51 protein-coding genes and 1 pseudogene (2 of these 52 only partly in view) are annotated in these 57671 nt (G+C 64.5%); 27 read left to right on the top strand and 25 right to left on the bottom strand.

Annotated features, from left to right (window positions below; all coding sequences use genetic code 11):
* On the bottom strand, window positions 1-11 hold the 5' portion of the coding sequence (gene hppD, locus P6U29_RS02895) for a 4-hydroxyphenylpyruvate dioxygenase (protein WP_407116243.1). The gene continues 1108 nt to the left of window position 1, outside the view; only the first 11 of its 1119 coding nucleotides appear in the window; the start codon lies at window positions 9-11; its stop codon lies off the left edge, out of view.
* Window positions 12-133: 122 nt separating this feature from the next.
* Between hppD and P6U29_RS02890 the strand changes: the two genes are divergently transcribed.
* The gene (locus P6U29_RS02890) at window positions 134-613 is read left to right on the top strand and encodes an Lrp/AsnC family transcriptional regulator (RefSeq protein ID WP_407116242.1); all 480 of its coding nucleotides are present in this window, start codon (window positions 134-136) and stop codon (window positions 611-613) included.
* Window positions 614-686: 73 nt separating this feature from the next.
* Entirely contained in the window at window positions 687-998 is a 312-nt protein-coding gene (locus P6U29_RS02885) for a DUF1272 domain-containing protein (protein WP_407116241.1), read from the top strand.
* Window positions 999-1107: 109 nt separating this feature from the next.
* On the opposite strand, the gene fahA is transcribed toward P6U29_RS02885, so the two are convergent.
* The 5 genes from fahA to P6U29_RS02860 form a co-directional block, all read right to left on the bottom strand.
* Window positions 1108-2382 carry a fumarylacetoacetase gene (gene fahA, locus P6U29_RS02880; protein WP_407116240.1) on the bottom strand — a complete coding sequence of 425 codons (1275 nt, stop codon included), beginning with the start codon at window positions 2380-2382 and terminating at the stop codon, window positions 1108-1110.
* A 178-nt stretch (window positions 2383-2560) separates the two neighbouring features.
* A complete protein-coding gene (gene hmgA, locus P6U29_RS02875) occupies window positions 2561-3907 on the bottom strand; it encodes a homogentisate 1,2-dioxygenase (protein WP_407116239.1) in 1347 nt (448 codons plus the stop codon).
* A 2-nt stretch (window positions 3908-3909) separates the two neighbouring features.
* On the bottom strand, window positions 3910-4866 hold the full coding sequence (locus tag P6U29_RS02870; protein ID WP_407116238.1) for an MBL fold metallo-hydrolase: 957 nt from the start codon (window positions 4864-4866) through the stop codon (window positions 3910-3912).
* Window positions 4867-4890: 24 nt separating this feature from the next.
* Window positions 4891-5115 (bottom strand): DUF2783 domain-containing protein, encoded by a 225-nt coding sequence (locus P6U29_RS02865; RefSeq protein ID WP_407116237.1) that lies wholly within the window; start codon window positions 5113-5115, stop codon window positions 4891-4893.
* 8 nt (window positions 5116-5123) lie between these two features.
* Window positions 5124-6737: an FAD-dependent oxidoreductase gene (locus tag P6U29_RS02860; protein ID WP_407116236.1), complete on the bottom strand. Its 1614-nt coding sequence runs from the start codon at window positions 6735-6737 to the stop codon at window positions 5124-5126.
* Between the two features lie 110 nt (window positions 6738-6847).
* Here P6U29_RS02860 and P6U29_RS02855 point away from each other — a divergent pair, with 110 nt between their 5' ends.
* The 3 genes from P6U29_RS02855 (at window position 6848) to P6U29_RS02845 (ending at window position 10131) form a co-directional block, all read left to right on the top strand.
* Window positions 6848-7390, top strand: a complete 543-nt coding sequence (locus tag P6U29_RS02855; RefSeq protein WP_407116235.1) for a MarR family winged helix-turn-helix transcriptional regulator — start codon at window positions 6848-6850, stop codon at window positions 7388-7390.
* Between the two features lie 163 nt (window positions 7391-7553).
* On the top strand, window positions 7554-8906 hold the full coding sequence (locus P6U29_RS02850; RefSeq protein ID WP_407113144.1) for a transposase: 1353 nt from the start codon (window positions 7554-7556) through the stop codon (window positions 8904-8906).
* Window positions 8907-9051: 145 nt separating this feature from the next.
* The gene (locus tag P6U29_RS02845) at window positions 9052-10131 is read left to right on the top strand and encodes a glycosyltransferase (RefSeq protein ID WP_407116234.1); all 1080 of its coding nucleotides are present in this window, start codon (window positions 9052-9054) and stop codon (window positions 10129-10131) included.
* Between the two features lie 406 nt (window positions 10132-10537).
* Here the strand turns inward: P6U29_RS02845 and P6U29_RS02840 are convergent, their stop codons facing one another.
* Entirely contained in the window at window positions 10538-11344 is an 807-nt protein-coding gene (locus P6U29_RS02840) for an N-acyl homoserine lactonase family protein (protein ID WP_407116233.1), read from the bottom strand.
* A 366-nt stretch (window positions 11345-11710) separates the two neighbouring features.
* Here P6U29_RS02840 and P6U29_RS02835 point away from each other — a divergent pair, with 366 nt between their 5' ends.
* The 5 genes from P6U29_RS02835 (at window position 11711) to P6U29_RS02815 (ending at window position 18475) form a co-directional block, all read left to right on the top strand.
* Window positions 11711-13252: a caspase family protein gene (locus P6U29_RS02835; protein WP_407116232.1), complete on the top strand. Its 1542-nt coding sequence runs from the start codon at window positions 11711-11713 to the stop codon at window positions 13250-13252.
* A gap of 144 nt (window positions 13253-13396) precedes the next feature.
* Window positions 13397-14068, top strand: coding sequence for an OmpA family protein (locus P6U29_RS02830; RefSeq protein WP_407116231.1), 672 nt, complete (start codon window positions 13397-13399; stop codon window positions 14066-14068).
* A 158-nt stretch (window positions 14069-14226) separates the two neighbouring features.
* A complete protein-coding gene (locus P6U29_RS02825) occupies window positions 14227-15156 on the top strand; it encodes an efflux RND transporter periplasmic adaptor subunit (RefSeq protein WP_407116230.1) in 930 nt (309 codons plus the stop codon).
* Entirely contained in the window at window positions 15156-18290 is a 3135-nt protein-coding gene (locus P6U29_RS02820; protein WP_407116229.1) for an efflux RND transporter permease subunit, read from the top strand. The genes P6U29_RS02825 and P6U29_RS02820 overlap by 1 nt, the downstream gene beginning before the upstream one ends.
* A 14-nt stretch (window positions 18291-18304) precedes the next feature.
* Window positions 18305-18475, top strand: a complete 171-nt coding sequence (locus P6U29_RS02815) for a hypothetical protein (protein WP_407116228.1) — start codon at window positions 18305-18307, stop codon at window positions 18473-18475.
* 5 nt (window positions 18476-18480) lie between these two features.
* Here the strand turns inward: P6U29_RS02815 and P6U29_RS02810 are convergent, their stop codons facing one another.
* A complete protein-coding gene (locus tag P6U29_RS02810) occupies window positions 18481-19155 on the bottom strand; it encodes a Crp/Fnr family transcriptional regulator (RefSeq protein WP_407116227.1) in 675 nt (224 codons plus the stop codon).
* A 236-nt stretch (window positions 19156-19391) separates the two neighbouring features.
* Here P6U29_RS02810 and P6U29_RS02805 point away from each other — a divergent pair, with 236 nt between their 5' ends.
* From P6U29_RS02805 to P6U29_RS02795, 3 genes are all read left to right on the top strand, one after another.
* Window positions 19392-21431, top strand: coding sequence for an AsmA family protein (locus P6U29_RS02805; RefSeq protein WP_407116226.1), 2040 nt, complete (start codon window positions 19392-19394; stop codon window positions 21429-21431).
* A gap of 224 nt (window positions 21432-21655) precedes the next feature.
* Complete coding sequence (locus P6U29_RS02800) at window positions 21656-24103, top strand: adenylate/guanylate cyclase domain-containing protein (RefSeq protein WP_407116225.1); 2448 nt, start codon at window positions 21656-21658, stop codon at window positions 24101-24103.
* A 259-nt stretch (window positions 24104-24362) separates the two neighbouring features.
* Window positions 24363-25190 (top strand): hypothetical protein, encoded by an 828-nt coding sequence (locus tag P6U29_RS02795; protein ID WP_407116224.1) that lies wholly within the window; start codon window positions 24363-24365, stop codon window positions 25188-25190.
* Here P6U29_RS02795 and P6U29_RS02790 read toward each other — a convergent pair whose 3' ends face one another.
* Together P6U29_RS02790 and P6U29_RS02785 are read right to left on the bottom strand one after the other, a co-directional pair.
* Window positions 25191-26483, bottom strand: a complete 1293-nt coding sequence (locus P6U29_RS02790; RefSeq protein WP_407119585.1) for a Spy/CpxP family protein refolding chaperone — start codon at window positions 26481-26483, stop codon at window positions 25191-25193.
* Window positions 26484-26634: 151 nt separating this feature from the next.
* Complete coding sequence (locus tag P6U29_RS02785) at window positions 26635-27681, bottom strand: LysM peptidoglycan-binding domain-containing protein (RefSeq protein ID WP_407116223.1); 1047 nt, start codon at window positions 27679-27681, stop codon at window positions 26635-26637.
* 180 nt (window positions 27682-27861) lie between these two features.
* On the opposite strand from P6U29_RS02785, the gene P6U29_RS02780 reads away from it, so the two are divergent.
* The gene (locus P6U29_RS02780) at window positions 27862-28557 is read left to right on the top strand and encodes a hypothetical protein (RefSeq protein WP_407116222.1); all 696 of its coding nucleotides are present in this window, start codon (window positions 27862-27864) and stop codon (window positions 28555-28557) included.
* A 174-nt stretch (window positions 28558-28731) separates the two neighbouring features.
* Window positions 28732-29091, top strand: coding sequence for a hypothetical protein (locus P6U29_RS02775; protein ID WP_407116221.1), 360 nt, complete (start codon window positions 28732-28734; stop codon window positions 29089-29091).
* Between the two features lie 30 nt (window positions 29092-29121).
* Here P6U29_RS02775 and P6U29_RS02770 read toward each other — a convergent pair whose 3' ends face one another.
* Window positions 29122-29244 (bottom strand): hypothetical protein, encoded by a 123-nt coding sequence (locus P6U29_RS02770; protein ID WP_407116220.1) that lies wholly within the window; start codon window positions 29242-29244, stop codon window positions 29122-29124.
* Window positions 29245-29397: 153 nt separating this feature from the next.
* Between P6U29_RS02770 and P6U29_RS02765 the strand changes: the two genes are divergently transcribed.
* From P6U29_RS02765 to P6U29_RS02750, 4 genes are all read left to right on the top strand, one after another.
* Window positions 29398-29817, top strand: coding sequence for a hypothetical protein (locus P6U29_RS02765; protein WP_407116219.1), 420 nt, complete (start codon window positions 29398-29400; stop codon window positions 29815-29817).
* Window positions 29818-29945: 128 nt separating this feature from the next.
* Entirely contained in the window at window positions 29946-31073 is a 1128-nt protein-coding gene (locus P6U29_RS02760; protein WP_407116218.1) for a lactonase family protein, read from the top strand.
* 85 nt (window positions 31074-31158) lie between these two features.
* Window positions 31159-31317 carry a hypothetical protein gene (locus tag P6U29_RS02755; protein WP_407116217.1) on the top strand — a complete coding sequence of 53 codons (159 nt, stop codon included), beginning with the start codon at window positions 31159-31161 and terminating at the stop codon, window positions 31315-31317.
* Window positions 31318-31507: 190 nt separating this feature from the next.
* On the top strand, window positions 31508-32401 hold the full coding sequence (locus tag P6U29_RS02750; protein ID WP_407116216.1) for an efflux RND transporter periplasmic adaptor subunit: 894 nt from the start codon (window positions 31508-31510) through the stop codon (window positions 32399-32401).
* A gap of 176 nt (window positions 32402-32577) precedes the next feature.
* Here the strand turns inward: P6U29_RS02750 and P6U29_RS02745 are convergent, their stop codons facing one another.
* On the bottom strand, window positions 32578-33426 hold the full coding sequence (locus tag P6U29_RS02745; protein ID WP_407116215.1) for a caspase family protein: 849 nt from the start codon (window positions 33424-33426) through the stop codon (window positions 32578-32580).
* A 422-nt stretch (window positions 33427-33848) separates the two neighbouring features.
* Between P6U29_RS02745 and P6U29_RS02740 the strand changes: the two genes are divergently transcribed.
* From P6U29_RS02740 to P6U29_RS02725, 4 genes are all read left to right on the top strand, one after another.
* Window positions 33849-35576, top strand: a complete 1728-nt coding sequence (locus P6U29_RS02740) for a hypothetical protein (RefSeq protein WP_407116214.1) — start codon at window positions 33849-33851, stop codon at window positions 35574-35576.
* Between the two features lie 224 nt (window positions 35577-35800).
* Window positions 35801-36523: a thermonuclease family protein gene (locus P6U29_RS02735; protein ID WP_407116213.1), complete on the top strand. Its 723-nt coding sequence runs from the start codon at window positions 35801-35803 to the stop codon at window positions 36521-36523.
* A gap of 102 nt (window positions 36524-36625) precedes the next feature.
* Window positions 36626-37813 carry a pyridoxal-phosphate-dependent aminotransferase family protein gene (locus P6U29_RS02730; RefSeq protein ID WP_407116212.1) on the top strand — a complete coding sequence of 396 codons (1188 nt, stop codon included), beginning with the start codon at window positions 36626-36628 and terminating at the stop codon, window positions 37811-37813.
* A gap of 200 nt (window positions 37814-38013) precedes the next feature.
* Window positions 38014-40110: a S9 family peptidase gene (locus P6U29_RS02725; protein WP_407116211.1), complete on the top strand. Its 2097-nt coding sequence runs from the start codon at window positions 38014-38016 to the stop codon at window positions 40108-40110.
* Between the two features lie 154 nt (window positions 40111-40264).
* Here P6U29_RS02725 and P6U29_RS02720 read toward each other — a convergent pair whose 3' ends face one another.
* The 6 genes from P6U29_RS02720 to P6U29_RS02695 form a co-directional block, all read right to left on the bottom strand.
* Window positions 40265-41356, bottom strand: coding sequence for an SMP-30/gluconolactonase/LRE family protein (locus P6U29_RS02720; RefSeq protein ID WP_407116210.1), 1092 nt, complete (start codon window positions 41354-41356; stop codon window positions 40265-40267).
* 75 nt (window positions 41357-41431) lie between these two features.
* Entirely contained in the window at window positions 41432-42151 is a 720-nt protein-coding gene (locus tag P6U29_RS02715; protein WP_407116209.1) for a ribonuclease activity regulator RraA, read from the bottom strand.
* Window positions 42152-42247: 96 nt separating this feature from the next.
* Window positions 42248-43984, bottom strand: coding sequence for an L-arabinonate dehydratase (gene araD / locus P6U29_RS02710; RefSeq protein ID WP_407116208.1), 1737 nt, complete (start codon window positions 43982-43984; stop codon window positions 42248-42250).
* Complete coding sequence (locus P6U29_RS02705) at window positions 43981-44844, bottom strand: ABC transporter permease (protein ID WP_407116207.1); 864 nt, start codon at window positions 44842-44844, stop codon at window positions 43981-43983. Before P6U29_RS02705 ends, araD begins: the two co-directional genes overlap by 4 nt.
* A gap of 10 nt (window positions 44845-44854) precedes the next feature.
* Window positions 44855-45616, bottom strand: coding sequence for an ABC transporter ATP-binding protein (locus P6U29_RS02700; RefSeq protein ID WP_407116206.1), 762 nt, complete (start codon window positions 45614-45616; stop codon window positions 44855-44857).
* Window positions 45616-46632, bottom strand: coding sequence for an ABC transporter substrate-binding protein (locus P6U29_RS02695; RefSeq protein WP_407116205.1), 1017 nt, complete (start codon window positions 46630-46632; stop codon window positions 45616-45618). The genes P6U29_RS02700 and P6U29_RS02695 overlap by 1 nt, the downstream gene beginning before the upstream one ends.
* A 96-nt stretch (window positions 46633-46728) precedes the next feature.
* Between P6U29_RS02695 and P6U29_RS02690 the strand changes: the two genes are divergently transcribed.
* The 3 genes from P6U29_RS02690 to P6U29_RS02680 all read left to right on the top strand — a co-directional run bounded on the left by P6U29_RS02690 (window position 46729) and on the right by P6U29_RS02680 (window position 51826).
* On the top strand, window positions 46729-47442 hold the full coding sequence (locus P6U29_RS02690; RefSeq protein ID WP_407116204.1) for a GntR family transcriptional regulator: 714 nt from the start codon (window positions 46729-46731) through the stop codon (window positions 47440-47442).
* Between the two features lie 381 nt (window positions 47443-47823).
* Window positions 47824-48240 carry a response regulator gene (locus P6U29_RS02685; RefSeq protein WP_407116203.1) on the top strand — a complete coding sequence of 139 codons (417 nt, stop codon included), beginning with the start codon at window positions 47824-47826 and terminating at the stop codon, window positions 48238-48240.
* Window positions 48218-51826, top strand: a complete 3609-nt coding sequence (locus P6U29_RS02680) for a PAS domain S-box protein (protein WP_407116202.1) — start codon at window positions 48218-48220, stop codon at window positions 51824-51826. The genes P6U29_RS02685 and P6U29_RS02680 overlap by 23 nt, the downstream gene beginning before the upstream one ends.
* Before the next feature lie 164 nt (window positions 51827-51990).
* Here the strand turns inward: P6U29_RS02680 and P6U29_RS02675 are convergent, their stop codons facing one another.
* Entirely contained in the window at window positions 51991-52626 is a 636-nt protein-coding gene (locus tag P6U29_RS02675; RefSeq protein ID WP_027577504.1) for a response regulator transcription factor, read from the bottom strand.
* A 149-nt stretch (window positions 52627-52775) separates the two neighbouring features.
* Here P6U29_RS02675 and P6U29_RS02670 point away from each other — a divergent pair, with 149 nt between their 5' ends.
* Entirely contained in the window at window positions 52776-53102 is a 327-nt protein-coding gene (locus P6U29_RS02670) for a hypothetical protein (protein WP_407116201.1), read from the top strand.
* Here P6U29_RS02670 and P6U29_RS02665 read toward each other — a convergent pair.
* The 6 genes and pseudogenes from P6U29_RS02665 to P6U29_RS02640 all read right to left on the bottom strand — a co-directional run.
* A complete protein-coding gene (locus tag P6U29_RS02665; protein ID WP_100236822.1) occupies window positions 53099-53602 on the bottom strand; it encodes a response regulator in 504 nt (167 codons plus the stop codon). The two genes, P6U29_RS02670 and P6U29_RS02665, sit on opposite strands and share 4 nt — an antisense overlap.
* A 141-nt stretch (window positions 53603-53743) precedes the next feature.
* Window positions 53744-54061 carry a hypothetical protein gene (locus P6U29_RS02660; RefSeq protein ID WP_027577507.1) on the bottom strand — a complete coding sequence of 106 codons (318 nt, stop codon included), beginning with the start codon at window positions 54059-54061 and terminating at the stop codon, window positions 53744-53746.
* A gap of 2 nt (window positions 54062-54063) precedes the next feature.
* Window positions 54064-54942 carry a CheR family methyltransferase gene (locus P6U29_RS02655; protein WP_407116200.1) on the bottom strand — a complete coding sequence of 293 codons (879 nt, stop codon included), beginning with the start codon at window positions 54940-54942 and terminating at the stop codon, window positions 54064-54066.
* A gap of 60 nt (window positions 54943-55002) precedes the next feature.
* On the bottom strand, window positions 55003-55389 hold the full coding sequence (locus P6U29_RS02650) for a response regulator (RefSeq protein WP_091897857.1): 387 nt from the start codon (window positions 55387-55389) through the stop codon (window positions 55003-55005).
* A gap of 32 nt (window positions 55390-55421) precedes the next feature.
* Window positions 55422-55895, bottom strand: coding sequence for a chemotaxis protein CheW (locus tag P6U29_RS02645; protein WP_407116199.1), 474 nt, complete (start codon window positions 55893-55895; stop codon window positions 55422-55424).
* A 24-nt stretch (window positions 55896-55919) separates the two neighbouring features.
* Window positions 55920-57671, bottom strand: a pseudogene (locus P6U29_RS02640) (chemotaxis protein CheW); it runs 1067 nt beyond the window's last position.

Below are 57671 nucleotides of genomic sequence, written 5' to 3'. Positions count from 1 at the left end.
AACGGACCCATTGCTGTTCTCCCAAATTGCTGCTGGGAGGAATTATCCTTCATGAAGCGCGCAAGGGGCGTGCAAACGGGACGCGATTCCGCTAGTCTATGCACGACTTGTGCATGAACTGGGCGATTGACGCATGATCTCCGTGGACGCCTTCGACCTCAGGATCCTGGGTGCGCTCCAGGACGATGGCCGCCTCACCAACCAGGAGCTTGCCGAGCTCGCGGGCCTGTCCGCCTCGCAATGCTCGCGGCGGCGGATGCGGCTGGAGGAGGAGAAGGTGATCGCAGGCTATCACGCCGATCTTTCCAGCGAGGCGCTCGGCTTCGGCGTGATCGCCTTCATCCAGGTGGGGCTCGCGACCCACTCGCCGGACAACTCCAAACGCTTCCGCGCGCTGGTGAACCGGATCGACGAGATCCAGGAGGCGTATTCGCTGACAGGCGATGCCGATTACATGCTCAAAGCCGTGCTGCGCGACCTCAAGGGCCTGTCCAACCTCGTCAACGACGTCTTGATGCCGCACCAGAGCGTGGCTCATGTGCGCTCCTCGATCGTACTCGACCGGCTGAAGGAGAGCTCGCGACTCCCGCTCAAGGAGATCAAGCCCGGCTGAAATCGAGGGAACTATGGCATTCGCGCGGCGCGCGCGATCTGCGATGATCCGGCTCCATGTCCGGAGATTCAACATGGCCCTCCAGCTGCGACCGAACTGCGAATATTGCGACCGCGACCTGCCGCCGAACGCAACGGATGCGCGGATCTGCTCCTATGAATGCACGTTCTGTGCGGACTGCGTCGAAACGAAACTGTCCAACGTCTGCCCGAACTGCGGCGGCGGATTTGTCCCGCGCCCGATCAGGCCGGCGCAGGAATGGCGCCCCGGCGTGTGCGTGGCCAAGCACGTGCCGTCGGACAGGCGGGTGCATCTGAAGTACAGCGTGGAGGATGTCGCAGCGCATTGCGCGCGAGTGCGGGATGTGCCACCAGAGAAGCGGTAGATCTCGTAGGGTGGGCAAAGGCGCTCTTGCACCGTGCCCACCATCTTTCGAACGCCGAGCGATGGTGGGCACGTTTCGCTTTGCCCACCCTACGAGGCGCGCGCGGCAATCACTCCGCCGCCACAATCGTCCCCTCGACCTCGCCGAACCCGACGCGATAGCCGTTGCCCTGGCACCAGCCGCGCATCACGAGGCTGTCGCCGTCCTCCAGGAACGAGCGCTTGACGCCGCCGGGCAGCTCGACCGGCTCGGTGCCGTTCCAGCTGATCTCGAGCAGGCTGCCGCGCTGGTTCTTCTCCGGACCGGAGATGGTGCCGCTGCCTAAGAGATCGCCGACATTCATGGCGCAGCCGCTGGAGGCATGGTGCATCAGCTGCTGCACCGAGGACCAGTACATGTACTTGAAATTGGTGCGGCTGATGCTGACGGGCGCATTGGCCGCCACAGCGCGCAAGGAGACGTCGAGCTCGACATCGTAGTTCTGCGGCTTGCTTTGCTTCAGATAATCCAGCGGCACCGGCTGCTGCTCCGGCCCCTTCAGGCGGAACGGCTCCAGCGCCTCGCGCGTCACCACCCAGGGGCTGATCGAGGTCGCGAAGGCTTTTGCGAGGAATGGCCCGAGCGGCACATATTCCCATTGCTGAATGTCGCGCGCGCTCCAATCATTGAGCAGCACGAAGCCGAAGATCATCTCCTCGGCCTGTGCTTCGCTCAGCATGCCGCCCATCGGCGAGGGTTGGCCGATGACGACGCCCATCTCCAGCTCGAAATCGAGCCGCTTGCACGGCGCAAAGCTCGGCAGCTCCACATTCGGCGGCTTCAGCTGCCCGCGCGGCCGCTTCACCTTGGTGCCGGAGACCACGACGGTGGAGGCGCGGCCGTTATACGCAATCGGCATATGCAGCCAGTTCGGCTGCAGCGCGTTGTCCTTGCCGCGGAACATCACGCCGACATTGGTGGCATGCTCTTTCGAGGAATAGAAGTCGGTGTAGCCGGAGACCGCGAAGGGCATATGGAGCTTCGCATCGCGCATCGGCACGAGCGCGCGGCTGCGCAGCTCCTCGTTGTCGCGCAGATCGGGATGATCAGCGCGCAAAAGCTCACTGATCCGCGCCCGCGTCTTGGTCCACACCTTCGGCCCCAGCGCCATGAAGGGATTAAGCGAGGCGCCGGAGAAGACGCCGAGCGGGCCGACGTCGAGCCGGGAATCCTGCTCAAGCTCCCAGAGATCGAGCACGTAGTTGCCGATCGCAACGCCAACCCGCGGCGTGGGATTGGCCGCGGTCGAGAACACGCCATAAGGCAGGTTCTGGATCGGGAAGTCCGAGGAAGGATCGACCTCGATGAAAGAGCGGAGGCTGGGGTCGTTGGGATGGGTTGTCACTTTTCGCTCGGTCCTTTTTTCCTTCTCCCCTTGTGGGAGAAGGTGGCGCGAAGCGCCGGATGAGGGGTTCTATCCGCGGGTCCGAATGTGAGAGGTTCACTCGCGGAGAGAAACCCCTCACCCGTCTCGCGGCTTCGCCGCGAGCCACCCTCTCCCACAAGGGGAGAGGGGAAGAAAGCTACGGCCGGTTCGGATCGAACCGCTTCTCCAGGCCCTTCCAGCAATCGGCGTAGTCGTCCTGCAGCGTCGACGACTTCGCCGCGTGTGCGGTAACGCGCTGCGGGTAGCGGGTCTCGAACATGAAGGCCATGGTGCCCGTGAGCTTCACCGGCTTCAGCTCGCCGTTGCTGGCATGCTCGAAGGCGTCGCGGTCCGGGCCGTGCGGCAGCATGCAGTTGTGCAAGGAGATGCCGCCGGGGACGAAGCCTTGCGGCTTGGCATCGTAGACGCCGTAGATCAAGCCCATGAACTCGCTCATGATGTTCATGTGGTACCAGGGCGGACGGAAGGTGTTTTCCGCAACCATCCAGCGCTCGGGGAAGATGACGAAGTCGATATTCGCCGTGCCCGCGGTCTCCGAGGGCGAGGTCAGCACCGTGAAGATCGAGGGGTCGGGATGGTCGAAGCTGATCGCGCCGACCGGAGAGAAGGTGCGCAGATCGTATTTGTACGGCGCGTAATTGCCGTGCCAGGCGACGACGTCGATCGGCGAATGCGGCAATGTGGTCTTGAACAGCGAGCCGCCCCATTTCACGTAGAGCTCGGTCGGTGTGTCCTTGTCCTCATAGTTCGCGACCGGCGTCAGGAAGTCGCGCGCATTGGCGAGGCAGTTGGCTCCGATCGGGCCGCGCTCCGGCAGCGTGAAGGCACCGCCATAGTTCTCGCAGAGATAGCCTCGCGCCGGGCCATTCGGGATCTCGACGCGGAACTTGACCCCGCGCGGGATCACCACGATCTCGCCGGGCTCGGCATCGATGCGGCCGAACTCGGTGACGAGGCGAAGATTGCCCTGCTGAAGCACGAACAGCAATTCGCCGTCGGCATTGTAGAAATGCTGATCCACCATCGATTTGGTGATGAGGTAGACATGCGCGGCCATGCCGGCCTGCGTGTTGACGTCGCCCGCCGTCGTCATGGTCTGCACGCCCTGGACGAAGGTGACCTCTTCCTTCGGCAGCGGCGTCGGATCCCAGCGCAGCTGCGCGATCGGGAGATCGTATTCGTGGCACGGCGCCGAGCGCCACAGCCCGGCATCAACCTTCTCGAAGCGGCCGGAATGCTTCACCGAAGGACGGATGCGGTAGAGCCAGGAGCGCTCATTGGTGCCGCGCGGCGCGGTGAAGGGCGAGCCGGAGAGCTGCTCGGCATAGAGGCCATAGGCGCAGCGCTGCGGCGAGTTGCGCCCGATCGGCAGCGCGCCCGGCAGCGCCTCGGTCTCAAAACTGTTGCCGAAGCCGGACATGTAGCCCGGCGTCACCTGGGCCGAGCTGCGGATGGTCTGATCAGGCGAGGTATTGATGTTCATGACTATCCTCCTCCTTGCAGGGCAGCCCACATTTCCTGGTCGCGCTTGTCGGTCCAGATCACGGGATCGTCGATCCCCGACGCTTCGTCGTAAGCGCGCGACACGTTGAACGGCAGGCAGTGCTCGTAGATGGCAAAACTCGAAAATTTGGGATCCATCACCTCGCGGGTCGCCGCCATCGATTCCTTCAGCGTGCGGCCCTTGGCGACCGAGATTTCGGCCGCGCCATAGAGCGAGGTGACGAAGTCGCGCGTCATCGCGATGGCCTCGCGCACTGTGGCCGTGCCCTTCAGCGCATCGCCGCGACCCGGCGCGATCGCCTTCGGATTGAAGTTGCGGATTTCGTTCAACGTCATCGGCCATTCGCGCAAATGCGCATCGCCGCAATAGCAGGCCGAGTGATATTCGATGAGATCGCCGGAGAACATCACCTCCGCGTCCGGCACCCAGGCGACGATGTCGCCGGAGGTGTGGCCGGCGCCCAACTGCATCAAGCGCACCTCGCGTTTTCCCAGATAGATCGACATCTCGCCTTCGAAGGTCAGCGTCGGCCAGGTCAGGCCGGGGATGCTCTGCGCGTCCTGGAACAGGCGCGGAAAGCGGCCGTATTCGGAATCCCAGTCCTGCTTGCCGCGCTCCTCGATCAGCCGATAGGTCTCCTGCGAGGCGACGATGCCTTGCGCCTTGTAGGCGGAGGCTCCGAGCACGCGCACGGCGTGATAGTGCGACAGCACAACATATTTGATCGGCTTGTCGGTCACTGCGCGCACGCGCTCGATCACCTTGTTCGCCATCGCCGGCGTCGCCTGCGCGTCAAACACGAGGCAGCCGTCGTCGCCGACGATCACGGCCGTGTTCGGATCGCCCTCGGCGGTGAAGGCATAGAGATCGGCGCCGATCTCGGAGAAGGTGATTGTCTTCTCGGAGAGATCGCCGGTGGATGCGAAGTTCTTCGCCATCAATTCGTCCTTTGGGTCACAGGGCTATTGTTGTTGCTGTTGCTGCTGCTGGCCATCGATCATGCGGCGCTTGGCGAGGCCGATCGCCTCGCGCAGCACGTCGATATCGCCGATATGATTGGCGAGGATCAGGACCAGCGCCGCGTCGAAATCCGCGCTCTGCTCTTCCGTGAGGCCGCGATGCGACTCGACGATGGCGCGGAAGGCATCGTCCGGGCGTGCGAAGTTCGAGCTGGTTGAAAGCGGCATGCGAAACCTCAATACAAGCCTTCGGCCCGCGCCAGCGCCGCCGCGATCGCCGAACGCGTCGGATGGCGGAAGCGCGCCGCGACATACCCGTCGGGCCTCAGCAGATAGGCGGCACCCGGCTCGGCACCGTAGCGCCTTGCGACCAGGCCCGAGGGATCGGCAAGTCCACCCTCGCCACCAATGCGGATGCCCTTGATGCCATCGGGCGCATCGATCGGCGCGCCATTGCTGAACGACAGCAAGGTGAAGTCCGTTCCACCCTTGCGGAAGGCATCCGTCAGATAGATCTGCTCGCCGGCGCGTGTTGCGACGGGCGCGTCGAGCATCGAACAGCCGGGCGAGGGTCCACCGCGCCACGCATCCGCATCGAGCGAGGACAGCGGCGAGTCATAGCTGCACGGCACCGACAGCCGGCCGCCATTGACCATGCGCTTGCCGAACTCGGTCTCCTTGGCCAGCGACAGCACCGCCTTGCGCAGCCGCGCCTCCTGATGCGAGTTCGGCGCCATGAAGTCGGTCGAGCGGGTGGATTCGCGGATGTTCTCGTCCGCCGCCATGCTGCGTTCGAAGTGGTAGCTCTCCAGCAGGTTCGCGGGCGATTTGCCCCGCAGCACGCGATCGAGCTTCCAGGACAGATTCTCCGCGTCCTCAAGTCCGGAATTGGCGCCGCGCGCACCGAAGGGCGAGACCTGATGCGCGGCATCGCCGGCAAAAATCACGCGGCCATGGATGAACCGATCCATCCGCCGGCATTGGAATTTGTACAGCGAGATCCACTCGAACTCGAACTTGTCGTGACCGAGCATGCGCGCAATGCGCGGTCGGACGTTTTCCGGCTTCTTCTCGACGACAGGATCAGCGTGACGGTTGAGCTGGAGATCGATGCGCCAGACATCGTCGGGCTGCCGGTGCAAGAGCGCCGAACGCCCAGCATGGAACGGCGGATCGAACCAGAACCAGCGCTCGGTGGGAAATTCCGCCGTCATCTTCACGTCGGCGATCAGGAACTGATCCTCGAACACCTGGCCCGCGAATTCCGCGCCGACCATCTGCCGCAGCGAAGACCGCGCACCGTCGCAGGCGATGACATATTGCGCATTGAGGCGATAGGCGCCCTCCGGCGTTTCGATCGTCAGCAGGGCGGAGTCGTTGCGTTGCTCTAGCGCCGTCACCTTGTTGCGCCAGCGCAGGTCGATCTCGGGCAGTTCGTTGATGCGATCGACCAGATAGGCTTCGGCGTAATATTGCTGAAGATTGATGAAGGCCGGCCGCTTGTGGCCGTCCTCCGGCAGCAGGTTGAACTGGTAGAGCTGCTGCTCGCCATGAAAGATCCGGCCGACGCTCCACACCACGCCCTTGTCGACCATGCGCTCGCCGACGCCGAGCCGATCCCAATATTCCAGCGAGCGCTTCGAGAAGCAGATCGCGCGCGAGCCTTCGCCGATGCGGTCGGCATCGTCCAGCAGCACGACGCGCTGGCCGCGCTGGGCGAGATCGATCGCCAGCGATAGGCCGACCGGGCCGGCACCGACGACCACGATCGGATGCACCGCGGGGCGTGGCCCCGGGCGGTCCTGATCGGGATGGCGGCGATAGCCGAACTGGGATTTGGCCTGCGCCATACACTAACCTCGGCTCTGGTCAGGAGAGGACTGATCTGCTAGATAGTCTCACGTGCAACTATTTTGGACCGGAGCCGGCCGGCCGTCAACAGGAATTCGGAGCGCTCTCCTTGGCGAGGACATCCAGCGACATTGCGGTGAAGACACGGGATCCCGACGAGGCTTCACCGCAACCGAAGCCGCGGCTCGATCTGTTCAAATTCGTGCCATTCCGCCTCAACCGGCTCGCGGCCGAGGTGAGTTCCGCGCTCGCGGTCGAATATCAGGAACGACATGGCCTCGACATTCCGGCCTGGCGCGTGATCGCCACGCTTGGCTTCCGCAACGATGCCTGCAGCGCGCAGTACATCGCGCAATGCACCCGCACGCACAAATCCACCATCAGCCGCGCGGTCACCACGCTGCTGAATGAAGGACTGATCGAGCGGGTCGAGAACGAGGCCGACCGCCGCGAATTCCGCCTGCAACTGACCAAGAAGGGCCGTACGCTTTACGAAGAGCTGTTCCCGCAATTGCTGCGGCGTGAGGACGAGATCCTCGCCTGCCTCTCCGCGCAGGAGCGCAAGCAATTGTCGACCCTGCTCGGCAAGATCGAGCAGAGTCTCGATCTGATCCAGACCAGCGAAGAGGCCGACGCGAAGCAGGCGTATTAGGGCGTGGACTCGCAAGGTCCCGATGTCGGCTTCTTGGGGGTGAGCAGAAGACTTAGGCTTGATCAGAGCATTGCGGGTTTTGGCCGATTTTGTTGAAAAAGGCGGCTGTTGCGACGCAGAGATATCAGTGATTCAGTCTGTCTAGTTGGCAGGACTGAAGATCATGATGGGGCATCGGCAAGTCGACCAGGCTGCGTTGTTCTATGAGTTCTCGCTGGAAAGGCATATCCCCGCCGACCACTTGCTCCGGTCGATCGACAGGTTTGTCGACCTTGAACAGGTCAGGCAGGACTTGGCGCCTTTCTACAGTAGCATCGGTCGGCCTTCGATCGATCCCGAGCTGACGATCCGGATGCTCCTGATCGGTTACTGCTTCGGCATCCGATCGGAGCGACGCCTGTGCGATGAGGTTCACCTCAATTTGGCCTACAGGTGGTTCTGTCGGCTCGGTCTGGACGGGGCGGTGCCGGATCACTCGACATTTTCCAAGAACAGGCATGGCCGCTTCCGGCAGAGCGATCTCTTCCGTCGCGTCTTCGAGAGTGTCTTGCGTCGCTGCATCGAGGAGCGGCTGGTCGGCGGTGAAGGCTTCGCAGTCGATGCGAGTTTGATCAAGGCCGACGCCAATCGGCAGAAGGGGATCGAAGGCGACAAGGGGCTTCCACCCGAGGCCGCGGGCCGAGCGATCGATGAGTATCTGGCTGTCCTTGATGATGCCGCCTTCGGAGCGGCGACTGAGGTTACCCCGAAGTTCGTGTCGCCCTCCGACCCTGCCGCGCGTTGGACGGGAGCGCACGGCGGACAAGCCTACTTTGCGTATTCGACGAACTACCTGGTCGATGTCGAGAACGCGATCATCGTCGATGTCGAGGCGACCACGGCGATCCGTCAGGCGGAAGTGTTGGCCGCCAAGCGCATGATTGAGCGCTCGCTCGAACGGTTCGATCTTTATCCGAGCCGCCTTCTCGGCGACAGCGCTTATGGTTCGGCCGAGATGCTCGGCTGGTTGGTCTACGAGCACGGGATCGAGCCACACGTTACGGTGTTCGACAAGTCGGCCCGCACAGATGGGATCTTCTCGCGCGAGGACTTCACCTATGACCGTGCAGGTGACGTCTACCGGTGTCCCAGCGGCAAGGTTCTTACCACGACCGGAGCGCTGGTGAACGATGGCGCCACGATGCTTTACCTCGCCAGCAAGCGCGATTGTGATCGATGCGCATTGAAGTCCCGGTGTTGCCCCAAGCAGCCTTCACGGAGGGTACCGCGCTCAATCTACGAAGGCGCTCGCGACATGGCGCGCCAGATCGCAAGGTCCTGGGAGGGCCGTACTTCGCGTCGGCTCCGCAAAAAGATCGAGATGCTGTTTGCGCATCTCAAGCGCATTCTCAAGCTCGACCGTTTACGGTTACGAGGCCCAAACGGCGCGCGCGACGAGTTCACCCTCGCAGCCACCGCCCAGAACCTTCGTAAGATGGCCAAGCTGATCCCGATGCCAACTCTAAGGCCATCATAGAAGCTGGCAAAACTGGTGCGCGCGCCAATACAATGAATTACTGCGGCCTTTTTCAACGGAATCGGCCCATTGCGGACTCGAGGGGTACCCTGAAAGAAGCGGGATTTGATCGGCAGCGTTGAAAGGAGCAGATGAACTACCGGTCATGGCAACCCGGCAGGAACCCATTGAATCGTATTTTGTTGAACAGATTTCGACGCTTTTTGTGAGTCGGTGGAATCCGATAAAAAATGTGAGTTCCGTAGACGTCGTTGTTCCCTGCTTCCGGTACGGGCACTTCCTGCGAGAGTGCGTCGAGAGCGTATTGACGCAATCCGGTCCCGAATTGCGCGTGCTCATTATCGATGATGCGTCGCCCGACAATACTGCGGAAGTTGCGCAAGAGTTGGTTGGCTCCGATCTCCGCGCCAATTACCGCAGGCACACCTCGAATCAAGGTCTCATCGCTACCGCCAACGAAGGCATCGCCTGGGTGAAAGCCGACTACATGCTTCTGTTGTCCGCGGACGATTACCTGCTGCCCGGTGCCCTCAACAGATCGGCCGATCTGATGGACGATCATCGTTCTGTCGCTTTCACCTTCGGAGGCGCGGTTGTCCTGGATCAACGGGGGGAGCGTTCGCGCCATAGAACAGGAGTGGGATCCAGAACCCGCGTTTTGTCCGGACTTGATTTCATTGCGCTTAGCGGCGCAAGAAACATTGTGCTGTCACCGACCGTGGTGGTTCGCACGAGCCTGCAGAAAAGAGTGGGCGGGTATTTGGCTGACTTGCCCTACGCCTCTGATATGGAAATGTGGTTACGGCTCGCCGCACATGGCGACGTGGGGGTCATAGCTGCTGATCAAGCCGTGTATCGATCGCACTCGGCCAATATGTCAAGCGAGCTTTCGCGGGAGCAAGACCTGCTCCAACGCAAGGCGGCGATAGAACACTTCCTGAATAGTTGCGCCGCCAGGTTCACGAACGCTGATGATCTTCGTGCCTGGTTGATCCACATGTTGGCTCTTGAAGCGATCGGCTGCGCAAGCGCTGCCTTCAATGAAGGAGCGATGGAAAGCTCAGCACGCCTTTCTAAGCTTGCGGTGAGTATCGATCCGAGCGTTCAACGAACGCGGCGCTGGTGGTTTCTCGCCTGCAAGAAGGCCCTTGGGTTGCGAGGATGGCTGCTGGTGCGGCCTTCAGTTGAGTGGCTTAGATCTATCTTCCAGAACGAGCGCCGGTGAGGCTGCCAAAGCAAGGCGATGGTATTGCTCAGGTCAATCTGGCAACCTTCTACGCCAATGGTTCTCTCGGCTACTCGCCTATGTGCTGGTTAGCCACGCTGCCGATATGGGCAAGCAACTCGCCATCGACAACCTGCCAAGATTGAGGGCGCTCCTGTCGCCAGACCAGTTGCAAGAGAGCCTGCGACTAGCGGAAAAATGGAAGCGAAACGTTCCGTGGCCTACTGAGATAGAAGGGCTTGGACCTTCAAAATAAGATTTCCTGCCTTCGTCCATTTGAACATGCCGTGTCGTTCGGCAGACCGCGGCCTCGGGTCACAAGGCGACGCCCGCGGATGGGCCGCGTATCCGCTCGCCCTCAAAAGCCGACATCGAGGATTTAGGAACACGCGGCAGGCCTTCACCGTCACTTCGCAAACGACCGCGACGGCGGCAAATGTAGCGCCCAGGCGTCAGCCTTGTCGCTGGCGCGCGGATAGATCTCCGTCACGATCGGATCGTGCCCGGGGATAAATCTATCAGGGTGGCCGGCGAGGCGTTCGATCGTCTCCCAGCCTACCGCCATGTCGCCGACATTGTAGACGATCGGGAATGGACTCTTGCGCTGGAGATTGGCGTAGTAGTGCGCGGCGTCGGACGCCAGCACCACCGAGCCGCGCGCAGTCTCGACCTTCACCACCTGCAAGCCGTCGGAATGGCCGCCGACGCGGTGCACGGTGACGCCGGGTGCGACCTCGCCGTCGCCGGAATAGAACGTGACACGCTCGCCATAGACATGGCGCACCATCAGCGTGACGTGCTCGACCGAGAACGGATGTCGCAACAGTCCGTTGCACATGCAGCGCCCCGTCGCGTAAGCCATCTCGCGCTCCTGGAGATGGAAGCGCGCATTCGGGAAGCGGTCGAGATTGCCGGCATGGTCGTAATGCAAATGCGTCACGATGACATCGCGAATGCTCGACGCCGCGACGCCGAAGCGCTCCAGCGCATCGACCGGATTGAGCGTCAGCTTGCGCGCCCGCGCGCTCGCCTCCTCGGCATTGAAGCCGGTGTCGACCAGGATGTCGCGACCGTGCCCTCGGATCAGCCAGACGAAATAGTCGAGATCCTGCGCCGCGCTGTCATGCGGGTCAGGCACGAGGAAGTTCATGTGGGGGGTGCGCGGCGACATCGTCGCGTAGCGCAGGGCGTAGATTTCGTAGACGTTTCCCATGGTCTTCTTTTCTGAGTTGGATCTTGTGGGACGATCGAGCACACCAAGCCATCGCCCGCGGGAAAGGTCAAACGTGGGTCGTTGCGGCGGGGGCAGGGCTGCAATGTGAGACCAATCACATTTTCATCGGCATGGTGACCCTAACATGCTGCCGATAGGATCGAACCAGGTCGCGCCGAGATGTGTCATGACAACCCGTCCATTCCCCTCGCGGCAGGCCCATCCGTTACGGACAATCATTGGGATAAGGTCGAATCTCCAAGCGGTTGACGCCCCCCGCCCCCGGTTTGATAATGCAGGAAGCGTAAGTTAAGGTCGCCGCGGCGCAAGCTGAAACGGCGCCTTTTTGGCTGGACCGCGCTGATTATGAAAATTCGCTTCTTTTTTCTTCTCTCCTTGCTCATCTCGCTTGTCCCGACTGCTCCATCGCTTGCGGCCGGCGACCGCTTTGCGCTGGTCATCGGCAACGCCAAATATCCGGACGCAGATGCTCCGTTGAGGGAACCGATCAACGATGCGCGCGACGTCGCCGATGAGCTCAAGCGGGACGGCTTCTCGGTCGAGATCGGCGAGAACCTGACCGGCGACGGCATGCGCCGGGCCTTCGACAAGCTCTACGCCAAGATCAAGCCGGGATCGGTGGCGCTGGTGTTCTTCAGTGGTTTCGGCATTCAGTCTGCGCGCCAGAGCTATATGCTGCCGGTCGACGCGCAGATCTGGACGGAATCCGACGTGCGCCGCGATGGTTTCAGCCTCGAGACCGTCCTCGGCGAGCTCAACACCCGCGGCGCCGGCGTCAAGATCGCCCTGATCGACGCCTCCAGGCGCAACCCGTTCGAGCGCCGGTTCCGCAGCTTCTCGGCCGGCTTGACGCCCGTTATCGCGCCGAACGGTACGCTGGTGATGTATTCAGCGGCGCTGGCCTCGGTGGTCTCGGACGCTGGCGCCGACCACAGCCTGTTCGTCCAGGAGCTGTTGAAGGAAATCCGCGTCCCCGACCTGATGGCCGAGGAAACGCTGAACCGCACCAAGATGGGCGTCACCCGCGCCTCGCGCGGCGAGCAGGTGCCGTGGATTTCCTCGTCATTGGCCGAAGATTTCTCGTTCATTCCGGGAGCCGGGGGATCGCGTCCCGCAACGCCACCGCCCGCACCTCCCGCTGCGCCGGCCGTTGTCGCCAACAACCCGCCACCCACTCCACCCGCGCCGCCGACACCGCCTCCGCCGCCGAAGCCGGCCGATGCTGCTGCGGCACCCGCGCCTGCTGCTCCAGCTGCCCCCGCGCCTGCGCCGGCCCCACCGCCGAAGCCGCAGATCGAGGCCGCCCTGCCCCCGCCGCCACCGCCGGTGAAACCGATCGATCCCGCTCCCGCACCGAGCACGGACAGCGGGCCCAGTGCCGCCGTCCTGGCTGACGATCCCACGATCAAGAGCCTGACCGCCAAGATTGCCGCCAATCCGGATGACGTGAATGCGCTGTACCGGCGCGGCCAGGTCTATGCCAGCAAGGGCGCCTACAACCTCGCCATCAAGGATTTTGACGACACCCTCCGGATCAATTCGAAGGACGTCGAGGCGCTGAACAACCGCTGCTGGACCCGCACCGTGGTCGGCGACCTCCAGGGCGCGCTGAAGGATTGCAACGAGGCGCTGCGGCTGCGGCCGAACTTCGTCGATGCGCTCGACAGCCGCGGCCTGGTCAACCTCAAATCGGGCGCGGTGAAGAATGCCATCGCCGATTTCGACGCGGCCCTGAAGATCAATCCGCGCCTGACCTCCTCGCTCTATGGACGCGGCCTTGCCAAGCAACGCAACGGCTCGGCCCAGGAAGGGGCGCTCGACATTGCCAATGCCAAGGCGATGGATCCGAACATCGTTCAGGAATTCGCAAGCTACGGAGTGCGTTGATATTTTTTTGCGTTGAGGCCGTCCAAGCCTCGAACCTTGAACAGCCCAGGGAACACTAATGGGCGGATGCCGCAACAGGCCTCTTCGGGGGCTTGTTGCCGGAATTTGGAAGCACGCGAGCTGGCTGCGCAGGAGGGACTGGCTATGAGATCGGCTGCAAAAGGGCTTACCGCGATTCTATCCATCATCACCGTCGGCGCCGCCCTGTCATTGCCGACCTCAGCTGCATATGCGGGCGATGACGGCAACAGCAAGAATGTCACCGAGGACGAGATCGTCCGCGCACTCGCGCCGGCGCCGAAGAAGCCCCTGACCCGCGGCCTCTCGATTGGCCCGCAGACCGAACCCGCGCCGAGCGCAGCGGAGACCAAGCTGCTTCAGTCCGTGCGCGGCCGCTCGACGCGCTCGCTGTCGTCGACCGAGCGCGAGGAAATCGCTTCCGTCGCCAAGGACAAGCCGAACATCGATCTCGAAATCACGTTCGACTACAACTCCGCCAATATCAGCGCCAAGTCGATGCCGTCCGTGCAGGCGCTCGGCCGTGCCTTGACCAGTCCCGACCTGAAGGGCTCGACCTTCGTGGTCGCCGGCCACACCGACGCCGCCGGCGGCGAAGCTTACAACCAGGACCTCTCGGAGCGTCGCGCGGATTCGATCAAGCGCTACCTCGTCGAGAAGTACAACATCTCCGCGACCGATCTCGTCACCGTCGGCTATGGCAAGAGCAAGCTCAAGAATCCGAGCCAGCCGCTGGCGGAGGTCAATCGCCGCGTGCAGGTCGTCAACATGGAAAACAAGACCACCGCATCGAAGTGAGCACGACGTAATCCTTTGCAGTGACAAGTCGTGATGTGGTGTAAGGTCTCGCTGTTGAAGCGCGTCCCGCAGCCTTGCGGGACGCCGCTTTATTTCCGGGAAACGCTCTGTTTGGGCCTCGCGCGGATGGCCGTGAGCAAGGTCAGGATGATTCCGCGATGAATTTGACTGAATATCTCAAGCCGGCCGGAACCGTCGTGTTCGTCGTCGCGCTCGGCGTCGGCTATTATCTGTTCGAGCACCGGAAGCGCGCCGAGGTGAAGGAGACGCCAAGCACGGCGCTCGTCATCGTGACGAAGTCGACCAATGCCTGCTTCTCCGACCTGGTGCGGGTGACCGGCTTCTTCGTGCCGCGCCGCGAGGCGGTCGTCCTTGCCGACCAGGAGGGGGCCAGGGTCACCGACCTCCTGGTCACCGAAGGCACCGTCGTCGCCGACAACCAGGAGCTGGCGCGGCTGACTGCGCCGCCGCAGATTCCGGGTCAGCCGCAGCGACCCGGCCCACAAGGCCCGCTCTCACTGAAAGCGCCCGCGCCGGGCCTCATCACCGAGGTCCGCACCGTCGTCGGCGCGCCGGCCTCGCCGCAGGCAGGACCGATGTTCCGGATTGCCGTCAACAATGAGATCGAGCTCGACGCCCAGGTTCCGGCGGTGCACATGTCCAAGCTCAGCTCCGGCGCGACCGTGCGCATCAGCCGCGACGATGCGCCCGATTTGATCGGACGGGTCCGGCTGGTTGCACCCGAAATCGACCGCGCCACCCAGCTCGGGCGCGTCCGCATCAGCGTCACCAACAATCCCTCGCTGAAGGTCGGCGTGTTCGCCCGCGCCTCGATCGATGCCAAGCGAAGCTGCGGCGTTGCCGTGCCCAAGACCGCGATCGATCATCTGACGGTGCAGGTCGTCAAAGGCAACATTGTCGAGACACGCAAGGTGCGGGTCGGACTGTCGTCCGACAGCGCGACGGAAATCCTGGAAGGGCTCGAGGTCGGCGAAATCGTCGTGGCCGACGCCGGCTCTTCGCTCCATGATGGCGACCAGATCAAGACCATGTTCGCCGATGAACTCGATCGCACGCGGGTACGCTGATGGCTCTCAATATCTCGGCATGGTCTATACGTCATCCGCTGCCGTCTGTCGTCTTTTCGATCATCCTGCTGGTTCTCGGCTGGACCTCCTTCACCAAGCTCGCGATCACACGGCTGCCCTCGGCCGACATCCCCGTGATCTCGGTCGCGGTCTCGCAGTTCGGCGCAGCGCCAGCCGAACTCGAATCCCAGGTCACCAAGACGGTTGAAGACGCGGTCTCCGGCGTCGAGGGCGTCAGGCATATCACCTCCTCGATCACCGACGGCCTCTCGGTCACCACGATCCAGTTCGCGCTCGAGACCAACACCGACCGCGCGCTCAACGACGTCAAGGACGCGGTGACGCGCGTGCGCTCCAACCTGCCGCAGAACGTCACCGAGCCGCTGATCCAGCGCGTCGACGTCATCGGCCTGCCGATCGTGACCTATGCCGCAATCTCGCCCGGCAAGACGCCGGAGCAGCTCTCCTATTTCGTCGATGACGTGGTCAAGCGTGCGCTCCAGGGCGTGCGCGGCGTCGCGCAGGTCGAGCGCATCGGCGGTGTCGAGCGCGAGATCCTGGTCTCGCTCGATCCCGACCGCCTACAGGCGATGGGGCTCACTGCGGTCAATGTCAGCCAGAGCCTGCGCGGCACCAATGTCGACGTCGCCGGCGGCCGCGCCGAGATCGGCAAGAACGACCAGGCGATCCGTACGCTCGCCGGCGCCAAGACGCTGGGCGATCTCGCCGGCACCATGATCCCGCTGTTCGGCGGCGGCGAGGTCCGGCTCGATGATCTCGGCACCGTCACCGACACCATCGCCGACCGCCGCACCTTCGCACGTTTCAATGGCGAGCCGGTGGTCGCGCTCGGCATCAAGCGTTCCAAAGGCGCCAGCGACGTGAAGGTGGCCGAGGCCGTGCAGAAGCGCATCGACGCGCTGAAAACCGCCTATCCCGACGTCGACCTGAAACTGATCGACACTTCGGTCGAATATACCAAAGGCAATTACCACGCGGCGATCTCGACATTGTTCGAAGGCGCCATCCTCGCCGTCATCATCGTGCTGCTGTTCCTGCGCGACCTGCGCGCGACCATCATCGCCGCGATCTCGTTGCCGCTATCGATCTTCCCGGCGTTCTGGGCGATGGACCTGCTCGGCTTCTCGCTCAACCTCGTCAGCTTCCTCGCCATTACGCTATCGACCGGTATTCTCGTCGACGATGCCATCGTCGAGATCGAGAACATCGTCCGGCACATGAACATGGGCAAATCGCCCTACCGTGCCGCGCTGGAGGCCGCCGACGAGATCGGCCTCGCGGTGATCGCGATTTCGCTGACCATTATCGCGATCTTCGCACCGGCGAGCTTCATGTCGGGCATTGCCGGACAGTTCTTCAAGCAGTTCGGCATCACCGTCTCGGTGCAGGTGTTCTTCTCGCTGCTTGCCGCGCGCTTCGTCACGCCGGTGCTGGCCGCCTACTTCCTCAAGCACAGTTCGCATGCGGAGCCGCCGCCCGGCCGCATCTTGCGGTCCTATCATGGGATCGTGGCCTGGTCGGTGAAGCACTATTTCATCACGGTGCTGATCGGCCTCGGGATTTTCGCCGCCTCGATCTGGAGCATCACGCTGCTGCCGCAGGGCTTCCTGCCGGCCCAGGACAGCGCCCGCTCGCTGCTTGCGCTCGAGCTGCCGCCGGGCACCCAGCTCGCCTACACCGAAAAGGTGACCGAGGACATCGTCGCGCGCCTGCGCAAGCGGCCCGAGGTGAAGAGCATCTTCGTCGACGGCGGGCGCGTCCCGCCGGGAACCCAGGAAGTCCGGCGCGCCGCCCTGATCATCAACTACACGCCCAAGGACAGCCGCGACATCACCCAGCGCGAACTTGAATTCTCGATCAGCCAGGAGCTGGAGAACGTTCCGGACATCCGCTTCTGGTTCCTCGACGAGAACGGCCTGCGCGCGATCTCGCTGGTGGTGACCGGTGTCGACCCCAACATCGTCAACAACGTCGCGAGCGAGCTTGCGACGCAGATGAAACGTATTCCCACCATCTCCAACGTCATCTCCGAGACCTCGCTGGAGCGCCCCGAGCTGCGCATCGAACCGCGCGCCGATCTCGCCGCACGGCTCGGCGTCTCCACCGAAAGCCTGTCGCAGACCATCCGTGTCGCCACCATCGGCGACGTCGGGCCTGCGCTCGCCAAATTCGACGTCGGCGATCGCCTGGTGCCGATCCGCGTGCAGCTCGAGGATGCCGCCCGCGGCAATCTGAAGACGCTGGAGCAGTTGCGCGTGCCGCTCGGCGAGCACGGCGAGAAGGGCGGCGTGCCGCTCTCGGTCATCGCCGACGTCAAGCTCGACCAGGGTCCGACCAGCATCAACCGCTACGATCGTGAACGGCAGGCGACCGTTGCGGCCGACCTCGTCGGCTCGGCCGCGCTCGGCGATGCCACCAAGAAGATCTATGACCTGCCGGTCATGAAGACCCTGCCGAAGGGCGTGAAGGTCTCGCCCTCCGGCGACGCCGAGAGCCTGAACGAATTGTCGGACGGCTTCGCGACTGCCATCACGGCCGGACTGATGATGGTCTACGCCGTGCTGGTGCTGCTGTTCGGCACCTTCCTGCAGCCGATCACCATCCTGTTCTCGCTGCCGCTCTCGATCGGTGGTGCCATCGCGGCCCTGCTCGTCACCGGCAAGCAGCTCACCACGCCGGTGTGGATCGGCATCCTGATGCTGATGGGCATCGTCACCAAGAACGCGATCATGCTGGTGGAATTCGCCATCGAATCCATCCATGCGGGCAAGCCGCGCGAGGAAGCCATGATCGACGCCGGCATGAAGCGCGCCCGCCCGATCGTGATGACCACGATCGCGATGGCCGCGGGCATGATGCCGAGCGCGCTCGCAGTCGGTGCCGGGGGCGAGTTCCGCTCGCCGATGGCGCTCGCGGTGATCGGCGGCCTGATCTTCTCGACCATCCTGTCGCTGGTGTTCGTGCCCGCGATGTTCATGGTGATGGACGATTTCGGCGCCCTGATCTGGCGCTTCGCCAAACGACTGATCGTGCACAGCGAGGATGCGGAGAGCAGCAAGCATCACGAAGCTGCACCGGCAGCGAAGAACGTCGCGCACCGTGCTGCGGAGTAGTAGAAGCGCAGGACGTGCCTGCAAGCGACGCCCATGAACCCGACATCGCGGAAGACCATTTTCGTTACGAAATGTTCAAGCGCACGGGTCAAGCCGTATCGCTCGAGGCCGTCAAAGCGTGGGTCTCCAGTTGGGGCTCTTCTGACGAACTACATCGCCCCAAGGCGATTGACGTGCGCCGCTAGCGACTTCACTCGTTCCGCGCGATCGCCGTCAGCTTGGTCATGTTCCGCAGTAAGATCCGGCCGCGCTGGAGATCGAGTATGGCTTCCTTGCGCCAGGCCTGGAGCTGGCGGTTGACGCTTTCGCGGGCGGCACCGACGAAGACGCCGAGCTGCTCCTGCGAAATGTGGACCTCGGAGCCGAAATCGGCAGCGAGCGCGCAGAGCCGCCGCGCCAGCCGCACCGGCAGCGGCTGCAGCATGGATTCCTCCATGCGCTCGCTCTGCCAGCGGATGCGCTGGCACAGCAGGGCGATGATCTTGATCGCGACCTTTGGCTCGCGCTCGAGGAAGCCGAGGAAATCTTCGCGCCGCAGCACGAACAATTCGCTGGCCTCGCCCGCGGTGGCGTCTGCCGTACGATTCTGGCCGTCCATCACCGCGACCTCGCCGAACAGGTCGCCCGGCCCCATGAAATTCAGCGTCAGCCGGCTGCCGTCGGAAGCGCCGGTCTCGATGCGGACCTGGCCGCGGCGCACACCGAACAGCGCATCTCCGGGATCGCCCTTCTGGAACAGCACCTCGCCACTCCCCAAATGCTGGGTGTGACAGAGATTGGACAACCGCTGGAGCTCGTCTGCGCCGAGATCAGCGAACATCGGGTTCATCTTCAGGATGACCGCAAATTCGGCCTGCTTGCTCATCTCAATGTCCTTGTGAACGTCCTGGTCATTGTTCTCAGCAAATCGCTTGAAACCATCAACTTCAGGATCGCGTAAAACCGCGCCGGAGAAGTGTGTCATAAGTCACATAACTTTGCAGCACCCCCTGATTATTTTTACGCGCTTGGAGCCGCTTCCCGTCCGGGGATAAACTCAAGGCGCAAAGGACGGGTCATCTGCCGGATTCGACGCCGATTGTCCGTCGCTGGAAAGTCGAGATGAGAGCATTGAAATTCGCCGGCGGGGCTTTGGCCGCCGTCATCATCGTGATCGCACTGCTGCTGGTGGTCGGGATCCCCTCGGGCTTCCTGACCTCGACCATCGCCGCGCGGGTCGAGAGTGCGACCGGCTATCGCCTGTCGATCGACGGCACCACCAAGATCAGCCTGTGGCCGACGCTGAACGTTACCTTGAACGACCTCACACTTGCCGACCCCAAGGACCGCAGCGGCATCACGCGCCTGACGGTCGACAGCGTGCAGGCCGATATGTCGCTCGCCAGCGTGTGGTCGGGCCGCCCTGAGATCAGCGAGCTCGTCGTCTCCCATCCCGTGCTCTATCAGCCGCTGCTGCGTGAGCGACTGCCGAATGCCGGCGCCCCGGCAAAGCCGCTCACGCTGGATACCAATGGTGCCACGATCGACCGCATCAAGGTCACCGACGGCGAAGTCGCGTTCTCCCGCTTGCGCGATCGTGTCGAGGGCCGCATCAGCGCCATCAACGCCGATGCGATCGTTGACCGGGACCGCAAGGTCACCATCACCGGCACCGCGCGCGTCGGCCAGCATCCAACCAAGTTCGACATCAAGGCAACCTCGCCGACATCGCCGGTCGAACGGCCGACGGTTCCGGTGGATTTCGCCATCGACATGCCTGACGTGCTGAAGTCCCAGCTCACCGGTCACGCCGAGATGCGGCTCAATGGCGACGTCGTGATGATCAACGGCGTGAATGGCAGGCTCGGCGACGGCGCATTCAACGGCTGGGCCTCGGTCGACATCGCGAGCAAGCCGCTGGTCAAGGTCGATCTCGACTTCCAGCGGCTCGCGATGCCGCTAGCGAAATCGCCGGACGGCGTGTCCGGGCAACCCTGGAGCAATGCGCCGATCGACGTCTCCGGGCTCAACTATGTCGATGCGCAGGTGCGGATCTCCGCGAACGAAGCCGTGATCGGCGATGCGCGCATCGCGCCGCTGGCGCTCGATGCCAAGCTCGCCGGCGGCGTGCTGAAGGCCGGCACCGCCAATCTCGGCGCCTATGGCGGCCAAGTCTCGGGCGAGGTAATCCTGGATGCGACCACCGGCGCGCCGAGCTTTGCCATGCATTCCGACCTCGTCGGCGTGCGTGCACTGCCGCTGCTGCAGGGCCTCGCCGAATTCGACCGCATCGACGGCAAGCTGCAGGCCAAGCTCGCTTTGCGCAGCGCCGGCAACAGCCAGCGCGCGCTGATGGCGAACATGCAAGGCACGGCCTTCGTCAATTTCCAGGACGGCGCCATCCGCGGCATCAATGTCGCGCAGATGATCCGCTCGCTGACGACGAGCACGCTGTCCGGCTGGCAAGGAAACCAGGACCCCAGCCAGGAGCAGAGCACGGATCTGTCGCAGCTCTCGGCCTCCTTCCGCATCGACAAGGGCCAGGCGGTGACGACCGATCTCAATCTGATCGGGCCGCTGGTGCGCGTCACCGGCGCGGGCACCATTGCCCTCGACACCAAGATGATGGGCTTTCGCGTCGAGCCGAAGCTCGTCATGACGACCGAAGGCCAGGGCCGCACCTCCGAGCCGGTCGGCTTCGGCATCCCCGTGATGATCCAGGGCAGTTGGTCGCAGCCGCGGATCTACCCTGACATCGCCGGCGTGCTGGACAATCCGGACGCCGCCTATGCCAAGCTGCGCGAGATGGGCAAGGGCCTGTTCGGCCCCGATGGCGCCGGGCTCGGCAACATCCTGGGCAGCCTCGGGCTCGGCGGCACCACCGCGCCGGGCGGCGGCAATGCAAATCCGCAAACCCAGCAGCCGGGGCAAAACGATCTGCTCGGCGGCCCCTTGGGGGAGGCGATCGGCAATCTGATTCAGCAGGGACTTTCCAATGGCACAGCAACCGGCACTGGCACCGGCCGCAGTCGCAGCCTGCCGGTAACGCCCTCCACACCGGCGCCGCAGGCCTCGCCTGCCCCAGCTCCGGAGGACCCGCCGCCCGCGCAGCAGGACAGTCAGCCAATGAACGACGTGCTGCGGCAGCTCTTCAATCGGTGATTGGCAGAACTGACGCGCGGGACCGGCTTGCTCACCTGCGGCGAAGGGATGAGGCTGCGACAATTCACCACTCTGCTTCCTGCCCGGGAGTCCACAGGGAGTAACCACACCGGCCGGTCCGCCGGCCGCGCGACGGCCCCTTGGCCTAAATTGTGGTAGAACGGCCCGGAAGGGGCTGTACGGCCCGCAGCGCGCAGCGTCAGTGGCGGCGCGAGAGGATCGGGATGGCAGGAGCGAACGACAAGACACGATCTCTGCGCGAGGGCCTGTTCGCCAAATACGTCGTCTCCCTCGTCGGCCTCGTCGTGTTCGTCCTCGCCGTCAACGGCGCGATGGAGACCTGGATCTCCTACCGCGCCACGAGGACACAGCTGACCGACGGGCTGGAGGACAAGGCGCAAGGAGCCGCCCGGCGGATCGAGCAGTCGATTTCCGAGCTCGATCGTCAGATCAGCTGGGTGACGCGCGCGAGCCAGGACACGCTGGAGAAGCGCCGCGCCGACTACGCCCAGCTGCTGCACCAGGTCTCGGTCGTCAATCAGCTGTTCCAGCTCAACGGCGACGGCCGCGAGGTGCTGCGCGTTTCCAGGCAATCGACCACGACCGGCGGCAATGCCGACCTCTCCCGGGACGTGCGCTTCACCGACGCCGTCACCCGCGGCGTCAGCTATGCGCCGGCCTGGTTCGCCGACCGGACACCGTTGATGTCGATCTCGGTGGCGCATTCCGGCTTCAATGCCGGCGTCACCGTGGCCGAGATCGATCTCAGCTTCCTCTCCGACTTTCTCTCCGACGCCCAGGTCGGCAAGGCGGCCTTCGCTTATGTCGTCGATCCCCGCGGCCGGGTGCTGGCGACGTCGTCGAAAGGGCCCGAAATCGGCAAGGACCTTTCCAAGCTGCCGCAGGTTGCGGCCGCGATTGCGCCCGGCCACGAGCCCGACACGTCGGGCACCGACTTCAACGGCCATGCGGTGATGAGCGCCGCGAGCATCGTGCCGAAGCTCGGCTGGAGCGTGCTGTTCGAGCAGCCGACCACGCAGGCCCTGATGCCGATCCGCGACCAGCTGGTGCGCATCGCGCTGCTGATCGGCATGGGCCTGCTGGTCGCGATCCTCGCCGGCACGCTGCTCGCCCGCCGCATGATCATCCCGATCACGGCGCTGCGCGACGGCGCGCACAAGCTCGGCGAGGGCGATTTCAGCCACCGCATCGACGTGCACACCTCCGACGAGCTGGAAGACCTCGCCGGGCAGTTCAACCGCATGGCCGATCAGATCCAGGAGACCTATTCGAACCTGGAGACCAAGGTCGAGGAACGCACCCGCGATCTGGCGCAATCGATCCACGAGCTCAAGGTGCTGGAGGAGGTCGGCCGTGCGGTGGCCTCCTCGCTCGATCTGAACGCGGTGCTTGCGACCATCGCCGCTCGCGCGATCGAGATCACCCGCGCCGACGCGGTGCTGATCTATGGCTTCGACGCCGAAGCGCGCCGCTTCAACCTGGTCGAGGCCAACGGCATCGACAAATCCGCCGAGGGCGCGCATGTGACCATCGCGCAAGGCGAGAACATCCTGAGCGATGCCGCGGCGAGCGGCGAGCCGATCGCGCTTGCCGAGCTCGGCGAGGCCGCCGAGCAGCCGCTGCGCGAGGTCGCGCTCGCTGCCGGCTTCAACTCGGTGCTGGTGGTGCCGCTGATCGACCAGCAGGGCACGCTAGGCTCGCTGGTGCTGCTGCGCCGCGCCGGCGGCGAGTTCGCCGGCAGCATCATCGGCCTGATGCGCACCTTCGCCAACCAGGCCGTGCTGGCGATGCGCAATGCGCACCTGTTCACCGAGGTCGACCACAAGAGCCACGCGCTGGAGACCGCGAACGAGACCGTGCGCGCGCAGGCCGACAAGCTGCGCGTCCAGACCGAGCAGCTCAAGGACTGGAACAAGTCGCTGGAGGCGCGCGTCAAGACCCAGCTCGGCGAGATCGAACGCATCCGCAAGCTCGAGCGTTTCCTGGCGCCGCAGGTGGCGCAGCTGATCGCCTCCTCCGACAGCCCCGAGGGGCTGCTCACCAGCCAGCGCCGCGAGGTCACGGTGGTGTTCTGCGATTTGCGCGGCTTCACCGCGTTCACGGAAGCGACCGAGCCGGAAGAAGCAATGAACGTGCTACGCGAATATCACGCAGCGCTCGGCCAGCTGATCTTCAAATATGAGGGCACGCTCGACAAATATGCCGGCGACGGCGTGATGGTGCTGTTCAACGCGCCGATCCAATTCGAGGACCACACCAAGCGCGCGGTGAAGATGGCGGTGGAGATGCGCGACACCATCGGCCCGCTGACGGAGCGCTGGCGCAACCGCGGCCACAGCCTCGGGTTCGGCATCGGCATTGCGCTCGGCTACGCCACGCTCGGCCAGGTCGGCTTCGAGCAGCGGCTGGAATATGCCGCGATCGGTAGCGTCACCAACCTCGCCTCCCGCCTCTGCGGCGAAGCCAAGCCCAACCAGATCGTGGTGAGCCGCCGCGTCTACGGCATGGTCGAGCCCTGGGTCGAAGCGCGCGCGCTCGACGATCTCCAGCTCAAGGGTTTTAATCACCCGGTGCTGGCGATGGAGATCCTGAGCTGGCGCGAGGAGGTGGAGAACGTGGTGGATGCCGCGGCGGTGCGGCGAAGGATGTAGCCAAAGCAAAAAGTGCGAAAACAACCCCATGCACAGTAGGCAGGGGCTTTGGGATCAATGACTTACGCAGGCCTCGCGCGGATGCCGACGTGGTTTGACTCGTCGGGCAAAACACCGGCAGAATGGCATGATCCCCACACGCCTCCCACGAACCACATCCCTCCTCCCAGCGACCAACCTTCGCCTCAACGGCGAGGCTGAACTCGGATGGAGACGAGCTGTGACTTTTGCCTTGCCTTCGCGTGCTTATGATCTGCAGATGCTGGACCGTCCCGCGGACCGCGCGCGCGATCACGGCTGGGTCTATGGGGTACCGCCGGGCATCACGAGCGAGCAATGGCCACTCGATCCGGTCAGCGGCTATCCGCTGATGCACGGCTTTACGCTTCTCTTGCCGGAGGATTATCGCGTGCACGGCGAAAACATCGTTGCCGTGTCGTTCTTTGCCACCGCGCCCGATCACAATGATGGCGGCGCGCCCGACGATCCCGAGATTCGCGAGGCCGTGCTCGCGCGGCCATCGCATCCGCGTCTGTCGCGCATGACCGACATTCTCGACTACGAATATGCCGCACTGCTGCTGACTCAGGCCGAATATGACGGCGCATTCGCGACACCGCCGGCGCCGCTTGCGCTGGCAACGGCGGAGCGGCCACGCTGGCTCGACGTCGGCGGTGCCAGCGCCTTTTTCGAGGCGGCGCCGCCCTACCCAAAGAAGATGTTTGCTGCCCCGCCGCGCGCCGATCTCATCGAGACTCGCGCGATCGCGCTGTCGCCGCGCGCGAATGATCCCAACGCCGGCAAAGGCCCGCAGGACGAGCACGTTCGGGAAAATCCGCCGACCGGCTATCAACCTTACTACTATTATGTCGGCGGCGTGCCGCGCAGCGACGATTTCCGCCTGCACGACTGGGCCAAGGATCACGCCCACAACCATCTCGGCGGCACCATGCGGCCCTGCCAGGCCGTACCGGAGATGAGCCCGTTCTACATCGAGTTCGAGGAATATTTCGGCGGCTACAACTTTGGCGGCGGCAACGCGCAGCTCGACTTCAATGAGATGAAGTTCGACTGGGCGTGCGGGTAATCACGCCCCCCGCTTCGGCCCGATCGCCTCGAACCCGGCCTTCTGCTCGTCGGTCAGATCCGCCTCGAAATCGTCGAGCGCATCACCGACGCCGCCCACCGCTTCCAGCATCGTCTGCAGCCGCGTCTTCACGGCGGCGAGGCGGGCCTGCGGGGTCGCGGCGGGCTCTGTCGGGCAGGCGCTGAGCGTCTGCATGGTGCGGAGCGTGGTGTCCTGGAGCACTTCGAAGCGGGCGCGGGCTATCTCGTCGAGATGGAGCGCGGAGGCGATGTCGGCGGCGGGCCATTGCTGCTGGACGAGCTGCTCGTATTGGCGCTGCGCGTTTTCGTCATAGCGGGGATCGTAGTCGGGCTGGCAGGCCTTAGCCGCCTGGGCGTCCTTGGCCGCGTCCTTGCTCCCGTCCTTGGGCCGGTGGGACGCCAGCGCGGCGCGACGCTCGTTGGCGAGGGCGTTGAGCCTGGCTTTCTGGTCGTCATTGAGCAGACCGACGAATTTCGAAAGCGGCGCTTCGATTGCATCCGTCGCCTTGATCATGGCCTCGAGACGCTCGCGCATCAGGCCGAGGCGCTCGGCGGCCGTTGCAGGCGCCTGTGCCGCGCAGGCGGTGCGGATGGTGTCGCGCGCCGCATTCCAGGCGGATGCGAGCTCCTCGAGCGCAGTGCGCTGCAGCTCGTTCGGCTGAACGGCGCTCGCGATGCGGTTGACCGGCAGGCCGCCGGTGTCGCTGGCCTCGCAGAGGGTTTCCGCGGACGGGATTTTTCGTGCGCGCCGGCCTTGCGGCACGGTGTAGGCGGCAAGCTCGGGCGCGGCATAGGGCGTGAAGAGTGCGGCATAGATGTCGCCGTAGCCGTAGAGCGAGAGGCTGGTCGCATCGCCGAAGATGATTGCGGTGGTGAGATCGTCATGCGCGAACGGCCAGAACACCGGGCCGACCCAGCCGTAGCTGCCGTCGGGATGGCGCCACCAGCCCTGCGGGCGGCGACCGCCTTGCCAGCCCGCCAGCGCAGCTTGCGCTGTGAGGGCCGCACGCAGGACGTAAGGGTTGGATAGCTGGCCGCGCTCGGCGCCGCGCGGGTCTTGCGACCTCAGTGCAGCGGAGCGGTAGCGGCCACTGCGCACGGCCATGCGGGAATGGCGCAGGCGCTGCAGGCCGAGCATGTGGCCGACGGCGAAACGCGCAACCCCGAGCGGACCGCCACGCAAACCGAACTGCGCCTCGGCCCTGTTAGGCAGCAACACTGCCGCAATCACGAGAGCTGCGCCGGCCAGCGCCAAACCCATGCGTCCCGACATGATCGCTGACCTGACTGTCGAGCTGGCCACGACCCTCCCTCCCGCACCAAGCGCGCACTGCGTCGCATCACAATGACGCGCGAGGGAACCGATTGTTCCGCGGCGATGCAGGGCAAAGCGACGCAACGCTCGCCGCCATGCCGGTGCGGGGTCACTGCGCCTTTTGCGGCAGGACGAAGGTCTGGCCGGGATAGATCAGGTTCGGATTGTGGATCTTGTCGCGGTTGGCGTTGAAGATCACCCCGTAGCGGGCGCCGTCGCCGTAAGCGAGCCGGCTCAGCGCCCACAGGCTGTCGCCCCGGGCGATGACCCGGCTGCCGCCTGCTTCCGCCGGTGCGGTGGTGAGCACGTCCGCCGGCGAGGCCGATGCGACCGCCGTCGCCGGCGCGTGCGCCAGGGCCCTGGGTTTCGGCGCGCCAATCAACCTCGGCCGGGCCGCTTGCCTGTCAGGCACTGAAGCCAAGCGCGGCGACGCCGATGGCAGCGCGGCCACGACATCCGGTTTGTCATCGGGCTTCTCGGCCTGCTTCGTCTCCTGCCGCGCATCCTGCTTCGCGACTAGCGCGGGCGGCGGCGCTGCCTCGGCGATGGTCACCGGCATGGTCCGGCCGGACTCGGTCACCGTGCCGTCCGGCGCCTTGGCCCGGAGCGTCAGTTCATAGGAACCGGCAGGAAGCTGCGGCGGGGTCATCACGAACTGGCCGGAGGCGTCGGCGACCACGGTATCGAGCGGCTTGCCGTCGCGCAGCAGCTCGACCCTTGCACCCGGCGTGGCGCGGCCCGCAATCACTGCCGCCTCACCGTGATCGTCGATGCGGGCGACGTCGAACCGGGGGCCGGCATCCGCCGGCGCCGGCTTGACCAGCGCGAGATCGCCGAGCGCGGCCACCTGCTTCTGGGTCTCGCCCAGCGCGCCCGCCTTTGGTTCGGGGGCCGGTGCAGGCGGCGCGCTGGCGGCAAGCTTTGGCTGTTCCGGCTGCAGCTCTGGCTTGGGCTCTTCCGCTTTGGGCTCGACCTTGGCCTCCACTTTGGGTTCGACCTTGGCGTCGGGCTTGGCGTCGGGCTTGGCGGCGGCGGCGACGATGGTCTTCGTCCCGTCCGGCAGCAGGCGGCGCAGCTCGGTCGGGCCGATCACCAGCGCAGTGCCGACCATCGCGAGCAGACAAAAGGCAATGAAGGCCTTGGATGCGGTGATCATCTGAAAGGGACCTTGAGTGGCAAATCAGCCGAGGCCGGCAAAGTGCGCCGATTTGGCTGCGGCAGCAAGACGGTCGATGGGATTATGCCTCCATCCCGGCGCGTCCGGGATGAACCGGCGCCTTTCCGTCGGCGTCAAACGAGCGAGGCTGCGCCGCGGCTATATTTTGGGGAATTTGGTGTGACCACATTTTTCCGCACCGCGCTATGGCTGGCGCTTGCCCTGATACTGGCCGCTTCCCCCGCACTCGCCGCCTCCGGCCCGCCGCCTGGTTACATCCTCACCGACAATGCCGATCTCGCCTTTACCTCGCCTGACAGCGCCACCAAGCTCGAACACTACATGAAAGACAGTGAAGATTTCTTCGCTGTCAAATGGCAGGTCTGGGCGCGACACGGCAAAAAGATGACCGAGCTGAAGCCCGAGCAGGGCTATCCGGCCGGCTTCCGTTTCACCAATGACTCGCAATGGCTGGTGCGGATGCAGAAGACCGGCTCGGGCGAGCAGGATCTGTTTCTCTACCATTTCGAGAACGGCGCCTTCGTCAACGCGACGAAGAAATCGCTCAGCAATCTCGCCTGGGCCTATTTTCATAGCAGGCCCGACACAAAGAACATGAAGCTCGACTACCACATCTCGGCCAATCTGATGAAGGGCACCGAAGATGCTTATCGCTGGCTCGGCGTCGACTGGCCCAACAACCGCTACCTCCTGATCTCGCTGTCGGGCGAAATGGACAAGCATCCGAAGAACGTCGCCGTAAAGGGATTGGCGGACTGGAAATGCCGCTATGACCTCAAGACCGGCAAGTTCGACGTGCCCAAGATGTTCGCCAAGAGCAATGCGAAAGCGCTGAACTGGGAGATCAAGCGGTGAGTGCCGCTTCGCGCTTCCACGAAAATAGGATCAAACCTCCGAGTTCGTGGTTATCGCCTCGCTGAGACGGCCGGGAACTCCGGCCGAGGACACCTGTCAACATTGCATCACGCGCACTGCAGGCGGCTTTTCGCCCGCGCTGTGGCGCGCGTGTGCGATATCGAGCGAGGTGATATGGCGATCTTGTCTTTCAGAGCGATCCCTCTCGCGGCGGTTGCAGCCGTCATCGGGCTCTCCGCAGAGGCCCGCGACGACGGTCGCTACGCAAATTCTCCCCTCAAGGGCTGGTTCGAAAGCCTGCACAGCAAGGGCGGCGGTCCCTGTTGTGCCGACGCCGACGGCACTGCGCTGGCCGATGTCGACTGGGAGACGCGGGACGGACATTACCGGGTGCGGCTTCTCGGGAATTGGGTCGATGTGCCAGACGACACTGTCATCACCGAGCCCAACCGCGCCGGACGCACCATGGTCTGGCCTTATTACGTCAACGGACGTCCCATGATCCGCTGCTTCATGCCCGGCAGCATGACGTGAACCGGGACGAGCACCGCGGGATCGGGAAGCTCACATCGATCGTCGGGCCGCACGCACTTCGGCTAATTCGGCGTCGGGGTGGCTGACGATGGTGGCGACCATGATGCCGCTGATGATCAGCGACCAGGCGGTGTCCCAATAGATCCAAAACACGAGCCAGCCTCCCTTTTCTCTTTCAATCTCTTTCACGCCGCACCGGGCTAACCGCACCGCGATGCCGGCGTCTCCGCGCGCGAGGCCCGGCCCGGCGACGCGCGGACGGGCAGAGCGCTATTTGTGTTTGGTCGGTGGCGGCGCCCGATCGGTTTGGCCGGTGTGGCGCTTTGCCACGACGTCCTCGTCGTGCTCGCTCTCGTGCGGACGTGGCGCAAGCTTGGGCTGGCCGGCTTGACCGCCGTGCTTGCCGCCCATGTCGGGCTTTCCTTCGAGATCGTTTTCGCGGGGCATGCGGTTCAATGCGTTCGCACGGCATTGGTTCACAATAGCATCGGCCGCTCTCGCACTGTGAACGCGCTCATAGAACCGCCCATCTTTGCAGTGCACGATGACTGGCGTGCCCTGGTGCATCGCGATTCTTACCGACGGATTGGCCTGATGCGAAAACGACTGATCGTCTGGACCATCATGACGTCCACCCTGGTTGCGGTCACCGTATGGACCATGCTCGGGCCGCCCGACCGCCCGTCCACCCCGCATCTGCCCTCCCGCACGGCAGCAGTGCGTTAACTCGCCATCCTGCGACCGATACGATTTCGGTATCGATCGATCCCAATTGGAATTTGGTGCGGCGGCGCGCCTCCCGCTATCCTCGCGGCAAAACGACAATGCCGCGAGCCGGCCTTCAGGAGGAGCCCATGTTGAGACCGATCCGACGCATCGCATCGCGCGCGCCGCGCGCTGCGATCGCCACCACCCTGTTCGCTTCTCTCATTCTCATTTCTGGAGTCCGTGCCGGCATGGCCGAAACCTTCGCCTATGTCGGCAACGCCGACAGCAACGACATCAGCGTGTTCAAGATGAGCGAGAGCGGCGAGATGACGCCCGTGCAGACGGCCGCCTTCAAAGGCGTCGAAAAGCCCGGCTCCTCGACGCCGCTCGCGATCACACCCGATCACCGCGTGATGATCGCCGGCATCCGCTCGCAGCCATACCTCGCAGTGAGCTTTGCGATCGACCCGAAGACGGGCCAGCTCAGCCATCTCGGCAACGGACCGCTCGCGGACAGCATGGCCAATATCGCCGTCGACCGCAGCGGCAAGTTCCTGTTCAGCGCCTCCTATGGCGGCAACAAGGTCGCGCTGAATCCGCTTCTTGCCAACGGCGTCGTCGCCGAGCCCAAGCAGGTGATCCCGACCGGGCTGAACGCCCACGCCTTCCTGCCCTCGCCCGATAACCGCTTCGTGTTCGCGACCAATCTCGGCTCCGACCAGATCCTGAGCTTCGCGTTCGATGCCGCGGCCGGTACGCTCACGCCGAGCGATCCGCCGGCCCACAAGGTACCGGAAAAATCGGGGCCGCGGCACTTCGTGTTTCATCCGGGCGGCAAGTTCGTCTATCTCCTCCACGAGCTGAACGGCGACGTCGCGGCATTCACCTATGAAGCCAGGAGCGGCGCGTGGGACGAGATCCAGCGCACCACCGCGCTGCCGGAAGGGTTTTCCGGAAAAGCCTGGGCTGCCGACATCCACATCACGCCGGACGGCCGCTTCCTCTACGCCTCTGAGCGCACCACCAGCACGCTCACCGCCTACAAGGTCGATGGATCAAGCGGCAAGCTGACCACGATCGGCAGCGTGCCGACCGAGAAGCAGCCGCGTGGCTTCCAGATCGATCCAAGCGGGCGCTATCTCGCCGCGGTCGGCGAGCTCTCGGACGGCATGACGGTCTATGCGATCGACCAGAGCAGCGGCGCGCTGACCAGGCTGAAATCCTACCCCACCGGCAAGAAGCCGAACTGGGTGGAATTCCTGAGCCTGCCGTGAGGGGCCGCAGCGGCGGACCTACGTAAACAACCGTAATTTCGCAGGGTCCGCCTTTGCGCCATATCACCGCGTCTGGACCGACAGATTGGTTTTCAAATGCCCTCAGACCGGCCTGAACGTGCAGCATCGGCTGACTGATGAGCCGGGCGATCGCACCCACGTGTCCGTATCCTGTCCGGCCTGCACGCGGCTGCATCTGATCGATCGGGCCAAGGGCAAGCTGCTGGGCGATCGACGCGGCTGACGGTAACGCCGACCGGCGGCCTGCGGCGTGACGTCTTCGGAGCGAACCTGTTCGCCAATCCCGCGACTAATCAAGGACTTGCCGCGACTGCCAGCGGCCGCGCGGCATCCTCTCTTGGGACCCACGCGGCCGTAGTGCGGGCGGCGGCCATCTGCTATCGATTGGAGGCTTAGCCCCTGTGGAATTTCCGATGCGTCATTTGCCCCGTGCCGTTGTTCGAAACCTGTGTCCCGCAGCCGTCGCCGGCGTGCTCGTCCTCAGCTCCTATCCGGCTGGCGCGGCCGATGACGACGCGCCCAAGGGACCCGCGGTCACGGTGCTGAAAGTCGCGAAATCCTGCTTCTCCGACATCGTCGAGGCCACCGGCACGATCATCGCGCGGGAGGAAACCTCGGTGCGGCCCGAACGTCCCGGTCTGAAGGTCACGGACGTGCTGGCGGATGCGGGCGATACCACCACCGCCGGCCAGGTGCTGGCGCGGCTCGCGCTGCCCGAAGGCGGCACGCTTCAGGTCACCGCGCCCGTGGCGGGCGTGATCGCGACCTCGACTGCGCAGATCGGCAACTTCGCCTCGGCCAAGGGCGAGGCGCTGTTCACGATCGTGGCGCGCAGCGAATACGATCTCGTCGGCCTCGTGGCCACCACCGATGTGCGCAAGCTCGCCGTCAATCAGCAGGCCACCGTGCGGATCGCAGGCGCCGGCGACATCAGCGGCAAGGTGCGCCGCATCGGCCCGACCGTCGAGCCGAACATTCAGCAGGGGATGGTTTATATCGGCATCTCCTCGCAGAAGCGGCTGCTCCTGAACGCGAGCGGACGGGCGCTGATCAAGACCGGGCAAAGCTGCAACGTCGCGGTGCCGCTCACCGCCGTGCAGTATTCATCCGCCGGCACCGTGGTGCAGGTGATCCGCCGCAACCGCGTCGAGACCAAGCGTGTCGAGATCGGCTTGATGTCGGGCGGCAATATCGAGGTCCGCGACGGCCTGAACGAAGGCGATGTCGTCGTCGCCCGCGCCGGCGCATTGCTGCGCGAAGGCGATCCGGTGCGTCCGGTGATGGCGAGCGCGGAAGCGATGAAGTAGGGATTGGGAGACTGGCACGTGTCCCGGACGCGCTGCAGCGTGTAACGCTGCTGCGCAGAGCCGGGACCCCATCTGTTACCGAGCGATAGCTCAAAAGAATGGGCCCCGGCTCAGCGTCGCATCATTGCATGATGCGCCGCGTCCGGGGCACGAGACTTCGCAAGACCTAAGAAAAACTAGCCGCCGGCTTCGCCGAAACGGACGTCTTCGAGCAACGATGACGACACGGTCGGGACCTGGTCGCCTTCTGAGGCGCGGGAGATGGCGAGGCGCGTCTTGTTGAAGACGCTCTCGGCGCTGCCCGGTTTGCTGAGGTTGTTGAGGAACTCGCTGACCAGCACGCTGTGCTCGCCCTTGCCGTCATCGACGACCTTGCCGGGCGAGGCGGAGGTGAGGATCAGCGCATTGTCGGACGCGCTGATCGGCGCGAGGCCGTGGCTGTAGGAGCGGAAGCGGCGCTCGTAGGGGTTACGGCGGGAGGCGTCGACCACGACGAGCTTGGCCTTGGCGCCCTGCTCCTTCATCATCTCGAGCACGCCGTCGATGGAGACGCCATGGCGGCGGACGTCGCTTTCCTTCCAGATCACGGCGTCGACCGGCAGCATGTAGCTCTCGCGTCCCGCCTGCACGCCGTAGCCGCCGAAGAACAGCATGACGACGCTGTCGTGCGTGATCCGGGACTTAAGGCGGTTGACGGCGCGGACCATGTCGTCCTTGGTCGCGTCTTCCACCATGTCGACGTCAAAGCCGTTCTTGCGCAGCGACGAGGACAGCGCACGGGCGTCGTTGATCGACTGCGTCAGCGGCGCGTTGGCGTCGGGATAATGTCCATTGCCGATGACGAGCGCGAGGCGCGAGCTCTGGCCGATCGAACCGGTGATCTGTTCGGTGGTCACAGCCTTGGCGGCATCGATCGCACGCATGTTGAGAGCAGCATGGGCGCCAATCGCGAGCGACACCGTGCCGACGAGGGCTGCGGCGAGGGCGATCGTACGTCGGGAAAGGTCGAGCTGCTTTACATTCATCTCGGTTCGTTTCCTGTGCCAAAGACCAGCCAAGCGCGCGCACACTGTTTGAGTAGCGCGATAGCGGCTTTAGGTTTGAGGGATTGGCCGGGGAAGTGCCCCCGAATTGCGCGCAATTTGCGGCGCCGCACCAAACAAAGCCTTAACCGCATATAGGCCCTGGGGCAATAGATTGCTCAAAATTTGAGCTAAGTGGCTGAATGTATTGGTTAATCCTCCAGACCAGGTTTCTGCATTTTTGGCTCCCCCGTAGCCTTCCGGACGCTCCTTATGCAGCCCTCGTGCCGGCTCTTTCTGTGACGCCTATCACATTTGTATTTCCCGCGAATCCGGGTAGCCTTTTCAACGACTTGCAGGGGGTGGTGTGCGGACGGCTCCGCGCTCGCCGGCCCCGGCCCGGGCCCCCCGCGACCAGGTATTTCATGAGCTTTCATTATTTTGCCGGCGCCGCCTGCCGGGCGCTGACGGCGCGGAAGGACGGCCCCTCGCTCTACGACGTCTGCGATCCCGTATTGTCCGACACGGCCGGCGGCGATCCGCATCTGGCCAAATTCTACAAGACCGCACTCGGCAATCCCGCGCTGCGGATACTGCTCCGCCGCGCCGGTCTGCCCGAGCTGCGCGACGAGGCCAGGCTGACCCGGCTGCGCGAGGCACTCACCCATGCCCGCGACGAGGTCGAGCCCGACTGGGCGGCGGTGGGGCGGCCGATCGCCGATCTCGTCGACAGCATCGCGCTCGACCATCCCAAGCCGCCGCCGGTGCCGTTCACCGCCGCCCTGCCGCAGAGTGCGCAGATCGACGGCGCGATCCGCGACTGCGCGCAGCATCTGCTCGGCTCGTACCGCCGCAACGGTTTCCTGCCGACCTACGCCGCCTTCAACCTGATCGGCGATCCCGATTTCCGCGGACGTGAGCTGATCATAGCGCTCACGGGGCTGAACGCGCGTGGCTATAAGAATTCCTCGCTGCTGTTCAACCTCGCCCGCGTCTTCATCGCGCGCTCGCCCGCGCGCGCCGTGGTCAATCCGCCCTGGAAAGGTATTGCCGAGCCGATGTGGGAGCCGGTGCAGATCCGCCACCGTTCGGCCTATTACGACGCGTTCTTCATCGAGGCGCTGCTCAGCTATGTTGAGACCGGCCTCGCCTCGCCGGCAGACAAGACCGCGGCAGAGCGCGCCATCGCGGACATGGTCGATTTCTGCGTCAACATCAGCCGCGAGGAGGTCGAGGGCATCGACGGCGCGCGCTTCAACGTCATCACCGCACTGGCGCCGGCGCCGCATCCACGGTTCTCCCGCTACTTCGCGCAAATCAAGCAGGATCTCGGATTCGGAATCTATGTGCCGGATTGCGACACCACGGCCTGCTCGATCTCTGCGGCGACGCAGGCCGGCTGCACCGATCCCATCATCGACCAACCGCTCCTGGATTTCTACTCGGGCTATCAGGTGCGCGCCGGCATCAACACGCCGCGCGTGACCGTGCCGCTCAACGACAATATCGACTATGAGGGTGGGGTTGCGACCTGGATCGACAATCTCGCGGGCGAGCGCCCTTACGGCAACGATCTCGATCCGACGCTCAATCTCGACATTCTCGAGGTCAGCTTTCGCAACCTGGCACGCTGGAAGATTCTGGAGACGCCGGCGCGGCTCGCGACCGTGCACCGGATCATCGGCTTCCAGAAGCGCCTGGCGGCCAGCGGCGCCTTCGCCAATCCGCGCTCGCATATCTATTATTTGCCGGAGCTCTACAGCGCCTATTTCGGCCGCTGTTACGCGGCTTTCCTGGCACTGCCGCTGGCGGCGCAGGCGGCGATCGATCCCGATGGCGATTTCGACTTCATCCGCCACCGCGTGCTGTCCTACGTCAAGGGCGAGCTGATGGCCGCGGAGATGAACGTGTTCGACGCCGCGCTGGCGCTGATCGCGCTCGGCCATCTCGGCGCCGACCCGCGTGCCTTTGCACCGGCCTTGAACGTTATCATCGCGAGCTTAGGTGAAGGCGGCCGCCGCGGCCCGTTCCGCGCCTATGAATGGAACAAGATGAAGACGCCGACGCGGATTCTCGTTGGTGGACCGGAGGTGACCTCGGCCTTCGTGCTGATGGGACTGGCGGTAGCGAAAAGGGCGATGGCACGGGGGTGAGGTGGTCTCGTAGGGTGGGCAAAGGCGCGCTCTTTGCGCGCCGTGCCCACCATCCCTCACCGCGCTGCGAGTGGTGGGCACGCTGCGCTTTGCCCACCCTACAAGACCGTCGCAAGATGACAGGAAGTTGAAAGCCCATCCGTTCGCCATACGCTGGCCGAGCGGCCAAAAGCCGACCACAATTGCGCGGCTTATCGAGATTTTCCCTGAGCACCTGGACCGGCATGTTGCGAAGATTCCTGATTGCGCTTGCTTTCCTCGCCCCCTCGCTCGTGCACGCTGCCGACATCACCGGCACGGCAAAGGTCCGTGCCGGCGATGCCATCGTCATCGGCAACACGCGCATCCGGCTCGGTGGGATCGATTCGCCCGCGGTCGACCAGCTCTGCCTCAACACCAAGACCGAGCGCTGGACCTGCGGCGTCGCGGCCCGCGACGAGCTCGCCAAATACACAGACGGCAAGACCTGGGTCTGCCACACGAGGTCGGTGGACCGGCGGGGCCGCACCGTGGCGCGCTGCGAGGTCGGCGGTGAGGACATCCAGAAATGGCTGGTGCGCAACGGCTGGGCGCTGGCCTACACCCGCATCTCCAAGGACTACGAGCCCGACGAGGCTGCCGCGCGTGAGGCCAAGGCCGGCATGTGGCAGGGCGCCTTCATCGCGCCGTGGGACTGGCGCGAGCGCAACAAGAAGACCGCCATCCTGGGCGCGACCAAGCCGCCGGAGGGAGCGCATGCGGTGCTGCTCGCCTCGGCCTCGGGGCCGGTAGCGCCCTCGCCGGACTGCACCATCAAGGGCAATGTGAACAGCGCCGGCGAATGCATCTATCACCAGCCGACCAGCCGCTGGTACACCCAGATCAAGATGAAGATCAGCAAGGGCACCCGCTGGTTCTGCTCGGTCGAAGAAGCCGAAGCGGCCGGTTGCCGTGAGACGAAGCGATAACCCAGCCCTGCATTTTGCGTGCTTTTCTTGCGGCGCCGCGCCGCGTAAAAGTATGATTCAGCGACCCACCATCCTGTTCTCAAGCAACAAGGACTGACAGCAATGACCGTTCGCGCGGGCCGGGAGTTTCTGGCCATCCCCGGGCCCACTACGATGCCCGACGAGGTGCTGCGGGCGATGCACCGTCCGGCGATCGACATCTATTCCAAGCAGATGCTGGACCTGACCGAGAGCCTGCTCAGCGACATCTCGAAACTGTTTGCGACCAAGGGCAAATCCTACATCTACATCGCCAACGGTCACGGCGCCTGGGAAGCGGCGCTGAGCAACGTGCTGTCGCGCGGCGACAAGGTGCTGGTGCTGGAGAGCGGGCGCTTTGCGATCGGCTGGGGCAATGCGGCAGCGCTGATGGGTGCCGAAGTCGAGGTGCTCAAGGGCGACTGGCGCCGCGCGGTGCGGCCGCACGAGGTCGAGGAACGCCTGCGCCGCGACAAGGAGCACAAGATCAAGGCCGTCGTCGTCGTCCAGGTCGACACGGCCAGCGGCGTGCAGAACGATATCGAGGCGATCGGCAAGGCGATCAAGGCCAGCGGCCATCCCGCGCTCTACATGGTCGACACCGTCGCCTCGCTCGGCTGCATGCCGTTCGAGATGGACAAATGGGGCATCGACGTCGCGATGTCCGGTTCGCAGAAGGGCCTGATGACGCCGCCCGGCCTCGGCTTCGTCGCGGCCAATGCGCGCGCGCTCGAGGTGCACAAGAAGGCGAACATGTCGACGCCCTATTGGAGCTGGAGCGAGCGCGAGGGCACCGAGAATTATCGCAAATATGCCGGCACCGCGCCGGTGCATCTGTTGTTCGCGCTGCGCCAGGCGATCGACCTGCTGCACGAGGAAGGGCTTGAAAACGCCTTCCGCCGCCACAGCCTGCTCGGCGAAGCCGCGCGGCGCGCGGTCGCCGTCTGGTCGGAAGGCCAGGTGCTCGGCTTCAACGTCGCCGAGGCCAGCGAGCGCTCCAACACCGTGACCACGGTCACCATGAGCAACGGCCACGACCCGGCCGTGCTGCAACGCTATTGCAAGGACAAATGCGGCGTCGTGCTCGGCACCGGCATCGGCGATCTTTCGGGGCAGGCCTTCCGCATCGCCCATATGGGCCACGTCAACGCGCCGATGCTGCTCGGCACGCTCGGTGTGATCGAGATCGGACTGAACGCGCTGAAGATCCCGCACGGCAAGGGTGGGTTGGAGGCGGCAGTGTCGTATCTCGGCGAAGAGGTGGCGGCGTAGCTTCTTCATCCCTGCCCGCTTGCGACAGCGCGATCGCATCTATCAAGAGTGGCGGATAGCTCGCCCACACCGCATGCTTCGAGGCGCCCGCCGATGGCGGGCCCTCGGGTCGGGGCGGAGCGCGAGGCAGCAGCCTTCTTTAAATTCCCCACATTCGATCTGATATAGAGGCAAGACACATCCCAGCTCCGAGGATCGACTTGCCCAACACCGCCAGCAAAAACCCGCCCGTCGCCCCGCGCCGGCCGCATTCCTTCACGCGGCACGGCATCACCGTGATCGATGACTATGCCTGGCTGAAGGACGAGAAATGGCAGGAGGTGCTGCGCGACCCCAAGGTGCTCGACACTGATATCCGCAAATATCTGGATGAAGAGAACGGCTATACCGAGAGCCTGCTCGGCCATACCGCTGGCTTGCAGAAGACGCTGGTGGGCGAGATGCGGGGGCGGATCAAGGAGGACGATTCCAGCGTGCCGTCGCCGGACGGGCCCTTTGCCTATTTCCGCCGGTTTCGCCAGGGCGGGCAGCATGAGCTGTTCGGCCGCATGCCGCGCGACGGCGGCGAGGGCGACATCGTGCTCGATGGCGATGCGCTGGCCAAGCACCACAAATATTTCAAGTTCGGCGGCAGCCGGCACTCGTACGATCACAAGCTGCAGGCCTGGAGCGCGGACACCAAGGGCTCGGAATATTTCTCGATTCGCGTGCGCGACTGGGCGACGGGGAAAGATCTCGAAGATCTCGTCGAAGAGACCGACGGCGGCGTAGTCTGGGCCGCGGACTGCAAAAGCTTCTTCTATGTGAAGCTCGATGACAATCACCGGCCGATGCAGGTGTGGCGGCACAGGCTCGGCACCAAGCAGGCCGACGATACGCTGGTCTATGAGGAGCAAGATGCCGGCTGGTTCACCCATCTGCACGAGAGCACCAGCGGCCGCTTCTGCGTCATCGCCGGCGGCGATCACGAGACAAGCGAGCAGCGGCTGATCGATCTCGCCAAGCCCGAAGCGCCGCCGCGCCTCGTCGCGGCACGCGAGGAAGGAGTGCAATATTCGCTCGCCGACCGCGGCGACGAGCTCTTCATTCTCACCAATGCCGATGATGCCATCGACTTCAAGATCGTCACGGCGCCGCTTAGCCAGCCCGAGCGGGCGAACTGGCGCGATCTGATCCCGTATCGTCCCGGCATCTACATCATCGACCTCGATCTCTATGCCGGCCATCTGGTGCGGCTCGAGCGCGCGCATGCGCTGCCGGCGATCGTGATCCGCGATCTCGCGACGAAGGAAGAGCACGCCATCGCTTTCGACGAGGCGGCCTATTCGCTCGACACGATGGGCTCCTACGAATTCGAGACGACGAATTTGCGCTTTGCCTATTCGTCGATGACGACGCCATCGGAAGTCTACGACTACGACATGGTCAAGCGCACGCGCGTGCTGCGCAAGCGGCAGGAGATTCCGTCCGGCCATGATGTTGCCGACTACGTCACCACGCGCATCATGGCGAAGGCGCATGACGGCGCCGAGGTGCCGGTCTCGATCCTCCATCGCCGCGGGCTCGAGCTCGACGGCTCGGCGCCGCTCCTGCTCTACGGCTACGGCTCCTATGGCATGGCGATGCCGGCCTCCTTCAGCGCCAACCGCCTGTCGCTGGTCGACCGCGGCTTCGTCTATGCCATCGCCCATATCCGCGGCGGCGCCGACAAGGGCTGGGGCTGGTATCTCGACGGCAAGCGCGAGAAGAAGACGAACAGCTTCGACGATTTTGCCGCGAGCGCCCGAGCTCTGATCGAGGCGAAATACACCAGCGCGAAACGCATCGTCGGCCATGGCGGCTCGGCCGGCGGCATGCTGATGGGCGCGGTCGCCAACCGCGCCGGCGAGTTGTTCGCCGGCATCGTCGCCGAGGTCCCGTTCGTCGACGTGCTCAACACCATGCTCGACGATACGCTGCCGCTGACGCCGCCGGAATGGCCGGAATGGGGCAACCCGATCGAAAGCGAGACGGATTTTCGCACCATCCTGTCCTACTCGCCCTATGACAACGTCGCGGCGAAGACCTATCCGGCGATCCTGGCAATGGGCGGCCTGACCGATCCGCGCGTCACCTATTGGGAGCCCGCCAAATGGATCGCGCGCCTGCGCGCCACCATGAGCGGCGGCGGCCCGGTCCTGCTCCGCACCAACATGGGCGCCGGCCACGGCGGCGCCTCGGGGCGCTTCGACCGGCTCGAAGAAGTCGCGATCGTGTACGCGTTCGCGCTGTGGGCGGCGGGGATGGCGGAGGCGTGATCTTCTCCCTCTCCCCATTCTTGCGGGGAGAGCATCGGGGTGAGGGGCTGCTTCAGCAGGATTTGCTAGCAGTTGGATTCGCGGAGACTCCCCCTCACCCGCCGCGCTTTGCGCGTCGGCCTCTCCCCACACGCGGGGAGAGGCGAAGAGCGCCTCACACGGCCCCGTGCGCCTCGACATACAGCGCGTAGACCGAATGGCTGCTTGCCATGTAGAGACGGTTGTTCTTGGGGCCGCCAAAGCAGAGATTGGCGCAGCGCTCGGGCAGCTTGATGAAGGCGAGCGGCTTGCCTTCGGAGTTGAACACCATCACGCCGTCGAGATCCTCCGGCTTGCCCTTGAGCTGAAACACCCTGCGGCCGCCGACATCGGTCGGTTCGCCCTGCAGCGCGCCGTTCGAGCCCCAGCCGCACCAGAGATTGCCGTCGCGGTCGACGCGAAAGCCGTCGAGCGAGCCCTGGTCGGCGGCGTCGATCAGCTTGGTCTTGCCGCTCAGGCTGCCGTCCTCGCCGACATTGTAGCTCCAGATGCTGCGGTTCGGCGTGCCCTTCCACTCGACAATGTAGAGCTTCTTCTCGTCCGGCGAGAAGGCGAGGCCGTTGGGATTGACGAGGTCGGTGAGGACGGCGGTGAGCTTGCCGTCCTTGGCGATGCGGTAGACGTTGGTGGTGGCCTGCTCGGCCTTCTCCTTCTTACCCTCCCACTCGCCGTTGATGCCGAACAAGGGATCGGTGAACCAGATGCTATCGTCGGATTTCACGACGATGTCGTTGGGCGCGTTCAGCCGCTTGCCCTCGAACTTGTCGGCGAGCACGGTGATCTTGCCGTCCTTCTCGGTGCGGGTGATGCGGCGGGTGACGGAATGCTCGCAGGTGACGAGACGGCCCTGGCGGTCGCGCGCATTGCCGTTGGCGTAATTGGCACTGGCGCGGAACACGCTGGTCTGGCCGGTCTTCTCGTCGAACTTCATGATCCGGTTGTTGGGAATGTCGGAGAACAGGAGATAGCCGCCTTCCGGAAAATAGGCGGGACCTTCGGCCCAGCGCATGCCGGTCGCGACCTGCTCGACCGTCGAGGAATACAGCCGGTATTTTGCGAAGCTCGGATCGAGAATCTGGACGGCGGGGTCGGGATAGCGCTGGTTCGGCGTGAAGGCGAACGACTGGGCGCCGGCGGCGCGGGCGAGAAGCGCGGAAGTTGCCGCTGCGCCGGCACCGGCCACGAGATTACGTCGTGTGAAGTTCATAAAGTCCTCCCTGCTTGATAAAAGGCCGGCGCTTGATGTGGCCGGCCTGCTTCTTGGTGCGATTCAGCTTCGGCTCTAGCGGCCGTTCTTCTTCCGCCATTCCGCGAAGTCGGTGAGCGTCTGCGGATCGGTGGCGGGATAGAGGCCGAAGATGCCGCGGCCCTTGCCGACTTCCTCGGTGACGAAGTCCTCGAACGCGGTCATCTCGAAGGTCTCGCTGGCGATCTCGTCGGCAAGATGCGCGGGGATCACGATGACGCCGTCGGCATCGCCGAGGATCACGTCGCCGGGGAACACCGGCGCATCGCCGCAGCCGATCGGCACGTTGATCTCGATCGCCTGATGCAGCGTCAGATTGGTCGGCGCGCTGGGTCGGTGGTGGTAGGCAGGAATGCCGAGCTTGGCGATCTCGGCGGAGTCACGAAAGCCGCCGTCGGTGACGACACCGGCAACGCCGCGCTTCATCAGCCGTGTGACCAGGATCGCACCGGCAGAGGCCGCGCGCGCGTCCTTGCGGCTGTCCATCACCAGCACGGCACCCGGCGGGCAATCCTCGACCGCCTTGCGCTGCGGATGGGAACGATCCCTGAAGACGTCGATGGTGTTGAGGTCCTCGCGCGCCGGCATGTAGCGTAGCGTGAAGGCCTCGCCGACCATGGTCGGCTGGTTGGGGCCGACGGGATGCACATCCTGGATCATCTGGATGCGCAGGCCGCGCTTGAACAAAGCGGTGGCGACCGTGGCGGTGGAGACGGATTTGAGCTTGTTGCGGGTGGCTTCGGAAAGTTTTGGCATGGGCGGGCTCTCTCTTGTTGTCATTCCGGGGCGATGCGAAGCATCGAACCCGGAATCCCTAGGTTCCTGGTTCGCTTCGCGCCCCGGAACGACGCATCAATAAATCGACGGCTCGCCGATCGGCGCGCCGAAATCGGTCTCGAGGAAGTCGAAGTCGCAGCCGTCATTGGCCTGCCTGATGTGTTTGGTGAACATCCAGCCATAGCCGCGCTCGAAGCGGCGCTCGGGCTGTTTCCAGGCGGCGCGGCGTTTTGCTAGCTCGGCCTCGGATACGTCGAGGTTGATGGTGCGAGCAGCGACATCGAGCGTGATGCGATCGCCGTTCTGCACCAGCGCCAGCGGGCCGCCGATATAGGATTCGGGCGAGACGTGCAGGATGCAAGCGCCGTAGCTGGTGCCGCTCATGCGCGCATCCGAGATGCGCACCATGTCGCGCACGCCCTGCTTCACCAGCTTGGTCGGGATCGGCAGCATGCCCCATTCGGGCATGCCCGGGCCACCCTGCGGCCCCGCATTGCGCAGGATCAGGATGTGATCTTCGGTGACGTCGAGATTGGGATCGTCGACCGCCTTCTTCATCGAGGGATAGTCGTCGAACACCAGCGCAGGTCCCGTATGCTTGAGGAAGCGCGGCGCGCAGGCGCTCGGCTTGATGACGCAGCCGTCGGGCGCGAGATTGCCCTTGAGCACCGCGAGCGCGCCTTCCCGGTAGATGGGATTGTCGACTGAGCGGATCACGTCGGCATTGTATACCTCAGCGCCGTCGATGTTCTCACCAAGAGTCTTGCCCGTCACCGTGACGCAATCGAGATGCAGATGCGGCTTAATCTGGCTCATCAGCGCCGGCAGGCCGCCGGCATAGAAGAAATCTTCCATCAGATATGTATCGCCGCTCGGCCGCACGTTGGCGATCACGGGGACCTTGCGGCTCGCGATCTCGAAATCGCCGAGGCCGATGTCCTGGCCGGCGCGGCGAGCCTGCGCGATCAGATGGATGATCGCATTGGTGGAGCATCCCATCGCCATCGCTACTGCAATCGCATTCTCGAACGCCTTGCGTGTCTGGATCACCTTCGGCGTCAGATCCTCCCAGACCATCTCGACGATGCGGCGGCCGCATTCACTGGCCATGCGGATGTGGTTGGCGTCGGCGGCCGGAATCGAGGACGCGCCGGGCAGCGTCATGCCGATCGCTTCCGCGATCGCGGTCATGGTCGAGGCCGTGCCCATGGTCATGCAGGTGCCGTAGCTCCGGGCGATGCCGGCCTCGATATCGAGCCAGTCCTTCTCCGAGATCTTTCCGGCGCGGCGCTCGTCCCAGTATTTCCAGCCGTCGGAGCCGGAGCCGAGCGTCTTGCCCTTCCAATTGCCGCGCAGCATCGGGCCGGCCGGCAGATAGATCGCCGGGATGTTCATCGAGGTCGCGCCGAGCAGCAGTGCCGGCGTGGTCTTGTCACAGCCGCCCATCAGCACCACGCCGTCGACGGGATGGCTGCGCAAGAGTTCCTCCGCGTCCATCGCCAGCAGATTGCGATAGAGCATTGTGGTCGGCTTGAGCAGCGATTCCGACAGCGAGAGCGCCGGCAGCTCCAGCGGCAGGCCGCCGGCCATCAGGATACCGCGCTTGACGTCGTCGACGCGCGACTTGAAGTGCATGTGGCAGGGCTGCGCGTCCGACCAGGTGTTGAGGATCGCGATGATCGGCCGGTCCTTCCACTCCTCCGGCGCGTAGCCCATCTGCATGGTGCGGGAGCGGTGGCCGAACGAGCGGAGATCGTCGGGCGCGAACCAGCGCGCGCTGCGGAGCTGATCGGGTGTTTTCTTCTTGGTCATGATTGCGTACCCCATTTCTGGACGGTGTTCCGCTCGATGGCGCGGAAGATCAGGTTCTCGACAAAGAGCCCGATGATGATCACCGTCAAGAGGCCTGCGAAGACCGCAGGTATGTCGAGGAGATTGCGGTTCTCGAAGATGAACCAGCCAAGCCCGCCCTGACCCGAGGACACACCGAACACCAGCTCGGCCGCGATCAGCGTGCGCCAGGCAAAGGCCCAGCCGATCTTCAGCCCGGTGAGGATCGAGCCGAAGGCGGCAGGAATGAGGATCTTCGCCACGTAAGGCAGCCCGCGCAGGCCGTAATTGCGGCCGACCATGCGCAGCGTGTTGGACACGCTCTTGAAACCGGAATGGGTGTTGAGCGCAACCGGCCACAGCACCGAATGGATCAGCACGAAGACGAGGCTGCCATTGCCGAGCCCAAACCAGATCAGCGCGAGCGGCAGCAGCGCGATCGCGGGCAGCGGGTTGAACATCGCCGTGACCGTCTCCAGGAAGTCGGTGCCGATGCGGGTGGAGATTGCGAGCACCGTGAAGATCGCGGCCAGCATGATGCCGGCCGAATAGCCCATGAACAGCACTTTGAGTGAGGTCCAGGCCCGCATCGGAATGGTGCCGTCTTTCACGCGATCGAAGAGCGTGACGAATGTGTCGTGCAGTGTCGGAAACAGCAGAGGGTTGTCGAGGGTGATGCCGTAGGCCTCCCAGACTGCCGCGAGGAACAGGATGATGACAGTCTTCCGAACGAAGCCGTCGTTCCACAGCAGCTCAAGCACGCTCAGCTTGCGCTCGACCTCGCCTGCGCCGCCGGCGCTGGCAGCCGGCGCCTCGCGCAGCAATATTCTCGCTTCGGCCATGAGAGCTCCCCTAGTGCGCCACGGCTTCGCCGGCAAAGAGGAGATCGTGGATCTCCTTCTCCAGCCGGCCGGCGCTGCCGTCTTCATTGGAGACCTTGTCGACATCGACCACCTCGGCCTTGACCCGGCCGGGATGTGGCGACAGCAGCAGGATGCGGTTGCCGATGCGGATCGCCTCCGCGATCGAATGGGTCACGAACAGCACGGTGAATTTGGTCTCGCTCCAGAGCTGGAGCAATTCGTCCTGGCAAGTTCGCCGCGTCAGCGCGTCCAGCGCCGCGAACGGCTCGTCCATCAACAAAATGTCCGGCTCCATCGCCATGCCGCGCGCGATCGCGACGCGCTGCTTCATGCCGCCGGACAGCGTATGCGGATAGGCATCGACCACGCGCGTCAGGCCGACCTTCTCGATATAGGCCCGCGCCTTCGCCTCGGCGTCCTTGCGCGACAGCTTTCGCGCGGTGAGCAGAGGAAACATCACATTGGCGAGTACGCTCTTCCAGGGCAGGAGCTGGTCGAACTCCTGGAAGATCATCATGCGGTCGGCGCCGGGGCCGTGGATCTCACGGTCGCCGATCGCCATGCGGCCCTCGCTCGGCGTCATGTAGCCGCCGACAGCCTTGAGCAAAGTGGATTTGCCACAGCCGGACGGACCGAGCAGCACGAATCGGTCGGACCTATCGACCGTAAAACTCACCCTTTCCGTGGCGGTGACGACGGCACTGGAGGTCTTGTAGCGCAGCGTCACGCCGCTGACGTCGAGCAGCGCCATCAGTTGCCTTTCAGGTCATGCGCGACGGGAAGATAATAGTCCGTCCAGGCCTTGGGCTGATTCTTCAGCGTGCCGGTCTTGTAGAGATGGGCGGCGAACTTCATCGTGCCCTGCGGCTCGAGATTCCATTCCATCATGCCGGGCTCCTTGAGGAGATCGAGCAGCTCTTCCACCGAGGTCTTGTCGCCGGTGATCTCCTTGTAGATCTCGATCGCCTGTTTGGTGTCGCTGCGGATCAGGTCCTGCGCCTCCTTGGTGGCGTCACGCACCGCCTGGATGATCTTCGGATTGGCGTCGGCGAACTTCGTCGTGGTGAAGAACTGGGCCTGACTGAGCGGGCCGCCCATCACGTCAGGCGACGACAGCACCACATGCGCGCCCGGCACATTCTTCAGCTCGAGGAAGGTGAAGGGCGGGATCGAGAAGTGGTTGTGCACCTCGTGCTTGGAGTTGGCCAGCGCCGCATAGGCGTCGGGATGACCGAGCTGCACGGTGTTGGCATCGAGCTTCGACCATTGATCGGCACCGAACGCCTCGGCAGCCGCGATCTGCAGCACGATCGCCTGGGTCGAGACCTTCACGGTCGGCACCGCGATCTTGTCGCCCGGGCCGAAATCCCTAATCGACCTGATGTTGGCGTCGCGGCTGATCAGCGTCATCGGCTGCGCCGAGGTCGCGACGATGCCCTTCACGCCGCCGCGGGTACGGTCCCACAGCAGCAATAGATTGCCGGTGCCGGTGTTGAGGATGTCGACGCCGCCCGCGAGCAGCGCGTCGGTCTGCGCGCCGCCGCCGGAGAAGGTGATCCATTTGGTGGTGACGCCCGCCACGCCGAGGCTGGCTGCGTGCTTCTCGATCAGCTTCAGCTTCTCCATGATGTGGCTCGGCATGTAGAAAATGCCGGGCTGGCGCGACAGCGCGATCTCGGATTTCTGCTGTGCATGCGCCGCGGGCGCGAGGAGTGCGGCGGTGGTCACGGCGGCGGCCGCAAGCCGCTTAGAAAGATGCTTGATCATTGTTGTGTGTTTCCTCCGGGTGCGGCGTCGCGCAGCGTTGACCCTGCTGATGCACTAATATATTAGTGCATCAAAGGCAAGCCCGCGGGACCCGACATGGAAGCAGCCCATACCGCGCCGCGCGCGACGTCACGGCCCGCCCGGCTGGATCGCGCCCGTCAGGCCGCGCCGCAGGTGTTCGAGCGGCTACGCAACGCGATCGTCGCCCTGGAGCTGCCGCCGGGCGCGCCGCTGTCGCGCGCCGAGCTCGCCGCCCAGTTCGGCGTCAGCTCGACGCCGGTGCGCGACGCCCTGATGCGGCTCGAGGAGGAGGGCCTGGTCGACGTGTTTCCGCAGCACGCGACCGTGGTCAGCCGGATCGACATTGGCCGCGCCCAGCAGGCGCATTTCCTGCGCCAGGCGCTGGAGCTGGAGATCGTCCGGCTGCTCGCGGAGACGCATGACGACGCCCTGATCATCCGCCTCGACCAGGCCATCGCACTCCAGCAGCAATTCGCCAAAGCCGGCGAGTTCGAGGCCTTCATGACCGCCGACAACGACTTCCACGCCCAGCTTTACGCGGCCGCCGGCAAGGAGGAGCTTTGGGCGCTGGTGCGCAGCCGCAGCGGGCATATCGACCGGCTGCGCCGGCTGCATCTGCCCTCACCCGGCAAGGCCCAGAACATCGTGCGCCACCACAAGCTGATCACGCGTGCGATCGAGGCGGCAGATGCCGATGCCGCGCAACAGCATCTGCGCAAGCATCTGTCGGGCACGTTGAGCGAGCTCGACAAGATCCGGAGTCTCCACCCGGAGTATCTGACCGATTGAACCAGGCCGCGTCGCGGCTGTTGCGGCGGTCCATCGGACCATTGCGCAGCCTGACGCAGAAGCCTTGACCTCGGCGGCGAGGCGTTCGGCCGCTCCCGAGACGTGGATCGCGGCAACGTGCTGGGCGATGTCCTGCGTCGCATTGCGGGTCTGCTGGGCCAGCGCCTTGACCTCGGACGCCGGAAGCTGCTGCAAGGTCCAACGACCATGTGCACGGGAGCGTGCATAATGGCAACATCGGGCTGAGGGCACCGCCCGGCCGGGATCGCAGGGGGCGCGAAGTGCTTGCAGGCCGAGCGGAATCCGCGCAACAATTTCGTATTTGATGGCTTGATTTGCGGTCGCTGGGGCATTCCCATCCGACCTCGGAGGAGTTCAGACGTGGCCAACATCCTGATCGTGGATGACGATCCGGCCGTACAGATCACCATCCGGCTGCTGCTGGAACGGGCTGGTCATCACGTGACAGTCGCCGGCGATGGCCGCAAGGGACTGGCGTTGTTCGAGGCCCTCCAGTTCGACCTGCTGTTTCTCGACATCTTCATGCCCGGCATGGATGGACTGGAGACGATGCGTCACATCCGGGCGCTGGCCCCGGCCATTCCGATCGTCGTCATCTCCGGTCGTTCGGCCACGCCGGATGCCTATGCGGAGCCGGACTTCCTGAAGATGGCGACCAAGCTCGGCGCGGTGGCAAGCCTGCAAAAGCCGCTCCGACCCGGCGCACTGCTTGCCATGGTCGATGGTTGCCTGGCGGGCGAGCCGAAGGGGTCCAATGTCTGCTCCGGCCGCCGATGACAAGAACACCTCCTCTGCTTCAAGGCAGAAACGGCGCGGTGATACGGCCATTCCTGCGAACATCCCCATGAGACTTGCGACGACGCTGGCAACGCGGCTGGCCATCGCGATGATCCTGCTGGTGGCGGTCACCGTGGCCGCAGTCGGATGGCTCGGCTATCGCAACACCACACAGGCCGTCATTCCGCGGGTGCTCGAGCGGGTCGAAGCCCAGTCGCGCCTGCTGGCAGCCAATCTCGAATCCTACGTCGCCGGCGCTCGCGGCGATTTGACCGGCTATCGCTCCGCCGCGGCAATCAATGGCCTGATCCGCGCTCACCTCGGTGGAGGAATCGACGCTTCCGACGGCGTCTCCGAGAAAACCTGGCGCGAGCGCATCGCGGCGCGGCTAGTGGCCGAGATCGATGCCAAACCCAGCTACGGGCAGTTTCGCATCATCGGTCTCGACGATAACCAACGCGAGCTGGTCCGCGTTGACCGCTCCGGCCCAAATGGAACGGCCCGCATCGTCCCCGACGGCGAACTCGAGGCCAAGGGCGAGCGAACCTATTTCCAGGAAACGATACGGCTGGCGCCGGGCGAGATCTATGTTTCGCCCATCGATCTCGCCACGCGGCAGGGCGGGACCACGGAGCCGCACGTTCCGACTCTTCGCGTCGCGACGCCCCTGTTCGCGCCGGACAACAAGCCGTTCGGGATCGTCATCGCCAATATCGACATGCGCCCGGCGCTCGAACGCATCCGCTCGGCCCGGAGTTCGGGAGGGGAGCTGTACGTCGTGAATTCGCGCGGCGACTATCTCGTCCATCCCGACCGCACGCGGGAATTCGGCTCATTGCGCGGCCATCCTACCGATTGGCGCAATGACTTTCCATTCTTCTCGGCCCTGGCTGGCACGTCCGATGTAGCCACGCGGCTCACAACCGATGAATCGGGCCGACCGAGCGGCGCGGCCATCGCGCCGGCACTGCTTGCGAACAAGGAATGGGTCGCCATCATCGTGACCGTTCCCCCGTCCGTCTTCGGCCGCGTGCCGGCCGCCATTCAAAAAACGTCCCTGCTCGTCGGCGTGCTTGCCGTTCTCGCCGCGGCCGCGCTCGCAGTGCTGCTGGCGCGCTCATTGACCCGCCCGATCGGGCGTCTGACCAAGGCGGTGGAGGCCATCGGCAGCGGACGGCCGGCGGACATACCCGTCGATGCCAGCGGCGAGACCGGCGTGCTGGCGCGGGCCTTTGCCCAGATGGTCGAGGAAACCCGGGCGAAAACAGCCGCGCTCGAACGAGAGATCGAGGAGCATCGCCGCACCGAGGCGGCGCGAAGCCATCACGCGGCGCGCGAGAGCTTGTTCAGTGCCGCGGTGGAATCGTCCGACGATGCGATCGTGATGCAGACGCTCGATGCCATCATCACGGGCTGGAATCCGGCCGCCGAGCGTCTCTATGGCTATTCGGCGGATGAGGCGATCGGCAAGCCCACGTCGATCATTGTGCCGCCCGACCGCCGCGAGCATGGCAAGGACTATTTGCGGCGGATCGCGCGGGGCGAGCCGATTGAACGCTTCGAGACGGTGCGCCTGCGCAAGGACGGAACGCCGGTCGAGATTTCGCTCGGCCTGTCTCCGATCAAGGGACCGTCGGGCGAGATCATCGGCGCCTCCGGGAGCGCGCGCAGCCTGACCGAGGCGCGGCGCGCCGAGCGGGCGCTGCAGCAGCAGCTCGAAGAACGGCGCCAGATCTTCGAGACGTCGCAGGATCTGATCATGATCATGGATGCGCGGGGCCATATCGCGCAGATCAGCCCGAGCAGCGAGACCATTCTCGGCTATCGGCCGGACGAGATGATCGGCCGCAGCGGCGCCGACTTCCTTCATCCCGATCATCTGGAACAGTGCCGCGCCGAGATGCGCGCGATCCGTCGCGGCGAGCACATCAAGCTCGCCGACACCCGCTGCTTCCACAAGCGAGGCCACGAGGTCTGGCTGTCCTGGCTCGGCAACTGGTCCGAGCCGGCGCATCGCTTCTTCTTTGCCGGGCGCGACATGACCGACGCGCGACTCGCGCAGGAATCGCTGCGCGAGAGCGAGCGGCTTGCCCGCAACATCGTCGAGACCTCGCTCGACGCTTTCGTCCAGACCGACGAGACAAGCAACATCCTGAACTGGAACTCGCGGGCCGAACAGCTGTTCGGCTGGCGCCGCGACGAAGTGCTCGGCAAGAGCACCATCGATCTCATCGTCGCCGAGAGCGAACGCGAGAGGGTCAGGGCGGGGCTGAAGCAATTCCTGGAGAACTTGGACGGCAGGATGCTGAACCGCCGCCGCGAGCTGATGTGCCGCCGCCGGGACGGCAAGGAATTCATGGCCGAGCTGAGCGTTACCGCCCTGAAGCGCCGCGAGGGCCTGCTATTCAACGTCTTCTACCGCGACCTCACCGACAAGATCGCCGCCGAGGAGCGTATCCGCCATGCCGAGAAGATGGAGGCCGTCGGCCAGCTGACCGGCGGCGTGGCGCACGACTTCAACAACATTCTCACCGTCATCACCGGGACGATCGAGATTCTCGCGGAGGCGGTCGCGAAAGAGCCGCAGCTCGCGGCCATCACGAAGATGATCGACGAGGCCGCCGCGCGCGGCGCCGATCTGACCCAGCACCTCCTCGCCTTCGCGCGCAAGCAGCCGCTCCAGCCGCGCGAGATCGACATCAATTCGCTGATCGTCGACACCGCGAAACTGTTGCGGCCGACGCTGGGCGAGCAGATCCAGATCGAATCGGTGTTCGAGGACGAGAATTGCGTCGCGATCGTCGATCCCAACCAGCTCACCACCGCGATCCTGAACCTCGCGCTCAATGCTCGGGACGCCATGCCCCGCGGCGGCAAGCTGATCCTGGAGACCGGCGTCGCCTATCTCGACGAGGTGTATGCCAGCGCGAACGATGTGCCGCCGGGGAGCTATATGCTGATCGCCGTGAGCGACACCGGCACCGGGATCCCTGCGAACATGTTGACCAGGGTGTTCGACCCCTTCTTCACCTCGAAGGGACCGGGCAAAGGCACCGGGCTCGGGCTTTCGATGGTCTACGGCTTCATCAAGCAGTCCGCAGGTCACATCAAGATCTACAGCGAGGAGGGCCACGGCACCACGATCAAGATGTATCTGCCGCCCGGCAAGACGCCGACAGCGGTCGGCGAGGGCGTGACGCCGGCGACGATCGAGAGCGGACACGAGACGATCCTCGTCGTCGAGGACGACCGGCTGGTGCGGGACTACGTGCTGGCCCAACTGCATTCGCTGGGTTACGTCACCTTGCAGGCCGCAAACGCCGCCGAGGCGCTCGCGATGGTCGCCGCCGGAAAGCCGTTCGACCTGCTGTTCACCGATGTGATCATGCCCGGCAAGATGAACGGACGGCAGCTCGCCGACGAGCTTCAGAAGACACGCCCCGATCTCAAGGTGGTCTACACGTCAGGCTATACCGAGAACGCGATCATCCACCACGGCCGGCTGGATTCGGGGGTTCTGCTGCTCGCAAAGCCCTATCGCAAATCGGATCTGGCGCGGATCATCCGCAAGGCGCTGCAAGCATAGGGCGCCATCGCGTGTCCCGGACAAGGTGCAGCGCGCAAGCGCTGCGACGCAGAGCCGGGACCCAAAACTGCTTGGCTTGCAATTGGAGGTATGGGCCCCGGCTCTGCAGCGCATCACTACGTGACGCGCTGCGTCCGGGGCACGAGAGAAAAAGACCTCGCGAGCTACGACGCGCGCTGGGCCGCGGTCATCACGATGCGGATCAGGTCGGCGGCGTTGCGCGCGCCGAGCTTCTTCATGATGTTGGCGCGGTGGTCCTCGATGGTGCGCGGGCTGATGCCGAGCGTGCGGCCGGCTTCCTTGTTGGAGGCGCCGGAGGCGAACTGCTCCAGCACCTCGCGCTCCCTGCGCGTCAACGGCTCGCGTCCGGGGAAATGCAGCGAGCCGAATTTCGGCGACGCGTTCTCCGCCTGCCTGCGTGCATAGGCGCCGATCGCCTCGTCGAGCCGGCCGACGATCTCGCTGCCGCGGAACGGCTTCTCGATGAAGTCGAGCGCGCCGCTCTTGATCGCGCCCACCGCCATCGCGATGTCGCCTTGACCGGAGATCATGAAGATCGGCGCCGGATAGTCCTCGCCCTGCAACTCCTTCAGGATGTCGAGACCAGACTTTCCGGGAATATGCACATCGAGCAGGATCGCAGCCGGTGTGCGGTTTCGCGCGACGGAGAGCAGCGCTGCGCCGTCCGCAAAACAGATCACCTCATAGCCCGCCGCCTTCAACACCATCGACAGGGTGTCGCGAACGGCAGGGTCGTCGTCGACCACGAAGATTTCACCGCGAGAGCTTTGTTCGGCCATGTGCCACATCCAATTGGCATGAAGGACTCGCGTCCGCGCCAACCGTTATGGCGCTCGGCGCGGATTCGGCCCACCCGTATTTGTACGGGACATGGACTTAACGCACAAGTAGCGGCGTGGCGCCTAATTGCAGGTGACGGAGAATATCCATGCAAAATTCGGTCGACACGCCGCCTCTTGTCGCAACGCCCGAAGTCGAGAGCCGTGAGTTGATTGCGGCAGACCTTCGCTTGCTGATCGCACAGATCGAGACCAGCATGCGCCGGATCGCCGCAGCCATGGACCAAGAACACGGCAGCGATCCCGAAGGTTCCGCGAGCGTTTTCTTACTCGACGACATCACGCCCCGTTACGCCACCGCGAGCGCGGTCCTCAACGCCTGCCGGGCAGGCCTCGGCCACGCCCTGCAATGCCTAGCGGAATCCGGGAGCGCGGCGCGCGATCGCGTCCGATCGCATGGCAGCTCCGCGCTTTAGGCGCGGTGCCGTTCCACGATCGCGTCGTTGGCGACACCACCCCAGGTGTGGATCGCCGGCAGCCCCATCGCGGTCTTGCCGAGATTGGCGAGGCTGATGCGCAGAGCCGCGAGATCCAGCGGCTTCGGCAGACTTTGAAGCTCGATCCCGACGGAACGGGCGAAGCTGCGGGCGGCACTGCGGCGCTTGCCGTCCATGCCGCTGATGACGATCACGGAACCGGCAAATTTCGCACTCGCCATCTCGCGCAGCACATCGATGCCGTCGCCATCCTCCAGCACGAGATCGAGCGTCACGCAGTCAAAGCGCGCGGCGCGGAGCTTCTCGATCGCGTCCGCCACGGATGGCGCCACGGTGACTTCGTGGCCGGCCTGCTTGGCGGCGACCGTGATCAGGCGGCGCTGCGTGGCGTCATCGTCGACCACCAGGAGCTGAAGCGCACGCCGCTCGGCGACGTCGGGCAGGTTGGACGGGATGGGGGAAAGAGAACTTCTGGGCATTGCCGTATCCTGAGAGTGGGACCATCAATGGATACACGGCTCGCGCTTAAGCCACGTAAAGCTGCTGCGGCCAATTGATCCGGATGTTTTCAGCAATTTTGAAGCAACATATCGGAAAGAGTGGCGACGACTGCGGCCAGATCACGCCGCGGCGTCATGGCCGCCGGCCGTACCGCGCTTCTTCCTGTTCTTGCCGCGCAGGAACTGGATGTCCATTTCGGCGCCGTTGACGCGGACCAGCTCGCAGCGACGGTAGGCGAGGCCCGTCGACGACAGCAGCAGGAAGAACTCTTTCAGGTTCAGCCCCTGGATCGAGCCCTCCACCGTGAGAATGGCGTCGGTGTCGGAGATCGCGTTGAGCTTGCAGTCGCGCCGCCAGGTGCCGTCGATAGCCATGATGCAGACATCATAACCTCGGCTGAACGTCACGCGCTCCGCGCCCTTGCCATCCTCGGCCATGCTTATCGTCCCGCCATCGCCGCCATGCGCGGCGCCGCTGCGGCGAGAACCGGCTTGGCCGCTGCCGCACGCGGGTCGTTCGGCTTGTAGAGGCCGCGCCGCTCCGGAAGCGGCCTGAACGTATCGGTCAGTCCGACCACGGTTTCGGCGGCGCCCAGCACCAGGAAACCGTCCGGCTCGATCTGGCGTGCCAGACGGTTGAAGATGTTGATCTTGGTGTCCTGGTCGAAATAGATCAGCACGTTGCGGCAGAAGATGACGTCAAAAGTGCCGAGCTGGGCGAAATCGTGCAGCAGGTTAAGCTGCCGGTGCTGGACCATCGCCCGCAATTCGGGATTGATCTGCCAGGTCTCGCCGATCTGCTTGAAATGCTTCACCAGCATCTGGATCGGCAGGCCGCGCTGCACCTCGAATTGGCTGTAGACGCCGGCCTTGGCCTTCTCGAGCACCTCCTGCGACAGGTCGGTCGCGATGATCTCGACGCGCCAGCCGGTGAGGGCCGCGCCCATCTCCTTCAGGCACATCGCCAGCGAATAGGGCTCCTGCCCGGTCGAGCCGGCGGCACACCAGATGCGCACGCTGCGCTTGCCGGCGCGCGCCTTGATGATCTCCGGCATGATGTGGTCGCGGAAATGATCGAACGGGACCTTGTCACGGAAGAAGAAAGTCTCGTTGGTGGTCATGGCTTCGACCACGTCGGTGATCAGCGCGCGCGAGCCGGCTTGCAGCTTCTGCACCAGTTCGGCGATGCCGGAGAGCCCGGCCTTGCGGGCGAGCGGCAACAGGCGGCTTTCGATCAGGTATTGCTTGTCTGCGGACAGATCGAGACCGGAATTATCCTTCAGGAACTTACGCAGATACTCATACTCGGTCGGGGTCACGGATGGCCTCTTCGAAGCTGTACTGGAACACTCCGGCCCAACACTTTGGGCCAGACACACTCAGACCATGGTTTGTCCGACCGGAATCAAACCGACTTCAGCGAACTTGTCGGCGATGATGTCTTTGTCGAAGGGCTTCATGATGTACTCGTTGGCGCCGCCAGAGAGCGCCTGAGCGATATGAGCCACGTTGTTTTCGGTGGTGCAGAACACGACCTTGGGCTGATCCCCACCGGGCAGCCGGCGCATGTGACCCATGAACTCGAAACCGTCCATGACCGGCATGTTCCAGTCGAGTAGCACCGCATCGGGCAGCTTGCGCTGACAGATCTCGAGCGCCTTCGAGCCGTCTTCGGCCTCGGTCACCTCGAACTCCAGGCCTTCCAGGATGCGGCGCGCGATCTTGCGCACGACGCTGGAATCATCGACCACCAAACATGTCTTCATCTTGGTTCTCCGGCTTCGATGTTTTCGTTTGCTCACGCGGCCATCTGCACTTTGGTTTCGAGCTCGAGGACGCGATCGACGTCGAGGACGACCATGAGCTGGCCGTCGAGGCGGTGGACACCGCCGGCGAGCTTGGCCATGCGCGGGTCGAGGTTGACGGGGTTCTCCTCCTTGCCATCCTCGGGCAGGCGCAGCACCTCGCCGATCTGGTCGATCAGGAGGCCATAGGATTCGCCGCGCAGGTCGACGCCGACCGCCATCGCCGTCTTGCCGTCCTCAGGTCTCGGCAGGCCGAGACGGGCGCGCATGTCGACCACGGTGACGATGCGGCCGCGCAGGTTCAATACGCCCGCGATCTCGCGCGAGGACAAGGGCACGCGGGTGACGCGCTCGGGCATGAACACGTCCTGGACGCGGGAGATCGGCAGGCCGAACAGCTGGCCGCCGATCATCGCGGTGACGTATTCGACCATGGCGCCTTCGCTGGATTGGGTCTTGCTGCTCATAAGCGTGTCTCCTGATCCCGTTGGTTACGCCGCCGCCCGGCTCAGCTCGGAGGCGCCGGCGGCGCCCGCGGTCTGCTCCTTCAGCGCCGCGATCAGACCGGGACGGTCGAACTTGGCGACATAATCGTGGAAACCGGCCTGCCGGCCGCGCTCGATCGCCGCCGGCGACACCAGCGCCGAGAGGCCGATGATTGGGGTTGCGGCCAGGTTGTTGTCGGCGCGGATCACTTCCGCGAACTCGAACCCGTTCATGTCGGGCATCTCGATGTCGGTCAGGATCACGTCAAAGCTTTGCGCGCGCAGCGCGGCGAGGCCCTCCTGCGCGCCTCCCGCGGTGCGGACGCGGTAGCCGGCCGCTTTCAGCACCGGCGCCAGCATGTTGCGGAAGAAGGCGCTATCGTCGACCAGGAGCACCGACTGCGAGTGCAGCGACGGCTTCATCTCCTTGCGGGTGAACCAGTCGGCAAACGCCATCGGCAGGAAGTGGCCGACGTCGATCACCTCGGTGGCCTGGCCCTTGATCACCGCCGAGCCGAGAATGCCCGACCCGGAGCCGCCGACCTCGATGTTGAGGCGTTCCTCGACGATGTCGATGATCTCGTCGACGACGAGGCCCATGGAGCGGCCGTCGTCGGCGAACACCAGGATCGGCTGGGCGCCTTGGCTGGCAATGCTGACGCCGTCCATGGCGACCAGCGGCATCAGCTGCTCGCGGTACTGCACCATGTAGCGGCCGTTCGAGAACTCGATCTTGTCGGCCGGCAGCTCCTCCAGGCGGGTGACCAGCCCGAGCGGGACCGCCTTGGGCTGCGACGAGCCGGCGCGGAACACGAGCAGCGAGGTGGTCTGCTCGCCCGAGCCGATGTGATGGCCGGCGGCGTCATCGGCCATGTCATGGGCCGAGGAGCCGGCGGCGCCGAGCGCCTTGGCAATGCCGTTGGGATCGATGATCATGATCACCGCGCCATCGCCCAAGATGGTGTTGCCGGAGAACATGTCGATGTGACGCAGCTTGGTCGACATCGGCTTGACCACGATCTCCTCGGTGTGGAACACGCCATCGACGACGATGCCGAAGGTCTGGCTGCCGACCTGCGTCACCACGATGAAGCCGTTCTCGGGATCGCTTGCGGCGCCGTCGTCGATCTTGAGGAGCTTCTTCAGGTGGATCAGCGGCAGCAGCTTGTTGCGCAGGCGCAGCACTGCCGTGTCCTTGATGCGCTCGATGCGGTGCTCGCTGTTGGCACGGGCGCGGACCAGCTCGACCACCGAGAGCTGGGGAATGGCAAAGCGATCGCCGCCGGCCTCGACGATCAGCGCCGAGACGATGGCGAGCGTCAGCGGGATCTTGATGGTGACCGAGCTTCCCTCGCCGGCCACGCTCTTGATGTCGATGGTGCCGCCGATCTGGTCGATGTTGGTGCGCACCACGTCCATGCCGACGCCGCGGCCGGACACCGAGGTGATCGCGGCCGCGGTGGAGAAGCCCGGCGCGAAGATGAACTTGTGGACTTGCGCTTCGCTCATCTTCTCCAGCTCAGCCTCGGTGACGAGACCGGACGAGAGCGCCTTGGCCTTGATCTTCTCGGTGTTGAGGCCTCTTCCGTTGTCGGCGATGCAGATGATGATGTGGCCGCCCTCGTGATAGGCGGAGAGGCGGATGGTGCCCTGCTCGCCCTTGCCGCTCGCCAGGCGCTCGGCGGGGTCTCGAGGCCATGATCGGCGGAGTTGCGCACCATGTGGGTGAGCGGGTCCTTGATCAGATCGAGCACCTGG

The sequence above is a fragment of the Bradyrhizobium sp. LMG 9283 genome, assembly GCF_045571415.1.
Classification (GTDB): domain Bacteria; phylum Pseudomonadota; class Alphaproteobacteria; order Rhizobiales; family Xanthobacteraceae; genus Bradyrhizobium.
This window is presented reverse-complemented; position numbering and strand designations above follow the sequence as displayed.

Coding starts and splice junctions, on each gene's coding strand:
- P6U29_RS02695 (WP_407116205.1), bottom strand. CDS start 46,632: ATGATCAAGCATCTTTCTAAGCGGCTTGCGGCCGCCGCCGTGACCACC.
- P6U29_RS02750 (WP_407116216.1), top strand. CDS start 31,508: ATGCGTCATTTGCCCCGTGCCGTTGTTCGAAACCTGTGTCCCGCAGCC.
- P6U29_RS02670 (WP_407116201.1), top strand. CDS start 52,776: ATGCAAAATTCGGTCGACACGCCGCCTCTTGTCGCAACGCCCGAAGTC.
- hmgA (WP_407116239.1), bottom strand. CDS start 3,907: ATGAACATCAATACCTCGCCTGATCAGACCATCCGCAGCTCGGCCCAG.
- P6U29_RS02705 (WP_407116207.1), bottom strand. CDS start 44,844: ATGGCCGAAGCGAGAATATTGCTGCGCGAGGCGCCGGCTGCCAGCGCC.
- P6U29_RS02720 (WP_407116210.1), bottom strand. CDS start 41,356: ATGAACTTCACACGACGTAATCTCGTGGCCGGTGCCGGCGCAGCGGCA.
- P6U29_RS02740 (WP_407116214.1), top strand. CDS start 33,849: ATGAGCTTTCATTATTTTGCCGGCGCCGCCTGCCGGGCGCTGACGGCG.
- P6U29_RS02800 (WP_407116225.1), top strand. CDS start 21,656: ATGGCAGGAGCGAACGACAAGACACGATCTCTGCGCGAGGGCCTGTTC.
- P6U29_RS02885 (WP_407116241.1), top strand. CDS start 687: ATGGCCCTCCAGCTGCGACCGAACTGCGAATATTGCGACCGCGACCTG.
- P6U29_RS02805 (WP_407116226.1), top strand. CDS start 19,392: ATGAGAGCATTGAAATTCGCCGGCGGGGCTTTGGCCGCCGTCATCATC.
- P6U29_RS02785 (WP_407116223.1), bottom strand. CDS start 27,681: ATGATCACCGCATCCAAGGCCTTCATTGCCTTTTGTCTGCTCGCGATG.
- P6U29_RS02835 (WP_407116232.1), top strand. CDS start 11,711: ATGAAAATTCGCTTCTTTTTTCTTCTCTCCTTGCTCATCTCGCTTGTC.
- P6U29_RS02690 (WP_407116204.1), top strand. CDS start 46,729: ATGGAAGCAGCCCATACCGCGCCGCGCGCGACGTCACGGCCCGCCCGG.
- P6U29_RS02700 (WP_407116206.1), bottom strand. CDS start 45,616: ATGGCGCTGCTCGACGTCAGCGGCGTGACGCTGCGCTACAAGACCTCC.
- P6U29_RS02820 (WP_407116229.1), top strand. CDS start 15,156: ATGGCTCTCAATATCTCGGCATGGTCTATACGTCATCCGCTGCCGTCT.
- P6U29_RS02745 (WP_407116215.1), bottom strand. CDS start 33,426: ATGAATGTAAAGCAGCTCGACCTTTCCCGACGTACGATCGCCCTCGCC.
- P6U29_RS02860 (WP_407116236.1), bottom strand. CDS start 6,737: ATGGCGCAGGCCAAATCCCAGTTCGGCTATCGCCGCCATCCCGATCAG.
- P6U29_RS02675 (WP_027577504.1), bottom strand. CDS start 52,626: ATGGCCGAACAAAGCTCTCGCGGTGAAATCTTCGTGGTCGACGACGAC.
- P6U29_RS02830 (WP_407116231.1), top strand. CDS start 13,397: ATGAGATCGGCTGCAAAAGGGCTTACCGCGATTCTATCCATCATCACC.
- P6U29_RS02810 (WP_407116227.1), bottom strand. CDS start 19,155: ATGAGCAAGCAGGCCGAATTTGCGGTCATCCTGAAGATGAACCCGATG.
- P6U29_RS02790 (WP_407119585.1), bottom strand. CDS start 26,483: ATGTCGGGACGCATGGGTTTGGCGCTGGCCGGCGCAGCTCTCGTGATT.
- P6U29_RS02845 (WP_407116234.1), top strand. CDS start 9,052: ATGGCAACCCGGCAGGAACCCATTGAATCGTATTTTGTTGAACAGATT.
- P6U29_RS02865 (WP_407116237.1), bottom strand. CDS start 5,115: ATGCCGCTTTCAACCAGCTCGAACTTCGCACGCCCGGACGATGCCTTC.
- P6U29_RS02660 (WP_027577507.1), bottom strand. CDS start 54,061: ATGGCCGAGGATGGCAAGGGCGCGGAGCGCGTGACGTTCAGCCGAGGT.
- P6U29_RS02665 (WP_100236822.1), bottom strand. CDS start 53,602: ATGCCCAGAAGTTCTCTTTCCCCCATCCCGTCCAACCTGCCCGACGTC.
- P6U29_RS02850 (WP_407113144.1), top strand. CDS start 7,554: ATGATGGGGCATCGGCAAGTCGACCAGGCTGCGTTGTTCTATGAGTTC.
- P6U29_RS02870 (WP_407116238.1), bottom strand. CDS start 4,866: ATGGCGAAGAACTTCGCATCCACCGGCGATCTCTCCGAGAAGACAATC.
- P6U29_RS02715 (WP_407116209.1), bottom strand. CDS start 42,151: ATGCCAAAACTTTCCGAAGCCACCCGCAACAAGCTCAAATCCGTCTCC.
- P6U29_RS02890 (WP_407116242.1), top strand. CDS start 134: ATGATCTCCGTGGACGCCTTCGACCTCAGGATCCTGGGTGCGCTCCAG.
- P6U29_RS02735 (WP_407116213.1), top strand. CDS start 35,801: ATGTTGCGAAGATTCCTGATTGCGCTTGCTTTCCTCGCCCCCTCGCTC.
- P6U29_RS02650 (WP_091897857.1), bottom strand. CDS start 55,389: ATGAAGACATGTTTGGTGGTCGATGATTCCAGCGTCGTGCGCAAGATC.
- P6U29_RS02730 (WP_407116212.1), top strand. CDS start 36,626: ATGACCGTTCGCGCGGGCCGGGAGTTTCTGGCCATCCCCGGGCCCACT.
- araD (WP_407116208.1), bottom strand. CDS start 43,984: ATGACCAAGAAGAAAACACCCGATCAGCTCCGCAGCGCGCGCTGGTTC.
- P6U29_RS02680 (WP_407116202.1), top strand. CDS start 48,218: ATGTCTGCTCCGGCCGCCGATGACAAGAACACCTCCTCTGCTTCAAGG.
- P6U29_RS02645 (WP_407116199.1), bottom strand. CDS start 55,895: ATGAGCAGCAAGACCCAATCCAGCGAAGGCGCCATGGTCGAATACGTC.
- P6U29_RS02840 (WP_407116233.1), bottom strand. CDS start 11,344: ATGGGAAACGTCTACGAAATCTACGCCCTGCGCTACGCGACGATGTCG.
- P6U29_RS02775 (WP_407116221.1), top strand. CDS start 28,732: ATGGCGATCTTGTCTTTCAGAGCGATCCCTCTCGCGGCGGTTGCAGCC.
- P6U29_RS02825 (WP_407116230.1), top strand. CDS start 14,227: ATGAATTTGACTGAATATCTCAAGCCGGCCGGAACCGTCGTGTTCGTC.
- P6U29_RS02795 (WP_407116224.1), top strand. CDS start 24,363: ATGCTGGACCGTCCCGCGGACCGCGCGCGCGATCACGGCTGGGTCTAT.
- P6U29_RS02760 (WP_407116218.1), top strand. CDS start 29,946: ATGTTGAGACCGATCCGACGCATCGCATCGCGCGCGCCGCGCGCTGCG.